The sequence below is a fragment of the Halobacteriovorax sp. RT-1-1 genome (genome assembly GCF_047085455.1).
GTDB lineage: Bacteria > Bdellovibrionota > Bacteriovoracia > Bacteriovoracales > Bacteriovoracaceae > Halobacteriovorax_A.
The window spans coordinates 288,358-344,626 of record NZ_JBKIXZ010000001.1 but is presented as its reverse complement, the minus strand read 5'-3'; the positions used below and the strand labels follow the sequence as shown (position 1 = coordinate 344,626).

The 56,269-nt window shown below is 35.2% G+C and carries 65 protein-coding genes and 1 tRNA gene (2 of these 66 running past the window's edge); 33 read left to right on the top strand and 33 right to left on the bottom strand.

The window, feature by feature from the left end:
* The 4 genes in view from ruvB to ACMAWV_RS01735 are tightly spaced (at most 28 nt apart) and all read right to left on the bottom strand, a layout consistent with a single transcriptional unit that may run on beyond the window.
* On the bottom strand, positions 1-910 hold the 5' portion of the coding sequence (gene ruvB, locus ACMAWV_RS01750; protein WP_103218700.1) for a Holliday junction branch migration DNA helicase RuvB. The gene continues 83 nt to the left of window position 1, outside the view; 910 of the gene's 993 nt are visible here — the first part of the coding sequence; the start codon lies at positions 908-910; its stop codon lies beyond the left edge, outside the window.
* Positions 911-1,564 carry a Holliday junction branch migration protein RuvA gene (gene ruvA, locus ACMAWV_RS01745; RefSeq protein WP_392994136.1) on the bottom strand — a complete coding sequence of 218 codons (654 nt, stop codon included), beginning with the start codon at positions 1,562-1,564 and terminating at the stop codon, positions 911-913. It lies immediately after the preceding gene.
* Between the two features lie 5 nt (positions 1,565-1,569).
* Entirely contained in the window at positions 1,570-2,115 is a 546-nt protein-coding gene (gene ruvC / locus ACMAWV_RS01740) for a crossover junction endodeoxyribonuclease RuvC (RefSeq protein WP_392994133.1), read from the bottom strand.
* 28 nt (positions 2,116-2,143) lie between these two features.
* Positions 2,144-2,317, bottom strand: a complete 174-nt coding sequence (locus ACMAWV_RS01735) for a hypothetical protein (RefSeq protein ID WP_021267658.1) — start codon at positions 2,315-2,317, stop codon at positions 2,144-2,146.
* Between the two features lie 63 nt (positions 2,318-2,380).
* Here ACMAWV_RS01735 and ACMAWV_RS01730 point away from each other — a divergent pair, with 63 nt between their 5' ends.
* From ACMAWV_RS01730 to ACMAWV_RS01715, 4 genes are all read left to right on the top strand, one after another.
* Complete coding sequence (locus ACMAWV_RS01730; RefSeq protein ID WP_412470522.1) at positions 2,381-3,244, top strand: bifunctional 5,10-methylenetetrahydrofolate dehydrogenase/5,10-methenyltetrahydrofolate cyclohydrolase; 864 nt, start codon at positions 2,381-2,383, stop codon at positions 3,242-3,244.
* 16 nt (positions 3,245-3,260) lie between these two features.
* On the top strand, positions 3,261-4,331 hold the full coding sequence (gene gcvT, locus ACMAWV_RS01725) for a glycine cleavage system aminomethyltransferase GcvT (protein ID WP_392994128.1): 1,071 nt from the start codon (positions 3,261-3,263) through the stop codon (positions 4,329-4,331).
* On the top strand, positions 4,331-4,711 hold the full coding sequence (gene gcvH, locus ACMAWV_RS01720; RefSeq protein ID WP_103218695.1) for a glycine cleavage system protein GcvH: 381 nt from the start codon (positions 4,331-4,333) through the stop codon (positions 4,709-4,711). Before gcvT ends, gcvH begins: the two co-directional genes overlap by 1 nt.
* A gap of 187 nt (positions 4,712-4,898) precedes the next feature.
* Entirely contained in the window at positions 4,899-5,192 is a 294-nt protein-coding gene (locus tag ACMAWV_RS01715) for a hypothetical protein (protein WP_021267699.1), read from the top strand.
* Between the two features lie 3 nt (positions 5,193-5,195).
* Here ACMAWV_RS01715 and ACMAWV_RS01710 read toward each other — a convergent pair whose 3' ends face one another.
* The 4 genes from ACMAWV_RS01710 to xseB form a co-directional block, all read right to left on the bottom strand.
* Positions 5,196-6,086, bottom strand: coding sequence for an energy transducer TonB (locus tag ACMAWV_RS01710; protein WP_412470521.1), 891 nt, complete (start codon positions 6,084-6,086; stop codon positions 5,196-5,198).
* A 72-nt stretch (positions 6,087-6,158) separates the two neighbouring features.
* Positions 6,159-8,900: a penicillin-binding protein 1A gene (locus tag ACMAWV_RS01705; protein WP_103218693.1), complete on the bottom strand. Its 2,742-nt coding sequence runs from the start codon at positions 8,898-8,900 to the stop codon at positions 6,159-6,161.
* On the bottom strand, positions 8,897-9,676 hold the full coding sequence (locus tag ACMAWV_RS01700) for a hypothetical protein (RefSeq protein WP_103218692.1): 780 nt from the start codon (positions 9,674-9,676) through the stop codon (positions 8,897-8,899). Before ACMAWV_RS01700 ends, ACMAWV_RS01705 begins: the two co-directional genes overlap by 4 nt.
* Positions 9,669-9,878, bottom strand: a complete 210-nt coding sequence (xseB, locus tag ACMAWV_RS01695) for an exodeoxyribonuclease VII small subunit (RefSeq protein ID WP_199177562.1) — start codon at positions 9,876-9,878, stop codon at positions 9,669-9,671. Before xseB ends, ACMAWV_RS01700 begins: the two co-directional genes overlap by 8 nt.
* A 182-nt stretch (positions 9,879-10,060) precedes the next feature.
* Between xseB and flgF the strand changes: the two genes are divergently transcribed.
* The 12 genes from flgF (at position 10,061) to fliW (ending at position 19,227) form a co-directional block, all read left to right on the top strand.
* A complete protein-coding gene (gene flgF / locus ACMAWV_RS01690) occupies positions 10,061-10,846 on the top strand; it encodes a flagellar basal-body rod protein FlgF (RefSeq protein WP_412470520.1) in 786 nt (261 codons plus the stop codon).
* A 6-nt stretch (positions 10,847-10,852) separates the two neighbouring features.
* A complete protein-coding gene (flgG, locus tag ACMAWV_RS01685) occupies positions 10,853-11,698 on the top strand; it encodes a flagellar basal-body rod protein FlgG (protein ID WP_233189729.1) in 846 nt (281 codons plus the stop codon).
* 17 nt (positions 11,699-11,715) lie between these two features.
* The gene (gene flgA, locus ACMAWV_RS01680) at positions 11,716-12,558 is read left to right on the top strand and encodes a flagellar basal body P-ring formation chaperone FlgA (RefSeq protein WP_103218690.1); all 843 of its coding nucleotides are present in this window, start codon (positions 11,716-11,718) and stop codon (positions 12,556-12,558) included.
* Entirely contained in the window at positions 12,555-13,304 is a 750-nt protein-coding gene (locus ACMAWV_RS01675; RefSeq protein ID WP_412470519.1) for a flagellar basal body L-ring protein FlgH, read from the top strand. Before flgA ends, ACMAWV_RS01675 begins: the two co-directional genes overlap by 4 nt.
* Positions 13,305-13,307: 3 nt before the next feature.
* Complete coding sequence (locus tag ACMAWV_RS01670; protein WP_103218688.1) at positions 13,308-14,312, top strand: flagellar basal body P-ring protein FlgI; 1,005 nt, start codon at positions 13,308-13,310, stop codon at positions 14,310-14,312.
* 129 nt (positions 14,313-14,441) lie between these two features.
* The gene (locus ACMAWV_RS01665; RefSeq protein ID WP_103218687.1) at positions 14,442-14,885 is read left to right on the top strand and encodes a hypothetical protein; all 444 of its coding nucleotides are present in this window, start codon (positions 14,442-14,444) and stop codon (positions 14,883-14,885) included.
* Positions 14,878-15,210 (top strand): flagellar biosynthesis anti-sigma factor FlgM, encoded by a 333-nt coding sequence (flgM, locus tag ACMAWV_RS01660; RefSeq protein ID WP_103218686.1) that lies wholly within the window; start codon positions 14,878-14,880, stop codon positions 15,208-15,210. Before ACMAWV_RS01665 ends, flgM begins: the two co-directional genes overlap by 8 nt.
* The gene (locus tag ACMAWV_RS01655) at positions 15,210-15,713 is read left to right on the top strand and encodes a flagellar protein FlgN (RefSeq protein ID WP_103218685.1); all 504 of its coding nucleotides are present in this window, start codon (positions 15,210-15,212) and stop codon (positions 15,711-15,713) included. Before flgM ends, ACMAWV_RS01655 begins: the two co-directional genes overlap by 1 nt.
* A gap of 11 nt (positions 15,714-15,724) precedes the next feature.
* Positions 15,725-17,191 (top strand): flagellar hook-associated protein FlgK, encoded by a 1,467-nt coding sequence (flgK, locus tag ACMAWV_RS01650; RefSeq protein WP_158246917.1) that lies wholly within the window; start codon positions 15,725-15,727, stop codon positions 17,189-17,191.
* A gap of 16 nt (positions 17,192-17,207) precedes the next feature.
* On the top strand, positions 17,208-18,245 hold the full coding sequence (flgL, locus tag ACMAWV_RS01645; RefSeq protein ID WP_103218683.1) for a flagellar hook-associated protein FlgL: 1,038 nt from the start codon (positions 17,208-17,210) through the stop codon (positions 18,243-18,245).
* 116 nt (positions 18,246-18,361) lie between these two features.
* Positions 18,362-18,595, top strand: coding sequence for a carbon storage regulator CsrA (gene csrA, locus ACMAWV_RS01640; protein ID WP_021267493.1), 234 nt, complete (start codon positions 18,362-18,364; stop codon positions 18,593-18,595).
* A 77-nt stretch (positions 18,596-18,672) separates the two neighbouring features.
* Positions 18,673-19,227, top strand: a complete 555-nt coding sequence (gene fliW / locus ACMAWV_RS01635; protein ID WP_103218682.1) for a flagellar assembly protein FliW — start codon at positions 18,673-18,675, stop codon at positions 19,225-19,227.
* A 79-nt stretch (positions 19,228-19,306) separates the two neighbouring features.
* Here fliW and ACMAWV_RS01630 read toward each other — a convergent pair whose 3' ends face one another.
* Genes ACMAWV_RS01630 through ACMAWV_RS01610 form a run of 5 tightly spaced genes read right to left on the bottom strand, consistent with a single transcriptional unit; the run spans position 19,307 to position 23,120 of the window.
* Complete coding sequence (locus ACMAWV_RS01630; protein WP_103218681.1) at positions 19,307-20,038, bottom strand: tetratricopeptide repeat protein; 732 nt, start codon at positions 20,036-20,038, stop codon at positions 19,307-19,309.
* 12 nt (positions 20,039-20,050) lie between these two features.
* Entirely contained in the window at positions 20,051-20,788 is a 738-nt protein-coding gene (gene bamD / locus ACMAWV_RS01625) for an outer membrane protein assembly factor BamD (RefSeq protein WP_103218680.1), read from the bottom strand.
* 51 nt (positions 20,789-20,839) lie between these two features.
* Positions 20,840-21,871: an AI-2E family transporter gene (locus ACMAWV_RS01620; RefSeq protein ID WP_103218679.1), complete on the bottom strand. Its 1,032-nt coding sequence runs from the start codon at positions 21,869-21,871 to the stop codon at positions 20,840-20,842.
* Complete coding sequence (locus tag ACMAWV_RS01615) at positions 21,864-22,463, bottom strand: cyclic nucleotide-binding domain-containing protein (protein WP_103218678.1); 600 nt, start codon at positions 22,461-22,463, stop codon at positions 21,864-21,866. Before ACMAWV_RS01615 ends, ACMAWV_RS01620 begins: the two co-directional genes overlap by 8 nt.
* A 9-nt stretch (positions 22,464-22,472) precedes the next feature.
* On the bottom strand, positions 22,473-23,120 hold the full coding sequence (locus ACMAWV_RS01610; RefSeq protein WP_103218677.1) for a tetratricopeptide repeat protein: 648 nt from the start codon (positions 23,118-23,120) through the stop codon (positions 22,473-22,475).
* A 72-nt stretch (positions 23,121-23,192) separates the two neighbouring features.
* Between ACMAWV_RS01610 and ACMAWV_RS01605 the strand changes: the two genes are divergently transcribed.
* The 3 genes from ACMAWV_RS01605 to ACMAWV_RS01595 are packed head-to-tail and all read left to right on the top strand — an operon-like array spanning position 23,193 to position 27,101.
* Complete coding sequence (locus ACMAWV_RS01605) at positions 23,193-24,560, top strand: aminotransferase class III-fold pyridoxal phosphate-dependent enzyme (protein ID WP_103218676.1); 1,368 nt, start codon at positions 23,193-23,195, stop codon at positions 24,558-24,560.
* A gap of 19 nt (positions 24,561-24,579) precedes the next feature.
* Complete coding sequence (locus ACMAWV_RS01600; RefSeq protein ID WP_103218675.1) at positions 24,580-25,581, top strand: arginine N-succinyltransferase; 1,002 nt, start codon at positions 24,580-24,582, stop codon at positions 25,579-25,581.
* An 8-nt stretch (positions 25,582-25,589) separates the two neighbouring features.
* Positions 25,590-27,101, top strand: coding sequence for an aldehyde dehydrogenase family protein (locus ACMAWV_RS01595; RefSeq protein ID WP_412470518.1), 1,512 nt, complete (start codon positions 25,590-25,592; stop codon positions 27,099-27,101).
* Here the strand turns inward: ACMAWV_RS01595 and ACMAWV_RS01590 are convergent.
* Positions 27,098-27,616 (bottom strand): hypothetical protein, encoded by a 519-nt coding sequence (locus tag ACMAWV_RS01590; RefSeq protein WP_412470517.1) that lies wholly within the window; start codon positions 27,614-27,616, stop codon positions 27,098-27,100. The genes ACMAWV_RS01595 and ACMAWV_RS01590 overlap by 4 nt on opposite strands.
* A gap of 179 nt (positions 27,617-27,795) precedes the next feature.
* On the opposite strand from ACMAWV_RS01590, the gene ACMAWV_RS01585 reads away from it, so the two are divergent.
* Positions 27,796-27,870 (top strand) — tRNA-Asn (locus ACMAWV_RS01585).
* Positions 27,871-27,990: 120 nt separating this feature from the next.
* Positions 27,991-29,295, top strand: coding sequence for an aKG-HExxH-type peptide beta-hydroxylase (locus ACMAWV_RS01580; protein ID WP_412470516.1), 1,305 nt, complete (start codon positions 27,991-27,993; stop codon positions 29,293-29,295).
* Here ACMAWV_RS01580 and ACMAWV_RS01575 read toward each other — a convergent pair whose 3' ends face one another.
* Positions 29,296-30,804: a CDC27 family protein gene (locus ACMAWV_RS01575; protein ID WP_412470515.1), complete on the bottom strand. Its 1,509-nt coding sequence runs from the start codon at positions 30,802-30,804 to the stop codon at positions 29,296-29,298. It lies immediately after the preceding gene.
* Between the two features lie 3 nt (positions 30,805-30,807).
* Positions 30,808-31,143 carry a HesB/IscA family protein gene (locus tag ACMAWV_RS01570; protein ID WP_103218670.1) on the bottom strand — a complete coding sequence of 112 codons (336 nt, stop codon included), beginning with the start codon at positions 31,141-31,143 and terminating at the stop codon, positions 30,808-30,810.
* An 87-nt stretch (positions 31,144-31,230) separates the two neighbouring features.
* Here ACMAWV_RS01570 and ACMAWV_RS01565 point away from each other — a divergent pair, with 87 nt between their 5' ends.
* Complete coding sequence (locus tag ACMAWV_RS01565; protein WP_412470514.1) at positions 31,231-31,785, top strand: FHA domain-containing protein; 555 nt, start codon at positions 31,231-31,233, stop codon at positions 31,783-31,785.
* A gap of 6 nt (positions 31,786-31,791) precedes the next feature.
* On the opposite strand, the gene ACMAWV_RS01560 is transcribed toward ACMAWV_RS01565, so the two are convergent.
* Entirely contained in the window at positions 31,792-32,346 is a 555-nt protein-coding gene (locus ACMAWV_RS01560) for a cob(I)yrinic acid a,c-diamide adenosyltransferase (protein ID WP_103218668.1), read from the bottom strand.
* Complete coding sequence (icmF, locus tag ACMAWV_RS01555; protein ID WP_412470513.1) at positions 32,346-35,495, bottom strand: fused isobutyryl-CoA mutase/GTPase IcmF; 3,150 nt, start codon at positions 35,493-35,495, stop codon at positions 32,346-32,348. Before icmF ends, ACMAWV_RS01560 begins: the two co-directional genes overlap by 1 nt.
* A gap of 171 nt (positions 35,496-35,666) precedes the next feature.
* On the opposite strand from icmF, the gene ACMAWV_RS01550 reads away from it, so the two are divergent.
* Positions 35,667-36,107 carry an indolepyruvate ferredoxin oxidoreductase subunit alpha gene (locus ACMAWV_RS01550; RefSeq protein ID WP_412470512.1) on the top strand — a complete coding sequence of 147 codons (441 nt, stop codon included), beginning with the start codon at positions 35,667-35,669 and terminating at the stop codon, positions 36,105-36,107.
* A gap of 2 nt (positions 36,108-36,109) precedes the next feature.
* On the opposite strand, the gene lspA is transcribed toward ACMAWV_RS01550, so the two are convergent.
* The 4 genes from lspA to ACMAWV_RS01530 are packed head-to-tail and all read right to left on the bottom strand — an operon-like array spanning position 36,110 to position 40,483.
* Entirely contained in the window at positions 36,110-36,610 is a 501-nt protein-coding gene (gene lspA, locus ACMAWV_RS01545) for a signal peptidase II (protein WP_103218666.1), read from the bottom strand.
* Positions 36,607-38,109 (bottom strand): sigma-54-dependent transcriptional regulator, encoded by a 1,503-nt coding sequence (locus ACMAWV_RS01540; protein ID WP_103218665.1) that lies wholly within the window; start codon positions 38,107-38,109, stop codon positions 36,607-36,609. The genes lspA and ACMAWV_RS01540 overlap by 4 nt, the downstream gene beginning before the upstream one ends.
* 11 nt (positions 38,110-38,120) lie before the next feature.
* The gene (locus ACMAWV_RS01535; RefSeq protein ID WP_103218664.1) at positions 38,121-39,998 is read right to left on the bottom strand and encodes an ATP-binding protein; all 1,878 of its coding nucleotides are present in this window, start codon (positions 39,996-39,998) and stop codon (positions 38,121-38,123) included.
* Positions 39,995-40,483 carry a hypothetical protein gene (locus tag ACMAWV_RS01530; RefSeq protein WP_392994085.1) on the bottom strand — a complete coding sequence of 163 codons (489 nt, stop codon included), beginning with the start codon at positions 40,481-40,483 and terminating at the stop codon, positions 39,995-39,997. Before ACMAWV_RS01530 ends, ACMAWV_RS01535 begins: the two co-directional genes overlap by 4 nt.
* Positions 40,484-40,961: 478 nt before the next feature.
* On the opposite strand from ACMAWV_RS01530, the gene ACMAWV_RS01525 reads away from it, so the two are divergent.
* Positions 40,962-41,795, top strand: coding sequence for a TIM barrel protein (locus ACMAWV_RS01525; protein ID WP_103218662.1), 834 nt, complete (start codon positions 40,962-40,964; stop codon positions 41,793-41,795).
* A gap of 14 nt (positions 41,796-41,809) precedes the next feature.
* Here ACMAWV_RS01525 and ACMAWV_RS01520 read toward each other — a convergent pair whose 3' ends face one another.
* From ACMAWV_RS01520 to ACMAWV_RS01510, 3 genes are read right to left on the bottom strand one after another with little or no spacing between them, the layout of a single operon-like run.
* The gene (locus ACMAWV_RS01520) at positions 41,810-42,154 is read right to left on the bottom strand and encodes a hypothetical protein (RefSeq protein ID WP_103218661.1); all 345 of its coding nucleotides are present in this window, start codon (positions 42,152-42,154) and stop codon (positions 41,810-41,812) included.
* Between the two features lie 30 nt (positions 42,155-42,184).
* Positions 42,185-42,622, bottom strand: coding sequence for a hypothetical protein (locus tag ACMAWV_RS01515; protein WP_103218660.1), 438 nt, complete (start codon positions 42,620-42,622; stop codon positions 42,185-42,187).
* A gap of 18 nt (positions 42,623-42,640) precedes the next feature.
* Entirely contained in the window at positions 42,641-43,297 is a 657-nt protein-coding gene (locus ACMAWV_RS01510) for a hypothetical protein (protein WP_146037888.1), read from the bottom strand.
* Between the two features lie 86 nt (positions 43,298-43,383).
* Between ACMAWV_RS01510 and ACMAWV_RS01505 the strand changes: the two genes are divergently transcribed.
* Complete coding sequence (locus ACMAWV_RS01505; protein WP_103218658.1) at positions 43,384-43,572, top strand: DUF362 domain-containing protein; 189 nt, start codon at positions 43,384-43,386, stop codon at positions 43,570-43,572.
* On the opposite strand, the gene ACMAWV_RS01500 is transcribed toward ACMAWV_RS01505, so the two are convergent.
* The 4 genes from ACMAWV_RS01500 to ACMAWV_RS01485 all read right to left on the bottom strand — a co-directional run bounded on the left by ACMAWV_RS01500 (position 43,560) and on the right by ACMAWV_RS01485 (position 46,816).
* Positions 43,560-44,387, bottom strand: a complete 828-nt coding sequence (locus ACMAWV_RS01500; RefSeq protein WP_412470511.1) for a sugar phosphate nucleotidyltransferase — start codon at positions 44,385-44,387, stop codon at positions 43,560-43,562. The two genes, ACMAWV_RS01505 and ACMAWV_RS01500, sit on opposite strands and share 13 nt — an antisense overlap.
* A complete protein-coding gene (locus tag ACMAWV_RS01495) occupies positions 44,380-45,321 on the bottom strand; it encodes a phosphotransferase (RefSeq protein ID WP_412470510.1) in 942 nt (313 codons plus the stop codon). Before ACMAWV_RS01495 ends, ACMAWV_RS01500 begins: the two co-directional genes overlap by 8 nt.
* Before the next feature lie 12 nt (positions 45,322-45,333).
* Positions 45,334-46,086 (bottom strand): hypothetical protein, encoded by a 753-nt coding sequence (locus ACMAWV_RS01490; RefSeq protein WP_103218655.1) that lies wholly within the window; start codon positions 46,084-46,086, stop codon positions 45,334-45,336.
* Positions 46,087-46,156: 70 nt separating this feature from the next.
* Complete coding sequence (locus ACMAWV_RS01485) at positions 46,157-46,816, bottom strand: LysM peptidoglycan-binding domain-containing protein (RefSeq protein ID WP_103218654.1); 660 nt, start codon at positions 46,814-46,816, stop codon at positions 46,157-46,159.
* A gap of 120 nt (positions 46,817-46,936) precedes the next feature.
* On the opposite strand from ACMAWV_RS01485, the gene ACMAWV_RS01480 reads away from it, so the two are divergent.
* From ACMAWV_RS01480 to ACMAWV_RS01455, 6 genes are all read left to right on the top strand, one after another.
* Positions 46,937-47,884, top strand: coding sequence for a hypothetical protein (locus ACMAWV_RS01480; RefSeq protein ID WP_146037887.1), 948 nt, complete (start codon positions 46,937-46,939; stop codon positions 47,882-47,884).
* Entirely contained in the window at positions 47,874-48,071 is a 198-nt protein-coding gene (locus ACMAWV_RS01475; protein WP_158246916.1) for a hypothetical protein, read from the top strand. The genes ACMAWV_RS01480 and ACMAWV_RS01475 overlap by 11 nt, the downstream gene beginning before the upstream one ends.
* The gene (gene folK, locus ACMAWV_RS01470; RefSeq protein WP_103218651.1) at positions 48,071-48,538 is read left to right on the top strand and encodes a 2-amino-4-hydroxy-6-hydroxymethyldihydropteridine diphosphokinase; all 468 of its coding nucleotides are present in this window, start codon (positions 48,071-48,073) and stop codon (positions 48,536-48,538) included. The genes ACMAWV_RS01475 and folK overlap by 1 nt, the downstream gene beginning before the upstream one ends.
* Positions 48,539-48,649: 111 nt before the next feature.
* Positions 48,650-49,792, top strand: a complete 1,143-nt coding sequence (locus ACMAWV_RS01465) for an acyl-CoA dehydrogenase family protein (protein WP_368667188.1) — start codon at positions 48,650-48,652, stop codon at positions 49,790-49,792.
* A gap of 2 nt (positions 49,793-49,794) precedes the next feature.
* Positions 49,795-50,583 carry an electron transfer flavoprotein subunit beta/FixA family protein gene (locus tag ACMAWV_RS01460; RefSeq protein ID WP_103218649.1) on the top strand — a complete coding sequence of 263 codons (789 nt, stop codon included), beginning with the start codon at positions 49,795-49,797 and terminating at the stop codon, positions 50,581-50,583.
* A 13-nt stretch (positions 50,584-50,596) separates the two neighbouring features.
* Positions 50,597-51,550: an electron transfer flavoprotein subunit alpha/FixB family protein gene (locus ACMAWV_RS01455; RefSeq protein ID WP_103218648.1), complete on the top strand. Its 954-nt coding sequence runs from the start codon at positions 50,597-50,599 to the stop codon at positions 51,548-51,550.
* A gap of 374 nt (positions 51,551-51,924) precedes the next feature.
* Here ACMAWV_RS01455 and ACMAWV_RS01450 read toward each other — a convergent pair whose 3' ends face one another.
* The 4 genes from ACMAWV_RS01450 to ACMAWV_RS01435 all read right to left on the bottom strand — a co-directional run bounded on the left by ACMAWV_RS01450 (position 51,925) and on the right by ACMAWV_RS01435 (position 55,194).
* Positions 51,925-53,106 (bottom strand): hypothetical protein, encoded by a 1,182-nt coding sequence (locus tag ACMAWV_RS01450; RefSeq protein ID WP_412470509.1) that lies wholly within the window; start codon positions 53,104-53,106, stop codon positions 51,925-51,927.
* 204 nt (positions 53,107-53,310) lie between these two features.
* Positions 53,311-53,502 carry a hypothetical protein gene (locus ACMAWV_RS01445; protein WP_021267727.1) on the bottom strand — a complete coding sequence of 64 codons (192 nt, stop codon included), beginning with the start codon at positions 53,500-53,502 and terminating at the stop codon, positions 53,311-53,313.
* A 9-nt stretch (positions 53,503-53,511) separates the two neighbouring features.
* Entirely contained in the window at positions 53,512-54,045 is a 534-nt protein-coding gene (locus ACMAWV_RS01440) for a hypothetical protein (RefSeq protein ID WP_412470508.1), read from the bottom strand.
* Between the two features lie 3 nt (positions 54,046-54,048).
* Positions 54,049-55,194: an Mrp/NBP35 family ATP-binding protein gene (locus ACMAWV_RS01435; RefSeq protein WP_103218645.1), complete on the bottom strand. Its 1,146-nt coding sequence runs from the start codon at positions 55,192-55,194 to the stop codon at positions 54,049-54,051.
* 149 nt (positions 55,195-55,343) lie between these two features.
* Between ACMAWV_RS01435 and ACMAWV_RS01430 the strand changes: the two genes are divergently transcribed.
* Both ACMAWV_RS01430 and ACMAWV_RS01425 read left to right on the top strand, forming a co-directional pair.
* On the top strand, positions 55,344-55,907 hold the full coding sequence (locus ACMAWV_RS01430; protein WP_103218644.1) for a hypothetical protein: 564 nt from the start codon (positions 55,344-55,346) through the stop codon (positions 55,905-55,907).
* Positions 55,891-56,269 carry the beginning of a lytic transglycosylase domain-containing protein gene (locus ACMAWV_RS01425; RefSeq protein ID WP_103218643.1) on the top strand. 1,679 nt of this gene lie beyond the right edge of the window, so 379 of the gene's 2,058 nt are visible here — the first part of the coding sequence; its start codon is at positions 55,891-55,893; the stop codon falls past the right edge of the window. Before ACMAWV_RS01430 ends, ACMAWV_RS01425 begins: the two co-directional genes overlap by 17 nt.

Genomic DNA, 56,269 nt, shown 5'->3' with positions numbered 1-56,269 from the left:
GAAAGGGTTCATAAACATCTTCAATCGTAGAGCGGTCTTCAGCAAGAGTTGCACAAAGTGCTTCTATACCTACAGGACCTCCCCCATAATACTGTTGAATAACAGAAAGGATGCGTCTATCCATACGATCCAACCCGTGTTCATCAATTTCCATCATTTCTAGAGATTTTTTCACATCATTAATATTAACGTGAGAAGAATCACGAACAATAGCGAAGTCACGCACGCGACGAAGAACACGATTAGCGATTCTTGGAGTACCTCGAGCACATCTTGCCATTAAGTGCTCTGCATCTTCGTCTATTTGAATTCCGATTTTCTTAGCGTTATTAGAAATAATTTTTGCTAGTTCATCAGCTTTATAAAAATCAAAATGAAAATGTGCCATAAAACGATCACGAAGAGGATTTGATAATAAACCTGATCTTGTCGTGGCCCCAATTAATGTAAATGGAGCAATTTCAATTTGCATAGTTCTTGCAGCGGCACCATCACCAATAACAATATCGAGGCGATAATCTTCCATTGCTGAATAAAGAATTTCTTCAACAGAAATATGCATGCGATGAATTTCATCGATAAAAAGAACATCACGAGGCTCTAAATTTGTAAGAATCGCCGCAAGATCACCCTTCTTCTCAATGGCCGGTCCCGATATAACATGAAGCTGGCTTCCGAGCGCATTAGCAATAATCATGGCAAGAGATGTCTTTCCTAGTCCAGGAGGACCTGAAAGTAGTGCATGGTCCATAGACTGTTTTCTTTTAACAGCGGAAGTAACCATCACATCAATATTTTGTACGATTTTTTTCTGACCTATATATTCAGAAAAATCTTTCGGCCTTAAAACAATTTCTTTTCTTGTTTCTTCTTCATCAAGTGTTGGATCAAAAAAACGTCCTTCAGACATTTACACCTCTTTTAAAACAAGGTGAACTAATTGTTCGGCCCTTGTAATTTGGTTTTCATCTAAAATTCTTTTTGCAAGTGGCATCACTTTATCTTCAGTAAAACCAAGTTCTTTACAAGCCATGATTGCATCATTCATTAGTGCTGAATCATGATTAACAACTTCTGATACACTCTCTTCAAATAGCTCAAGATTTAGAGGTGCTTGAGAGATTGATTGTGCTGTCTGATTCGCAGAAGCAGAAGCCTTAGAATACATTTTTATTTTTTGTGCTTTTCCACTTAAATCAAGAATGATCTGTGAAGCAGCTTTCGCTCCTACACCAGGTGCCTTTTGTAGTGTTTTCTTATTATCAAAAGTAATGGCATCAATTATGTTATCCACACCAATACTTGTCACAAGAGCAAATGCTCCTTTAGGACCAACACCTTTTACACTTAAAAGTAATTCAAATGTTTTCTTCTCTCTCAAAGATCGGAAACCAAAAAGTTCTTCACTTGCCTCTTTCACTATATGTGAGATGAAGATTGCAGCAACTGAGCCCTCTGGTAAAACATGTTGAAAATAAATTTGGTGACCTACCCCAGAAGGAGTAAAAAGAATTAATTCGTTTCCATCGCTGAAAACAACTTCGCCTTGTAATAGACCAATCATATAACCTACTTAGAAAATACTTCTTTTAATGTACGTGCTTTTGTACGAGTATGAGACGATTTTCCCTTTATTTTTGCCCTTTGTCCACGATTCAACGCGTGACAAAGCGCTATAGCAAGGGCATCCGACTCATCATGTGACTTGAAATCTAGCTTACCAAAAATCATATTTAGAGATCGATCAACACTTTCTTTTGAAGCAAGACCATGTCCAGTAACACTAGATTTTATTAAGTTCGGTGAATACTCTGTGATTTTACCTTGATACTTATCAGATAAACCTGCAATTAGTGCTCCCCTCGCTTGAGCAAGTTTTGATAATGCGGGAATACTTTTTACGTAAATCAAAGCCTCAACTGAAATTTCATCAGGTTTATACATTGAGACAATATCTTTAATTGAAGAAGAAATCGTTGCTAAACGATCAAGAAACTCCGGTATCTTATCAAATTTTAAAACACCCGAATCGACATATTTAAATTTTCGACCTTCAACTTCGATAACCGCCCATCCAGTGGTACGAGATCCCGGGTCAATTCCTAGAATATACATAGATTTAGTATAAACGAAAAATTCGAATTTACGAGCGATCTACGCCTTTTATCATGTGGCCAATATAAAAAACTGCAGATCCACCAATAAATTGGTAGAGCTCAAGCATTTCATAGTCACCTTTTTGTAAACCAACAAAAAGACAAAGCCCAACTGATGCGAAACCGATTAATTGTAGTGCTAATCCTAACCAAAAAAACATATCAATTGAATACGACTTAATTCTGAAATTGCCAATACCAAGCTATAAAGATAATATGTGATAATGCAAAATGAGACAAAATTACTATATGCGCAACCCGTCATAGAAAGGCAGGTTGAACTTCTTAAAAAAGAATGTGGCTCCCTAAAAAGTTTGGGTACGACACCTTGTTTAAAAGTAATTCTTGTAGGTAATAATCCAGCAAGCGTTATTTATACAAATAGTAAGAAGAAGTTTGCAGAAAAAATTGGTGCAAGTTGCGAAATCGTTAATCTAGAAGATTCGATTAGTGAGGAAGAATTCCTCAAAATCGTAAATCAATTTAATAAAGATCCATCAGTTCACGGGATCCTTATACAACTTCCATTACCAAAATCACTCTCTCAAGTAGATACAACAGACCTTGTTGTTCCTCATAAAGATGTTGATGGTTTTCACTACGAAAATGTTGCTAAGCTTTACCGTGGGCAACTTGGTGAAACATCAATGATTCCTTGTACGCCAAAGGGTATTGTTACAATGGCCAAGTACTACGGAATTGATTTTACAGGAAAGAATGTTGTCATCGTTGGTAGAAGTCTTATCGTTGGGAAACCACTTTCACTTCTCCTAACAAATTTAAATGCAACTGTTACACTTGCACACTCTAAAACTCAAAACTTAAAAGAGCTAACTCAGTCAGCCGATATTATTGTGACAGCAATTGGCTCACCAAAGCTCCTTACTAAAGAATATTTCAGGAATGATCAGACACAAGTTGTCTTCGATGTCGGTATTAATCGAAGTATTGATGGCAAACTTTGCGGTGACTGCGACTTTGACAATATAAAAGATCAACTTGCGGCAATTACTCCAGTTCCTAAAGGAATTGGCCCAATGACAATCTTCAGTGTCTCTCAAAATTTAATTAGCGCAGCTAAAAAATAAAAACCTAAGGAAATTTATGAAACAAACATCACTTACACAGGCGCATCGCGACCTTAAGGCAAAAATGGCAGACTTTGCAGGTTATGAAATGCCTATTCAGTACGCTGGAGTAAAAGCAGAAGTTGAAGCGGTAAGAAGCAACATCGGTGTTTTCGATGTTTCACATATGGGTGAATTCTTTGTAACTGGTCCAGATGCTGTAGCCTTCGTTGACTATGTTATCACTAACGATTTTACTAATGCGGAAACAGGAAAAGCTGTTTACTCGCCACTATGCCGTGAGAATGGAACAGTAATTGATGACCTTATTGCATATAAACTTGAAGAACAAAAAGTTTTAATTTGTGTAAATGCGGCCAATATTGAAAAAGATTGGAATTGGATATCTTCGAAAACTGAAGGTTTTGATATTGAACTAACGAATCAGTCTGATGACTATTCTCTTCTTGCGATTCAAGGTCCTAAAACTGAAGAAGTACTTTCTAAACTAGGTTTTGATTCAGTTAAAAATGCTGCTTACTACTCTGCTTATGAAAGTAATTGGAATGGTGCTGCAGTAATCATGGCAAGAACAGGATACACAGGTGAAGATGGATTCGAAGTATTTGGTTCACATGAAACAATACAGAAACTATGGTCGGATCTTTTAAGTGCACAAGTTACACCTTGTGGCCTAGCATCACGTGATGTTCTTAGACTTGAAGTTTGTTATCCACTATATGGCCATGAGCTCAATGACGAATTAACTCCACTCGATGCTGCTCTAAAGTGGACTGTTAAACTAAATAAAGAAAAATTTATTGGAAAAGAAGCACTGTTAGAAGCCGCTGCAAACTATAGACTAGTTAAACTTTCTATTGATAAAGGTATTCCAAGAGAAGGTTACGAGATTCTAAATGACCAAGATCAAGTTATCGGTAAAGTAACAAGTGGTACGATGTCAGTAACTAACTCTCAAGGGATTTGCCTAGGGCTAGTTAAGCGTGATTTATTTCCTGAAAATAAGAAATTTAGAATACAAATTCGAAAGAATGTAATAGATTCAAACTATCATACAAAACCATTTGTTACCGGAGGGCACAAATAATGACTAATATTCCAACTGATCTTAAATATACAAAAGAGCACGAATGGGCAAAGATTGAAGGTGATATCGTAACTGTAGGTATTACAGATTTCGCTCAAAACTCTTTAGGTGATATTGTTTTTGTTGAGCTACCAGAAGTAGGTCAAGAGTTCTCAAAAGACGACACTTTTGGTGTTGTTGAATCAATTAAATCGGCAAGTGATCTTTATATTCCGGTTTCAGGTGTTATCACTGAAATCAATGAAGAACTACCAGATTCACCAGATAATTTAAACTCTGAACCATATGAATCTTGGATGATAAAAGTTAAAATTACAGATCAAGAAGAGCTTTCTGAGTTACTTTCTAACGAAGAATACGAAAGCCTTTGTCAAGAATAAACAAAATAAAATCTATTTCAAATTCTTACATATGCCCTCGAAATGAGGGCATTTTTTTATTTCAGTAACTTACAAATTTATATCTTAAAAATATTTTCAATTGACCAACTTTTTCCTTTACGAAGTCCTACGAAGGCTTCATACTCGCAATCTCCAATGTTCATCATTAAATAGAGACAGGTATTAAATGCATAATCAAGAATCTATTCAGCTAATCAATACTGCAATCATCAAGGGTAAAGAGAAAAAGATCGATACTACTTATGAGGATAGATTAAACCAAGCTTGTAATTCGTCTGCTATTGCTGCAATCTCAAATGCCATTCAACAACTAGCAGAGACAGATCGTATCTCATACGATCAAGCCGCTATTAAAATCGTTGAAACGATTAAAGAATTAGATCAGGTTTGGACTGACTACGTTCTCATGGAAGGTATTAACAACATTAAGAAGATGCTTAAAGGAAATACAAAGCACTAAGACTTAGTTCTTTGTAACTGCAAAACCCCAATCAATATTTGCGTGACCATTTTTAACTAAACCAGATGGTGGGTTAGGAAATGGCCCGGCTTTATTGAAAGCTTCTACAGCGGCGTCATCTAATTCTTTAACTCCAGAAGTACCATTTACAATAACGTTAATAATCTTACCGTCATTATCTAAAACGACACGTACATTTGTGAGAAATTTTTCACCAGCTGGTCCACGACGATTTTGACGATATAAGGACTCCATCTTTTCTCGCAGAGTAGCGCCCCAATGTTGCTCTAACTGTTGCTTAATTCTGAAGTAGAAACCGTAGTATTTATATTCAACTGTATTTAGTTTAGTAAAATCACCTAATTTAACATCTTCAAGGTGATCATTTGAACTAGCAATACCTCTGTGGTTCTTGCTACCTGTCTTAGTACCTTTAACTAGGTTTTGATCCTTTTGGAGGGGAGAATTTTGTGCAACTGCAAAGTCTTCAAAACTGATTCGACCAGATTTTGACTTTGTCATTTTACGTTGCTCTTTCTTCTTTGTCTTTGAACCCTGTTTCTTTTGATCAATTTTTGAGTTACCGACACCACCGATGTTAAATGCAGCAACTTCCATGGCCTTCGTTTCACGATCGACTTTATTATTTGTTTCACTCAAGTATTTTGCATCATCTGCGAGTTCTTGATTTGTCTTGGCCGCTGTCACGATCTGACGAGGCTTATCTCTATTAAGTCTTAGACGGATTCGCTCAGGTTCTTTTTCTTCTTGTGGTTTAGTTAATGACAAAGAAATTGAAGTTAGCTTTGAAGGCATCAAAGAGATATGTACAACTAGCGATAGAGCTATTGCTAGATATATATATGTCTTGTGATTTTTATGAACTAATTCCAAAGTGTCTCCGAGAAACTAAGTATTCTTTAGCCTTCTCGGAGAAAATATCGAAAAATTTACTACATATTTTGATTAATTGTTAAAGAAATCGTCATCTTCAAGAATTGCACCTGTTTCTTGACTATTTTCCTCTTTTTTAAAGAAGTTATTCTTAGAATTAGAGCCAGGTTCAGTTCCTTCAACAAAACTTTCCAAAAACTTTGATCCAGAGCCATTTGCTAACTCACCTGTCTTCTTATCGATCGAAACATTCACAATTCCTGGAGGCATTTGGAAGTCTCTTTCACCGTAGATCTGAATAGAACGTTGCATATATGATTTCCAAATTGGCATCGAAGCTCTTGTTCCTGTTTCCGGCCATCCCATAGTTTGGTTATCATCCATCCCCGTCCAAACACCTGTTACGATATTTTGAGAAAATCCTAAGAACCAAGCGTCCACATAACTACTTGTTGTACCTGTTTTACCACCTAAGAATTGACTTACACTTAGAGCGCCTCGTCCTGTACCATTATGAACAACACCCTTTAAAAGGTTAGTCATAATAAATGCTAATCTTGGATCGTATACCTGTTCTTCATCTAAATTTAATAAATACGGATTGACTGCTTCTTTTTCAAACTCATTATGAGAATCACCTTCTTTCTCACGTACATTTTCAGTTTGATTTAGATTCTTTGACTCTTTAGCTAATTTTTCTAGCTCAAGTTTTGACTGAGTCGCAAAGTCATCTTGGAAGTAATACTCTTTTCCATTTCTGTCTGTAATTGAAATAATTGATTTCGGCAGAACCTTTTTTCCTCCATTAGGGAAGATAGAGTATGCACGAATCATTTCTAGTAACGTTACACCAAAAGAGCCAAGAGAAATCGACATATCATTTGGCATATCTGCATGAAAATTGATTCGATCTAGATAGTTAAAAATCTTATCCATTCCAAGATCAAGAGCAATCTTAATTGTTGGAATATTTCGACTGTATTCAAGTGATTCTCTAAAAGTCATTGGACCTTTAAATTTACCATCATAATTTCTTGGTTTCCAATTAAGGGCCTGATTAGCTCCTCCAAGTGCTTCTGGAGTATCAAGAATGATTGTATTGGGTTGATAACCATTTTCTAAAGCAGCGGCAAACAGAAGCGGTTTAAAGGCAGAACCAGGTTGACGCTTAGATTGTAGTGCACGGTTAAATTCACTTTTATCGAAATCAACACCACCAACCATTGAAATCACTTCACCAGTAAATGGGTTCAAACTCATTAAAGCAGCTTGAACTTTAGGTTCTTGCTCAAGCGTACACTCTAAATACATTTGCTCTTCTAATGTTTTATAATCTTTTAGCTTTTTATAAGTATTGGCATATTGTGAATAGACATGTTCTGAAAACTTCGTGCTGAAATCTTTAATCTTTACATGAATAATATCGCCTTTCTTTAAAATATCATTAGGGTTCTTTATATATGGGAAATACTTACGTGCATCCGTATATTTTCTTTCGTGTGCCCAACGAAATGATTCATAAGGGATTACTCCAGTAATACCACCTACAGAAATAATAATATTTCTCATACGGCCATCAAGACGAAGCACTACTGCTTTATACAACTTATCCTTTTCAAGTTGACCTAATAACTGATCATCAGCATTATAACCAGGATAGAATCTCGAAGAGTAGAGCTTTGACATATGCTCTTGTGTGAACTCCTTAAGTACTGCGAGTTCATCTTCTTTTAATTGCAGTTCATATTCCCTTTCATTATTTTCAGAAAGTGTAAAATAATTAGACTTATCTTTGTAAAGCTCAACTCGAAACTCTTCAATATACTTATCAAGTTCTTCTAGTTCGATATGACCGATTGGTCCTTGGAAACCTTGGCGTTTATCAATTTCTTCTGCACCGATCTTGATATTTTCTTCAGCAGTCTTTTGAAGGTCGTAATTAAGAGTTGTCTGAACAGTGAAGCCTTCAGTTAAAAACTTCTCTTCTCCAACAATATCAATTGCCTGTCTACGTACCCAGTCAGTGAAATATCCCGCAAGGAATGGACTATTCTTTCTAAGCTGATACTTGATTTTTTCTTTTAGGGCAGCTTGATATTCTTCTTTAGTAATTTTCTTATTCGCAAACATACGGCCAAGAACATATGCCTGTCTCGTTTTTGCATGTTGTGGATTACGATAAGGAGAATACTTACCAGGAGCAACAAGTAGTCCTGCAATTAGTGCTGACTCAGCAACAGTTGCTTCATTTAATTCCTTATTAAAGTAGCCACGAAATGCAGACTTTACTCCATAGTATCCACCACCAAGATAAACTTGGTTTAGATAAAGAAATAAAATCTCTTCCTTATTAAATCTCTTTTCAATTTTTTGAGCTAAAAGAAAGTCTTTAATCTTTCTTGTAATTGATCTTTCTGATGAAAGTAATAGTGACTTAGCTACCTGTTGCGTAATTGTTGAACCACCCTGAACAACACGCCCCGCTTTCAAGTTGGCGACTAGAGCCCTTAGTACTCCAAAGTAATCAACACCATCATGATTGTAGAAATTTGAATCTTCCGCAGATAAGAAGGAATCAACAATTCGTGGAGGTATCTCATTAAACTCAACGACTTCTCTATTCTCTTTTCCAATGTCATATAAAACAACACCATCTTTTGAAAGAATTTTCGATTTGATTGGTGGATTATAATCTGCAAGACTACTAATTTTTGGTAACGTAAAAGAAAAGTATACTAGTATTGAAAAAACAAATAATCCTCCAAATAAAACCAAGAAGGACATTAATACTAATAATCTTTTTAAATGTTTCATAAATTCTCTTTTATAATTTCACACTTCTTCATTAAGCTAAAATTTTGCTTAGGCATATTGATTTGAATCATTTTACCATTTATCTGATTTTTCGAAACCGATAAGTTTTTCTCATATGAAAACACGAACACTCTCTGGGCAATTAAACGAGCGATATCTTCATTTGTTATTTCAATTTGAGCGGCCAGTATTTTCTTATTATTTTCAATATTATTTTTTAAGCCTTCGACAATATTACCCTTCGTCATAAAAGTGATATTACCGTTCACTCCTACTGTTGTTAAGTAGTAGGCGATACTAGACTTCTTTATTGTCCTAGCATCTAGCTCTAAATTTTCTACAATTTCTTGTGCATTCGTACGTTCTTTCAATCTAAAGAACTTCCACTTAACAAGTTCAGGCTTCTTTGTTTGAGCTAACATTGCTGCTATTGCCGAAGAACTACCAATACCAGCAACAAAATTAATTTTCACATCATTTTTAAGCAGGCATGAAACATAGTCCATAACATCAGTATCAAAATCTGAACTTGCACCAATAATGATTCCTACTGTATTGATTTTTTCAGAAGTTTGTAACGCTTGTGTATTTGGATTGACCTGACCAGGCCCATACTCAGTATAAGATGACTGCTCATCGACAGAAGGAATTATATTTGTTTCCTCTGCATCGACTGAGATTGTGACCACTCTTTGTTCTTCTTCAGGTTGTTTTTGGCAAGTATTACTTAAGAAGACAAAAACAAAAAATATAAGAATGAAATTTAGCTTATTCAATTTCTTTTTCTTCTAACTTATCTGTTAATTCTAGAACTTTCTTTTCAACTTTTTCTAAGTAGCCCTTACTATCAGTATATAGCTTAACCCCTTCTTCAAAGTTTTTTAAACTATCGTCTAGAGTAAGTTCTCCTGACTCAAGTCCGTGAACTAGTTCTTCTAATCTCTTTAAATTTTGTTCAATATCAATTTTCTTGGCCATATCTCACCGTGTCATAAATTCAACATTAATAATTCCAATGTGAACTAATATTCCCATACTTTGCATATTCTTTAAATAAAAAGGTGTGATAATCACTACTTACATCATGGGTCATTTTTACCTATGTAGGTAATTTGGCACCCCGATTGGTATAGTTAAAGAAGAATTTGCCAGGAGGGCAGATGAAAGAATTATGGGTACCGCTATCCGGTGCAATCGCACAACAACAGAAAGTTGATACAATTGCCAATAATGTTGCAAACGCAAACACGCCTGGATTTAAAAAAGATCAACTCGCTTTCAAAGAATACTTAACAGCACTAGATAAAGGTGTTGAAGATATTGATTTACCTAATAAGGAATGGGCCCCTGAAGACTTCTATCGAAGCTATGGAGCAGAGCATGCCATGGTTAAGGTAGATGGATCATTCACAAATTTTACGCAAGGTACATTATCTCCTACTAGCAATCCGTTAGATATTGGACTTCGTGGAAATGGATTTCTCGCCATTGAAACACCTAAAGGTGTGCGCTACACAAGGCGCGGAACTCTTTCTCTACGTCAAGATGGTGTTATCACAACACAGCAAGGCTATCCTGTTTTAAACAGAGAAGATAACCAACCAATATCAGTTCCACCTGGAACGAGAAATATTACATTTGCTCTAGATGGTGCAGTCTACGCTAATAACAATCAAGTTGGTTCACTAAATATTTCTGAATTCAATGATATGCATGCACTAAGAAAAGAAGGCAATTCACTTTATATCAATAATAATGAAGGTAATCTGAAAGAACAGATTAATACATCAGTCCACCAAGGCTTTATTGAACAATCAAATGTAAATGCCGTGTCTGAGATGTCTGAGCTAATTAAAGCTCACCGTCATTTTGAATCAATACAAAAAGCAATTAAAACTTATGATCAAATTAGCTCTAAGTCAGTTAATGAAATGATCAAATTTTGAGGTAGTATGAAAAATATTGTTCTTTTTATTACATTCTTACTCATGGCCCGTTATTCATTTGGAATGATGAAGGCCCTTAATATTGCAGCAACAGGGATGGCCACTCAGGAGATGCACGTTAACACAATCTCTAACAACGTCGCTAACTTAAATACAATTGGGTACAAGAAGCAAAGAGCTGAATCTGAAGATCTTATGTATGAAACAATTACAGAAGCTGGATCACGTTCGGATGCAAACTCAAATTACACAGTAGGTGTACAAGTAGGTTCAGGATCGAAAATTAGTGGTGTCCGAAAAGTATTTTCGGCCGGTGCACCAAAAATCACAAATAACCCATTTGATCTAATGATCAATGGTGATGGCTTCTTTGGAATCATTAAACCAAATGGACAAATTGTTTATACAAGAGATGGTGCATTCAATGTAAATGCACAAGGACAACTTGTTTCTAAACAGGGTTACCAAGTATTTCCAGGAATTACATTTCCACCAGGTGTAGCATCTGTAAGTATCGGAAACGATGGAAACGTTGAAGCATACTTCAATGGTCAAGTTGAACCACAAGTTGTTGGTCAAATTCCAGTATTCACATTTGTAAATAACCCAGGCCTACACAATGATGGTGGGAACTTCTATCGTCAAACAACAGCAAGTGGACAACCAATTCAAGGAATTGCAGGAACAAATAATGCAGGTTCAATGCAACAAGGTGCACTTGAAATGGCAAATGTTAGTCTTATGAATGAAATGACAGATCTTATCAAGGCCCAAAGGGCATATGAAATGAACTCAAAAGTAATGGGAGTAGCAGATCAAATGCTACAAACAGTAAACAATATTACAAGATAATAGGAAGTTGAGAGAGAGTGTTTAAACTAATTCTTCTAACATTTATAACAAGCTTTTCTTATGCGAACTCTTGCGAGATTTCTCTGGCACAAAAGAATTATCGTGTCGAAAACTCTGAGATTCCATATGAATCACAAAATTGTAACCGTTCTCAACTAGAGATCTTAAACGAAATGCTTATCTCTGCACGTGGAAACTTCTATTTGAATCACAGCAGAGACCTAAAGCAGAATGACATAAATCTACTGACAAAAGATTCCGTCATTATCGATTTGGAAGATATTGTAAAAACTCAGTTTACAATTCAAGACGATTGGAAAGTTAATTTCAAATCACGATCTCCTATTAAAACTCTTCAAACAGATAACCTTACAACAATTGAGCTCATGTGCAATGAGTGTAACAAGCTTGGTCATAATAAACTTAAAGTATCTGTTGATGGCGTAGCTAAGTGGTTTGAAATAATTGTTCAAAAGCCTATTAAAGCTATTGTTGCAAAAAATGAAATTGGTCTTAACTTTAAATCAATCAACACAAATAATGTTGAAGAGAAGACAATTTATACAACAGATGAAAAAGCTGTATTCAAAAACTTAGAAGAGATAGCATTTTATAAATCTAATAAAATTATCTCTCCGGGTGAAACAATTAATAAGAGAGACTTATCCCCTATTAACCTAGTCTCTTTTGGCGTTCCAGTGAAAGTCATACTTAACACCAATGGTATCAAACTGACAGGACAAGCTCTTCCAATGTCAACAGGCAAGCTACAAGATTTTATCAAAGTGAAAAACATAAAAACAAATAAAGTATTCACAGCGAAAGTAATTGGACTCAATGAAGTGAAGGTAGATTTATGAGAAAAATTTTATTTTTAACATTAGCACTATTAACAACATCTTGTGCTAACTACATTAACAAAATGTACAACGAGCTTGACGGGGTTAACCAAAGAGAGCTTGAACAAAAAAGAGCAAATGTTGATAATACATTTGACCAATATCGAAACTCTTACCCTGACAGAAGGAAGACTTCTTCAAATACGCCAAATATGACACCTCAGGTACAAAGAAAGTACAGCAACAATCAAATAGCAGCACAACCAAAAAGAGTAACCGCTAATAGCTTCCATGATCAAGGAAACACCGGTAGCCTTTGGGCCGGAAACGGAAATGAGAACTATCTATTTACTAAAAACAAGTGGAAGAGAAATGGTGATATTATTTTAGTAAATGTGCAAACTCGTCTTAAAAATGACATCACGATGGAACTTAAAAGAGCTTTCCCTCCAGTACCTTCTCTTGGTGGACAAACTCCAGAAAGTACAACACAGGCTACAACACCAGGTCAGGCCCAAGCTAACACAACTGCTGAAGAGGGCGAAGACATGAGTGCATCTAACAAAGTTCACGACAAAATCTCAGGAGTAATTGTCGAAGAGATTAGCCGTGACCACTTACTTGTTCGCGGTCAAAAAAATGTTTTATTTAAAAATCGTAAACACCTTGTTGAGTTACAAGCATTAATATCGCGTAAAGATATTAATGAAGACGACACAATTGATTCAACAAAATTCTTAGAAAGCTCTGTAACGGTATTGAGGTAATTGATGTTTAAAAAGTTAATCTTTGGTCTTATTCTTCTATCTTTTGGAACACATATTGAAGCCAAAATGAGCCGTTTAAAAGATCTTGTCGATGTTAAAGGCGTAAGAAACAATCCGATCGTTGGCTACGGTTTAGTCGTAGGATTAAATGGAACTGGTGATGGTGGTGGTGAAGTAACTAATACATCTCTAAAGCGTATGTTCCAAAAGCTTGGACTTAACCCACAAAATGAAATTAGTTCAAAGAATGTAGCTGCCGTAATTGTTACAGCTGAACTTCCGTCTTTTAGTAGAGTTGGTCAAAAAATGGATGTTAAAGTTTCATCTATTGGTGATGCTTCTTCATTAGCAGGTGGAACACTTCTTATCACTCCTCTTAAAGGTGGTGATGGAAACGTATATGCTGTAGCAAATGGATCAATTTCAATTGGTGGTTTAGAAAACGGTAAAAAATTTGCTACGACAGGACTTATTCCTCAAGGAGCAATTGTTGAGCGCGAGCTACAATTAGATTTTGATAAGAAGAAATCACTGCGATTAGCACTGAAAAGTCCAGACTTCACAACAGCTGCTAGAATTGAAAAAACAATTAATCAAGAGCTAGGTGGAAAATATGCCATAGCAAAGGACTCAAATACTGTTGATATTATTGTACCAATACAGTACCAAAGAAAAATTGTACAACTTCTAGCAATCATCGAAAACTTTAAAGTTCATACGGATCGCATTGCGAAGATTATCATCAATGAGAGAACAGGTACAATTGTAGCTGGTGGAGATATTGCAGTTAAAGCTGTTGCAATTTCTCATGGTGGTTTAAATATTCAAGTAAATGACAAAAAGAAAGATACGAGTGAAGGAAATGTACGACTAGTTGACAAGACTACTACACTAAATGATCTCGTTAAAAGCTTGAATGCATTGGGGGCCACACCTGAAGATCTGATTTCGATTTTTCAAGCACTTAAGAGAAACGGTGCCCTAGTTGGAGAAATTGAGCTAATTTAACTTTCAATGTCAAATAGCATTTTTTACCATTTTTTTAGGCTAGGTATAAAAAAACTAAAAAAAATGTTAAAATATTAATGATAATGGGCTTTTCAAGGATTGAGCGGCCAGAAACTCAGGATGAGTATTATGAATGAAATCAAAATTCATAGACCACAAATTCAAAACAGAAATGCACAAAATTCTGTTCGTCCTGTAAATTCTGAAAACTATATTCCTGAAGAGATCAAAGGTGCTGCCCAAGGGCTTGAAGCACAATTTAACGAGTTAATGGTTAAAGAAATGACTAAGTCACTTAACAGTGGCGTACAAAGTACAGCAGGTAATTTCTATAACGGTCTAATTACAAGTGAACGTGCTAAAGCACTTGTTAAAGAAGACAGCCAAATACAGAAGATGATTTTGAATGAGATTTATCCAAAGCATATGAGGAATGAACAAAATTATCAGAATTATTTGGACAATAAAAATAAGTATGCACAGAACCAAATTCGCATTGAAGAGGGACCAACTCAACCTTCTCAAGGAATAGCAATGAAGCAGGCAAAACAAATTGGAGTAAAGTATGAGTAGTGTAACAAATACGAGATCAAGTTTCTTTCCAAATGCTAAGACTACGGCCGATAGATCGCAAGAGATCCAAAAGCAAGCTCCAGTTCAAAGAAATACGATCGCTCAAAAAGCTTACATCGATAACCAAACAAGAAATGATGCCAGAGTTTCTATTCCAGATGCTGTAAAAGACTTTGCTCACATCAAGAAAGCTGTTGATGCAGCTCCCGAGATTGATAACTCTGCAAAAATTGCTGCACTTAAAGCGCAAATCCAAGGTGGTAACTACAAAATGGATTACGACAAAATGGCAGACAAAATTCTTGGGGAAGAGTTCGGAGTATAATGAAAACGCAACTAGCTACATATTACTTTCAAATCACAGATATCTGGAAGTCACAGTGTGAACTTCACTACAAGCTATTTGACTTAACTTGTGATGAATACGCTCTCCTACTTGATAGCAAGATAGATGAACTAGAAGAAAAGGTTGCTGAAAAGTCAGGAATCATTTCAAAAATAGAAGTAAATGAAAAAGCAAGAAATCAAATTCTTGCAAATATTCAAAGGGATTATAAAGAATTAAAAATTAATTCGATTACAGATCTAATTGATTTTTTCTCAAAGTTTGAAGCTGAAAAAGAAGGAAAACATCTTTTTCGATTCAATGGTCTTTTGGTTGATATCATTGAAAAAATTCAAACTCAAAACAAGAAGAACCAATTATTTATTAACAAAGCGCTAAACTCTCTTCGCGAGATTAGAGAAAGTGCAATGGGTACTAAGACAGTATCTACATATAATGCCAAGGGTATCACTCAGCAAAGATCGCTTGAGCGAAATCCTTAATTGGAGCTTATTTGTCTACACGTCTGTTAAACATTGCGAATACAGGACTTAACGCCTCTAAAAAATCACTAGAGGTGACGTCGCATAATATTTCCAATGCAAATACAGAAGGCTACTCTCGTCAACGTGTTCACCAACAATCAAATATGCCACTGATCAAAGATGGTTTAATTACTGGTAGTGGTACAAGAATTAAAAGTATTAATCGTGTTCACGATAAATTCGTTGAAAGAAAATTACGAGATAGTCAAAGTAGTGAATCGTACTACAATAACAGAGCTGAACAAATGAGTCGCGTTGAAGATATCTTTAACGAAATTGATAATGAAGGATTAAATCAAATCCTTAACAATTTCTTCAACTCTTTTCGTGATCTTGCGAATCAACCAGAAAACGAAACAGTACGTTCCGTTGTACGTGACAAAGCTCAACTAATCGTAAAAGACTTTAGAAGAATTGCAGAGACTCTAGATGAAATCTCTAAGAGTATTGATGATAAAATTGCAATCTCTGTTAAGGATGCAAATCAACATATTGATTCGATTGCACTTCTAAACAGAAAAATTAGAGAACTTGAAGCAACGGGTGATGAAACTGGAGATCTTCGAGATCAGCGAGATGTATCTGTAAAAGAACTATCGAAAATTATTAAAATTCATACTTATCAAGATGAGCGTGGAAATTATAACGTACAATCTCCAGGGGTTGGTACACTTGTTACTGCTGCCCAAGCACAAAAACTTGGAACATATGTATTTGGTAAAGATGAATCAACAAATGGCCAAGATGGTTCAATGGAAATCTTCTGGGAAAGCCGCTCAGGTCAACAGATCACAGAAAAGTTCCAAGGTGGATCTCTAGGTGCAGTTATTAAAGTTCGTAATAACGACATCAAGCAATTAAAAGAAAAACTAGATCAGACAGCTTATGATTTCATGAATTATGTTAATGCTATCCATAGAAGAGGATATGTGAATCGTGAAATTCAAACAGATGCTAATGGAAACCCAGCTGCAATGGATAATAAAGGTCCAACAACTGGTAATAATTTTTTCTCTACACCAATGAAAATAGAAGGTGCTGCACTTAACATTGATTTAAGTGATGCTATTAAATCAGATATATCTAATATCGCAACGGCACTATCACCAAATAGCCCCGGGGATAACCGTGTTGCCATTGCAATTTCTAAGCTACAACACGAAAGATTAATGGCCGGTGGAACAGCAACATTAGAAGAAGATTATCTTAAAACTGTTGGTAGTGTCGGACTTGAAACTGGTAAGGCAAAACTCGATGCTGAACAATCTGAGGGACTTCTTGCACAAGCTAATTCTATTCGCGAAAGAATTAGTGGTGTTTCAATCGATGAAGAAGCGGCAAATATGATTAAGTACCAGCACGCGTACGAAGCTGCTGCTAAAGTAATGAAAACTGCAAATGAAATGTTTGATACTGTTTTATCAATTAAGCAGTAATTAGGATTATTGAAAAATGACTAGAGTGTCAGAAAATTCAACGACTCTTTCAATTAGGCATACGCTTAACAAGCACAAGTCTAAGATGGAAGACCTGCAAATGAAGGGAACGACTCTTAAGAGTATGCGTAAACCTTCAGATAATCCTGCAGCAAATATTGAAGCACTTCAAATCTCAAGTGTTACTAAAGATAATTCTCAATTTAAGAGAAATGCAGACTTTGCACTTCTTCAATTAAATATCACAGAGAAAGCTCTCGAAAACTTAACAGATATTCTTGGAAAGGCTAAAGAGATTGCAATTGCACAGTCTTCAGATATTTATAATGAAGATGTGAGAAATAATGTTGCAAACGAAGTTCACCAACTTCGAAACCTTGCCCTATCGATTGCTAACAAACGAGTAGGACAGCGCTATATTTTCTCTGGCTTTAAAACTCTCGATACTCCATTTAATGAAAATGGTGAGTACAAGGGAGATAATGGTCATATCACTCTTGAGGTGGGTAAAGACTTCTTCGTTCAGGTTAACCTGCACGGCAAGGAAGTTTTTATGGCCGAATCAGAAACAGATTCACAAGTTAAGCATCCTCTGGAGAAATTTCCCGAGATGGCAGATTCACGAGAAAAAAGTAAAAATCGTGAAATTATGTCCGATGAAAATAACCGAGAGATTGCATCAGCACCAATCAGTGAAGATGCTGGAAAATATAAAGAATCGGCCAATATTTTTGGACTACTCGATTCTCTAGCTATCTCTCTAGAAAATAATGACCCTGATCAAATTCAAAATCTTTTAGAAAAATTTGATACAGCGGTAACACGTCTCGTTACATTGCGAACACGTGTAGGTTCAGTTGCAAGTTCAGTTATGGCCAACGTGAACTCGATTGAAGCAAATAATATCGACAATATGGAAAGAAAGAGCAAGCTCGTCGATGCAGATGTAACTGAGTTATTCTCAGACATTACGCGTCAACAAGAGATCTTAAAAACAGCGTACAAAACTTCCGAGGGGCTCTTAAACAAGAACCTATTGGACTTTCTACGCTAACACGCTGCTGCTACTTTTTTTTTATTTAGTTGATTTTTTACTTGATTTTTAAAGTTATGAATAATATATGAACCATTACCTGATGAATCAGGACGGTTCAAAATTGAGGATGTGAAATGCTGGTTTTAACAAGGAAGCTAGGGGAAAGTATAGCGATCGACGATCATATTAAGATTGTCGTTGTGCAAATTAAAGGCAAACAAGTTCGTCTTGGTATAAAGGCCCCAAAAGAAACGAAAATTCACCGCGAAGAAGTCTATAAAGCTATCCAGGAACAAAATTACGAAGCTTCCCAAGCTGGCCCAGAAAGTCTGAGTGACTTAACGGATGCGCTGCGCAACAAGAAATAAATTCCGCTTGCTCTTTTGCCCCTACGGCTGCTAAAATCTGTTATCAAGTTCTTTAACTTGAATTCGGAGGAACGACAGTGAAAGTAAGCACAACACGATTTGGGGAATTAGAAGTAAACAATAAAGATATCATCAAGTTCGAAGAAGGTATTCTTGGTTTTGAAAACCTTAAGGATTTCTTTGTTGTTGATCCAGGCGATCAAACTCTAATCCTATGGCTACAATCAACTGATGACGGTGCAACAGCATTCCCAATCATTGAGCCAAAAATTTTTAAAGATGATTATTCAATAAGCCTACTACCGGCTGAGCTAAATAGCCTAAAACTAGAAAACCTTTCTAATGCAAGCGTTTATACAATCCTAACGATTCCTACGGATGTAACTCAAATGTCTGCAAACCTTAAGGCACCAATCATTATTAACAATGATTCACATAAAGCTCGTCAAATTGTTCTTCAAGACAACAAGCTTGAAGTTAAATTTGAAATGTACAATGCATTAAAAAAGTCGATCATGAATTTCCACTCTGATGATTCAGTTCGTACAAATGTAAGTGTTGCTACTGAGCCAACTGTTGTTGAGCAATCTTCTTCAACAGAAACTTCAGTTGATCACTCAGCAGAAGCTTAATTCAATTTCCCAAAAAGAAATCATATAAAAGAAAAGCACCAGTAATGGTGCTTTTTTTATTTTTAAATTTTAGATAATTTTAAAGAGTTGTTTCAGTTGCGTTCTTTGCAAAGTTTAAATACATTTGCGCTTCACTATTAAGAGGATCAACAGAGATTACCTTTTCCCATTCACTTGTCGCACTTAGGATATCCCCTTTACCATAGTGTAGAACACCTAGAGCAATTCTACCTGGAAGATAGTCAGGTCTTTCATTCTTTAGATTTGATAGCTCTTCAAAAGATTTATTAACGAAGCCTTTCTTCGCATAAACCTTGGCCATCTTTACTCTAGCTTCTAGATTTGAAGGATCGAGCTTAAGAACCTTTCCATATTCAAATAATGCTTCATCGTAGCGATTATAAGTTAAATATAGATCAGCAAGTTCATAGTGCTTAATAGCAAATTTCCTATCGATATGATTATCGTTAAGTTCAGCACTCTTCGAGTTTACTTTAACTTTCTGAGAAGCAATCTGAAAAATCTTACTCGCCTCTTCATATTGACCAATATCATTGTAGAGAACTGATAAACTTACTGCCGCATCTGTATGATCCGGTCTTACTTCTAAAACCTTTTTAAAAGCTTTAATTGCTTTTGATATCTCACCTGTTAAGTGAAAAATATTAGCGATATTAAAAAGTGCATCAGCATCTTTAGCATCAATTTCTAAAAGCTCGTTATAGATTGAAATCGCTTTATTATATTCACGATTTTCAAAAGCGACTTTTGCCTTCTTTGATAATTTTTCTTGTTCAAAAGATTTCATCATGGTGAAAGTCCCCTATTCTAAACACTTTTTAACATCTTTCTTTAAATTAGAAAGATCTTTGTCTTTGTATAAGTAGCGATAATTTTTAAAAACTAATTCACATAGGTCTGGTCTAATACCTTTTAGACCAATAGTGACAAGGCGATCACTCGCAAGTCTTTTCACTTCATCATCGTTAAACTGTGCAAGTAATTGTTCATAACGGAAAGAAGCCGATTGCCAGTCTTTAGTTTTGTAATAAAAATTAGCAATATATAATTCTTTGTCCTTAATCATTTTATAACATTCATCAATCTTTTCTCTGGCATCTTTTAGATATTCGGATTGTGGATATAGGCTTCTTAATTCATTGAAGTACTTAATTGCTTGTTTCGCTGGAGTTAGGTCACGATCAAAAGTTGATGGCTTTTGCTTATAATATGCTTCGGCAATTTTGAAAGTCACATAATCCATTTTAGGGTGCTTAGGATGGAAATCCTTAAACAATAAGTAAGCGGCTGCAGCTTCTTCATAATTTTCTTGTTTATAAAGAATATCTGCCTGCATTAATTCTGCAGAAGTTGCATAGTAACTATATGGGTATTGAGATTTGATTTTATTAAGTTTTTCTAGCGCCATGATATAGCGTTCAGATTTTACTAATCTCTCTGCTTCTTTGTAGAGAACCTCTGCTTCAGTACTTCCTTGCGGACGATTAACTGCGCATGATGTCATCAGTAGAATAAATATGATTGAAATGAGTTTGTGCACATTGCCCCCTATAGAGGCAATTCTAGCACTTTCTAGCAAGGCCCGTCAAAGCTAATAACGCTCTTCGTATACGTCCTTAAGCATCTGATTTATAAGTAATTTTACTGCTGCCGCAAGAGGTATTGAAATGATCATTCCTGTGATCCCTAATAACTGTGAACCAAGGATAACACTAACAACAACAAGTACTGGGTGTAGGTCTACAATCTTCGATACTAGAAGTGGAAATACAATCGCAATATCAATAACATTAGCGACTAAATAAAGGATAAGGGCTCCACCAAAGTGAGTTCCCATTCCATATTCAGCTGCGATGAAAATAAATGCAGGAATAGCACCAAATACTGGCCCTAAATAAGGAATAATATTTGTTACCGCAGCCAGTAAGCCGAATAAAAGAGAAAATCTAATATCGAGAAAAAATAGGCCCGTAAAAATTATTATTCCAAGAATACTGGCCTCAATTACTTTTGCTAAAATATAATCACCAATCTGGCGATTAAATTGAAACGATAGGTGATAAAGTTTTTCAAAGTACTTGTTTGGCAGAAGCCTTGTTATACGCTCTCTAAAATTTCTCATATCCTTCAATGTGAAAAATAAAAATAAAGGAACGATGAAAATCAACTCTAAAGCCGAGCCTAGATACTTCGGTACAAGTAGAACAAAAGCACTGAATTCATCTTTTATAAAATTCATTGATTGAAGAAGATATCCACTACTTAAGTGGTAGCCTGTTCGCTCCGCTACAAATGCCTGTAGTTGCGAATAGAGTGACTTAAGAAAGCTTTCTACTTTTGGAATATATACTTCTAGATTATTAACTTCGCTAACCATTAAAGGTGTTACCTTTACAATTGGATAGATTGTTAAAAAAAGAAGTAAAATAACAACAAGTGCTGACGATGCAGTTCGATTAATTCCAAACCTTTCAAAAAACAACAGAAGTGGATTTAGAATTAAGGTAAGTACATAACAAACTAAAAGTGGCGTTGCGACTCGCGGAAATACAAAGAAAAGTATCATCGAAGAGATGACAAATAATCCAAAAATAATGGCCCTTAGGCGATCATTACTAGTCATTCTTAGCGATCTCTTCTTTTAAATTAACAACTTCATCTTTAAGATGAGAATTTTCAACTTTAAGTTTTCTAATCTCACGGGCCAGGATATGAAGCTTCTTAACAACAAGCTCACTCATTGCTTGTAAAAATTTTGAAGACAATGCAGGTCTCTCAGAAATCATTAATTGAACATCAGGTTTAAAAATTCCTAATAGCTCTAATGGTTCTACCGCAGTGGCCGTAACAGATCTCTTATGGCCATCTTCAAGTAGGCCAATCTCACCCATGTAATCTTTACGATCAAGATTTGTTACATGAAATTTCTTTCCGTTTCTCTCAGTTGACAGCTCAACTCGCCCTGAAACAATAATATAAAAACCTATACCGAAGTCTCCTTCCTTGAAGATAACTTCACCCTTTTCATATGTTCTTCTGTGAAAATATTTGGCCAACTGGAATAATTCAAACTCCCCTAGACTTCTTAGGATAACAGTATCTCTTAATAAGTAAGGTATCGTTACCTTGTTACTTTTTATGAGAGGATTGATTGACCACAAAAACTTAATGAGATTAATATCGATGCGATCTTCTTTTGAATACTTTTCAGTCATATCCAGCCTTTAATAGAATTCAATATTTTCAGCTTTCACCCAGCCCTTAGCTTCGCTCGGCCAATAGATAAAAAACCAACTGTCATTTTTCTTTGAAGTGATGACTCTAAGTCCTTCCTTTGCAATTTGATTATGTTCAAATATTGAAGATGGCCCTTCATAGACATCAGTGTTCTTCATTACAATGGCATTTTTATAACTACCTTTCAAATACACATTGTTAAAAATTATTGGAGTTAAAGCGATAAGAAAGCAGATAAAAATAATGGCCTTATGCAGCTTTGTCTTAAGATTCATTATTAAAGTAACAATCAAAAGAACCAACGATAAACTTACAAAATAAGTGCCAGGAATATCCATTGCTTTAGCAATGAAGTTACTATCCTGACTCACAAGGTCATATTGCGATTTAATATAATTGATATTATTAGTGACTAGTTTGTCTTGTTGACCTAGTTGATATGATTTTTCCAAGTTTAAACGGGCCGCGCCAATATCTTCCAACTTGAGATATGCAGTGCCCAAATTATAGAAATATTGTGCGTCGACAAATAAATCTTTGTTCTTAATCAACAAATTCTTATAGCCCTCATAATCTTTATTTTTATAAAGGTCTTCTAATTCTTTTAGTGGATTTCCTGTGCTAGTATCTGACATAAACTTATTATCTAATTGGCTTGTAGCGTTTGCAAGTGAGTGATAATTCTACCACATAAAAAGAGGTTGGATATGGAATACGGCGTAAGAAATAACGAAATAAATGATCAGTTTGATAAACTATTTTCTTCAATTCTTAAAGAACAAAAAAACTTCATGGAAGTTCGTGGACCAGAAGAAGGTAAAAAGCACTTAGTTGAAGATACTTTAAAAATATATAATCAAGAAAGAGGGAAAGGTATTTACTTTAATTACGTTTCATCTGGACGTGGACATGGCCCTTTCTCAGAACTTATTGATGGATCAGTTAAATATGATTTAATTGGTGGAATTGGACCGAATCTTCTTGGTCACTCTCACCCTATTTATATTAAAGCTCACCTAGAAGCAGCTCTTGGTGACACGGTAATGTGTGGAAACCTACAACCATATCCACAGGCCATTGAGTTAACAAGTAATCTACTTAAAGCTGTAGAAGGTAGTAAGTTAAAGCATTTTTGGTTTACTGGTTCTGGAAGTTTTGCAAACGATCTTGCTCTTAAACTAGTTTGGCAAAAGAAAGACCCTGCTTACAGAGTAATTGCTTTTACTAAAGCATTTGCAGGACGTTCTGTAGCAACACAAGATATCACTCATAATGCTAGTTACCGCCAAGGTATGCCAAAATCTCTTGATGTTGATCATGTTCCACACTTTGATCAAAACAACCCGGAAGAATCATTAAAAAATACTTTAGCTGCACTTGAAGAAGTAACAACAAAATACCCAAATCAACACTGTGCACTTATGTTAGAGATTATTCAGGGTGAAGGTGGATTTATCTTCGGTCCTAAAGAATATTATGAAGAGATTTTTAAATGGGCCAAAAAGAAAGGTATTTATATTTGGGTCGACGAAGTTCAAACTTTTGGGCGTACTCACGAGCTATTTGCTTTCCAAACAATGGGACTAGATCAATATGTTGATATTGTTTCTGTTGGTAAGGCCCTACAAGTATGTGGAGTACTTTTCAGTGAAGAACTAAACCCTAAACCAGGATTAATTGCTGGAACGTTTAACGGATCGGTTTCAGCGCTTTCAACTGGAAGTCGATTGATTAAATATTTAACTGAAGGAAATTTCTACGGTGAAAATGGAAGAATTAAAGAGCTTGAACATAAATTCATTTCTAAGCTTACTCACCTAATGAAAAATTCGTGCCAAGATAAAATTACTTATGTTGGTGGTATTGGAACAATGATCGCATTTGAAGTTGGTGACTCATCAACTGAAACAGTATCAAACTTTGTTAAAAAATTATTTGATAACGGAATTATTGCATTTATGGCAGGAAAAGAGCCGACTAGAGTTCGTTTACTACTGCCTCTAGCAATGACTGATGAACATATTGATGACATTATTACAATTATTGAATCAACCATACTTGAACAAATTAAATAGAAATAAATAGGAAGACTAGATGTTTAAGATTAGACCCGTAAGAGCAGATGACTTAGAAGACTTGTATGACCTTTCAGGTCTCTATACATTTATTAACCTTCCCCCAGACAAAGAAATTATCAGTTCAAAAATTGATAGTTCACTAAGATCTTTCAAACAAAAAAGCGATAATCTTTCTAAAGATCATTATATTTTTGTTCTGGAAGATCTTGAATCACAACGTGTAATTGGATGTTCTATGATTCACGCAAGACACGGTGATGAAGAAGAGCCACACTTCTACTTAAAAGTGGGACAAGAAAATAAGTTTTCAGAATCAATCAATACTGGCTTTATTCACGGTACCTTAAAGCTTGGATATGATACAGATGGGCCGACTGAAATTGGAGGCTTAATCCTAGATCCAACTTATCGTGGAAATCCTTTTAAACTAGGTAAAGTTCTTTCTTTCTGTCGCTTTCTTTATATGGGTCTTAATAGAGATCGATTTAAAGAAACAATACATTCGGAACTAATGCCACCGTTTGACGCTGACGGGAAGTCACCTCTTTGGGAAGCGATTGGAAGACGCTTTCTAAACATGGAGTATCATGACGCTGATGTTCTTAGTAGAAAGAACAAAGAGTTTATTCTAAGCCTATTTCCTTCTGGAACAATCTACGAAACACTCTTACCTATTGAAGCAAGAGATGCTGTAGGTAAAGTTGGTGCAGACACTGAACCTGTTAAAAGAATGCTTGAATCAATAGGATTTAAATACACTCATGAAGTTGATCCATTCGATGGTGGCCCTCACTATCGTTGTCAACTCGATGACATCAAACCAGTAAAGACAATTCAACAAGCGCAAATCAAGAAAGGTAAAACAAGTTCACCTAAATTTTACTTAGTCCTTTTGGACAATGAAGAATTTGAAGTTGTTTGTCTAAAAGGTAGTTTAAATAATGATATACTAACTGTAGAAGAACCATCTTCATTTGGATTAGATGATGGTGCAGTTAAAACAATAATGGCGATCTAGGAGAAGAAATGTTTCAACTAAAAGGATCTTTTTATAATAACGAATTTGTTAAGTTTGATGACTCGGCAAATTTGAGAAATGACAGAACTATTTCACGTGAATGTCCAAGTGATACAACGAAAACACTTTGGAGCTTAAACGTAAATTATGCACATATTGATGAGCTTATCGATTCTGCTCACAAAGGATTTCAAACTTGGAGAAATACTTCAATTGAAGAAAGAATTGAAGCTCTAAGAAGATATCAGGAAGTTCTTAAAACGAAACAAGAACAAATTGCGACAGCAATTGCACTTGAAGTAGGTAAGCCACTCTGGGAAGCAAGAACTGAAGCTGCTGCTCTAATTGCAAAAGTAGATGTTACGATATCAGCATCTCTTCCTAGAATCGAAACTAAAAATATGGAAGGAATTGCACCTGGTACAAATGCACATATTTACTTCAAGCCAGTTGGACCAAGCTTCATCATCGGTCCTTTTAACTTTCCATGTCACTTAGCAAACGGACAAATTACAGCAAACTTAATCTCTGGTAACTCAATTATTTTTAAGCCAAGTGAGAAGACATGCTACTCAGCACAATTAATGTTTGAGTGTCTTGCTGAAGCGAAGTTTCCAATGGGTGTCGTAAACCTTGTACAAGGTGACGGAGAAGTAGCCAGAAGAATTATCAAGGATAAAAGAATTAAGGGTATCTTCTTTACTGGTTCAAAAGAAGTTGGTCAAAAGATTCTTGAAACAACTCATACTGATCTTTCTAAATTAGTGTCACTTGAGCTAGGTGGAAAAAATACATCTATTATCGATGAAACAGCTGACCTTGATTATGCTATTGAAGAGCTACTTACAGGATCATACTTAACAGCTGGACAGCGTTGTACTTCAACTGGACTAGTTGCAATTCATGATTCAATCAAAGATGAATTCATCTCTCGCTTTCATGATCTAGCAAAGAGAATTATTGTCGACCACCCAATTGACCACAAGATTGAACCATTTATGGGCCCTCTAATCGATCAAGCTTCACTAGATCAGTATCTACTATTTATGGGCATGGCAAAAAGAGAAGGCTTACAAGAAGTAATGCGTGGAAAGCAATTAGAGAGAGAAACTCCAGGTTACTATGTTTCTCCGTCAATACACTATGCTGATAAGTTAATTCCAAAGAGTCACTTCCTTGCAAATGAGATCTTTGGTCCTAACGTTACATTTGTTGGTTATAGTGATTTTGATGAAGCGATTAATATTGCAAACTCAACAGAGTATGGACTGGCCGCTTCAGTATTCACGAAAGATCATGCACGTTTTAAACACGCTGTTAATAATATTGATGCTGGTTTAGTAAACCTTAATCGCGCAACAGTTGGAGCACACTCTAAACTTCCATTTGGTGGTGTAAAAAACTCTGGGAACTATCGTCCAGCAGCAGTTGCTACTGTTGATCACTGTGTATACCAACTTGCTACACTCGAGATTGATTCTCCAAGTGCAAGCGGGAATATTAAAGGCCTAGCTGATTAATAATGTTTCTTATTAACGAGGACGCCTGTCGAAGAATTCTTTGACAGGTCTCTTCGGTTCTTTCTTTCTTGCTCAAGATCGACTACCGAATTCTTTGCATATAAATCTAAAACTTCACGACTCTTTAATCTCGTATATACGGCCTTAAATTTCTCTTTCTGATCAAGAATAAAAGTACTCGTTTCAACAGGCTTAGCACCAGGATGCACTTTTCCTGCTTCAAATTTAACCTTAGTCACAAATTGATTAATAAACTGATCAACACGAGGACCAGTAACAATCTCTTCATCAGCTTGAATTGAATGGGTATCAGAAGCTTCAAAGCGCTCAGGAAAGGGAATAACCTTAGCAAGGCCATGTGGTGAATAAGAAATTTTATCACCGCGATTATGACCTAGTAATAAATCCGTAAGTGCATCTTTTGCAGACGCATCACCAAGAGTCGTTAAATCAGAGACCTCCTCTGGTGTTAACACTCTTAATAAATTACGAATAAGGTTATTTTGAGTCATCATAGTCGTTATTTTACCTCAATATCTGAGTATGCTTGTCGGTTTTTGAAAAAAAAAATTTAGTAATTTTAATTGAGATTCAATAAATTCAAGTACTTACTAAAAACTAAATATTTTTCCCATAAAAGAAAATATTTACAATTTGAAAAAACGAGTTTATAAAATTAACTACTTAAGATTGCTGGGATGTGGCGCAGCGGTAGCGCAGTAGACTGTTAATCTATTGGTCGCGAGTTCGAATCTCGCCATCCCAGCCATTCTTTTGTATCCGCTTTAAATCCCCCAAATATTCATATTAAACGAATTAACATCATAAGAATTTATCTTATCTTGATATAGTGTTATATCTGTAATGAATTTTTACTTACGGATTTCTTATGAACACTTTTAATCATTTCATTGAAAACAACAATGCCTTTAAAGAATCATACCTAGAAGGTTTAGCACTATATCGTGAAGATGCTTCTGCGAACGAAGATGAAAATGAGCTTCTCTCACAAAGGTTTCAAAGCTTTTATAAAGAGGCCATCTTTTCGGATAAGCTTAATGACTACTCCAACCTTAATTTCTATTGGTTCAATCTAATAGAGGCACTTATTGAGATCATTTCTTATCATAGCGAATTTGAAGTTGGTGGTGAATTCGAAATGAGTGAATCTGAAGATGCAATTTTTAACTTCTGGCATGACAGTAACTTGGCCAAAGTTTTTTTAAATTCATTAAATGATTCAAAAGACCTGTTAGCTGAGTCCAAAAAACTAGTAACAATTTTAGAAGAGAATATTATTGCTTTCTTCAAGATTCACATTGATGAGAATATTGACAGCGAATTAACTTATTTGAATGTACCTGAACTCGGTGATGATAATTTATCAGCTTATCAAAATGGTCAAAGAATTATTTTTGATAATTTAGAAGATAAGGTTTTGGCAAAGCTGAATAGCTCATCACAAAAGAAGCCAGCAATTATTTCTAAAATAGATGATTTAAATATAATTTTCTATTCCGAATTAGAAGAAACAGCTCAGGAGATGACGATAAAAATTGAAAAAGCTTATCGTCGCCTTCAAAAATACACACCAGAGCTTTTTGAAGTATTCAAAGAGTTTACACAAAACATTATTCCAATTCGAGAAAAAGGAATAGTTAGCTACTCAATGCAAACTCTTCCTGGATACTCGTCAATTAACACATATGATCGCGATGATATGGACTTAATGGATGATCTACTTCATGAAAATGGTCACCACGTTTTAAACAGCTATCTTAATCAAGAGGAGCTTTTAGAAGAGCTTGAAGAAAAAATATACTACAGTCCATGGAGACGCGCCCTAAGGCCGATTAGGGGCATTTATCACGCTTATATGACGTTTTATTGGGCCCTTGAACTATTCTCATCACTTTCACGACTTGAAGAACATGATTTCTCTAATGCTGAGTTTAGCAAGATTCAAGAACGTGCTATTGAAGAATACTATATGCTTCAATTCTGTGAACTAGATCTAGAGAAAGCCTACAGAGAAGAGATCATCTCTCCTGAAGGATATGAAGTATATTTACAATTCAAATCAATGGTTAATTCTCACAGGGATCATATATTTTCTCTAGAGAAGAGCTTAAATTCTAGTGCTGTAGAAGAACTTAAAAATGAACTTCTAACAGCACGAAATGAATATTATTAATTATAATTTTGAAATTTTTGATTTTAGTGCCTGCATCTCATTTGCGGGCATTAACTCACCTTGAGAAGTTGCTATTGGCATCCCCTTCTCAATAACACTTAAACAATCATCATATTTTTTTTGTTTAAATAAAATCTTTGATTTAAGAAGATACGCAACTGAGTACTTAGGATTTTCATTTAAGACAATCTCAATATGCCCCATGGCCTTATCAAACTTATCATTACTAAAATGAATATCGGCTAGGCCATAGTTGGCAACGACATCATTTTCGTCAATGGCCAAAACTTTATTAAACATATCAAAACGTCGAGCTCTGTCTTCTTTTTCCGCACGCTCACGCTCTTCTTGTTCTTTTTTAAATTTAGCCTCATCACCAAATCGCTTGAATGAAGCAACTGTCGCAAGAGACTTCTCTTCTTCAGCTTCTTCAATCTTACCTAACTTCATCAGATAGAGAGACTTGTTTGTGTGGGCCATAACAGAATTTTCATCAACTTTTAGGAGTTGATCCATTACATCAATGGCCTTCTGATGATCACCACTATTACCTAAAATAACGCCCTTTGATTCATAGGCATCAGCATAATGAGGATTGAAGCTTATTACCATATCAAGTAATTCGATAGCTTTTTCGACTTCTTTCTTATGGTATAGACTTACCGCCTTATTAAAAAACACTTCACTTAAACCATCCGTAGATAAATTCTCTATCGGATATGTTTTGATCTTCATGTTAGAATCGATATCAAGATCATTGATTAAGAAATCACGAGGTGCTTTAACACTATAAAAGAACATACCTTGCTCTTCATATGAACTAAGAATTTTTAACTTTTTTCCTTCTGCACTTAACTCATCACCCTCAAGTTTGATTCTTGATTCAACTAAAACAGGAAAGCGAGCAGCTCCACGACGAGATTCTATTTTAGCAGCAGTTTCCTGTCCTAAAAAACAACCTTTCTTATAGCTTACAGCGTACTCATTCAATCTCGTTTCATTCACGAGATCCTTTTGAGTAATATTTAAGTTAAAAATAGGCCAAGCTGATAATGTAATAAGCTTATCTAATAATTCTTTAGAAATAGTTGATTCAACTGCCTTATCAGTTAAACCAATATAAGCCTGTCCATCAAATATAGTTACTGGGACAAAGTCGTCTTTCTTATGTGTTGAAATAGTTGCGACTTTGTTTAATTCTTTAATTTCGATGTCTTCCATAATGATGAACTTCTCAAGCTCTTCTATCGTGGCCTGAGCAAGATCATTATTAACAACTAGGTAGTATCTATCTGCATTATTAATTAAGTAGAAAAAAGAATACACTCGACCTGTACGATCTAAGCGACAGGCCAGAGATGCCCTATTTACAACTTCATTTAAGTCAACAGTTAACTGACGCTGAAGATAGTCCTTCGTCTCGTTACCAATAAATGCATAGACCTTATGATCTTCAAATGAAAATTGATTATCATAAAAAAAGAAATTACTTAAAACTTGAGCGGTCATTAACTAAACACTAAAGCTTTCACCACAACCACAAGTATTCTTTGCATTTGGGTTTTCAAAAACAAAACCTTTACCATTAAGGCCGTCTTTAAAATCTAAAGTAATACCACTTAAGTAGATCGATGACTTTGGATCCACGAGAATCCTTACACCATCTAGTTCAATAATATTGTCTGACTCTTTAGGAGCATCAAAATCAATATTATAAGAAAGACCTGAACAACCTCCACCAATAACTCCAAGGCGTAAGCCGAAGTCTTGAGTCGATCGATCCTCACTTTCGAAAATATTTTTTATTTGTGCAACTGCTTTTGGCGTCACATTTAATAACTCGTTCATATAAACCTCTAATATTACGTAGGTAATAATGACCAATAACTGAATTATATCACATTGATGATATACTTTATATAGGAGCAAGAAACAATGTCTATCTCATTGATTATTAAGAGCGGTGAAAATAAAGCAAAGGTTCTTATTAAACCTAAATTAAGCTTTGGACGCTCTAAGTCGTCTGTTGATATTTCAATCGATGACTCTAAAATTTCATCAAAACATCTAGAAATTACTTATCATAATAAGGAAATAATTGTTAAGGATCTAGGATCGACAAACGGTACCTATATTAACAATAAAAAATTAATAGATGAGCAGCGTCTCTATATTTATGAAACGGTACGTATTGGAAATTGCATAATCTGTATTGATCTAAACGACTTAACTGATATTGAGTATAAATTTTTAACAAAGCCAGTAGACGCTAATGAGATCTCTCATAATAGTACTCAAACATCTACTGTGCTATCTGATCAAACCGGATTTTTGGCCCTAAACCAATTATCACTTGAAAAACAGAAGTTAAGAGCCGAAATTAATAAGAAACAGCCTATTCAAAAAGTTAGAAAGAAAGCCGCAAAAAAGAAAAAACCTGAGCCAGAAGACAAAACTGTCATGACTAAGATTTTAAAATTCTTCAAGTAAGCCTTCTTAATCTTTTTTTGGTACCCAAGGAATATCTTGAATATTTTCATGCTTATTTAAAAATCTAGCAACGATAAAGAAATAATCCGATAGTCGATTTAAATACTCTAAATCAATTGGATCTACATCCCCAAGCTCCACGGCTTCTCTTTCAACTTGGCGTGTTTTTGTGCGACAAATATGAACGTTAGAGGCAGCAACGCTTCCACCAGGAAGTATGAAATATTTTAAAGGATCTACTACAGAATCAAAATAATCGATTTCTCCTTCTAAATGAAGGATGTCTTCAATACTTAATTTCGGTAATTTAAAATTATCTCGGTCCTCTCTAAGCGTTGCGAAGTTAGAACCTAGAACAAAAAGATTTTCTTGAATTGATTTAAAAGTATTTTTTACTCTCGAAACATCGATGTAACAGAGCGATAGACCTACATAGCTATTAAGCTCATCAAGATTTCCATAAAGATTTATACGAGCACTTGCTTTAGATACTCGTTGGCCACCAACAAGACTAGTCTCACCTTTATCACCTGTACGAGTGTAGATCTTCGACTTCTTCATTACATATTCCTTCTGTACTTCCCACCAATTTCATAAAGAAGATTAGTGATTTGTCCAAGAGAACAATAATTAACTGTTTCAATAAGTTCAGCAAAAATATTTCCACCAGATAAAGCAACTGCTCTTAGTTTATTTAGTGCTTCATCAGATTTATCAGCATTTCTAGATTTGAAATCATTTAAACGTGAAATCTGACCTTTCTTTTCTTCGTCGCTACAACGTGAAAGTTCAATTTCTTGGTTTAACTGCTCATCAATATTGTCTGCAATATAAGTATTAACACCAATGATTGGAAGTTCACCAGTATCTTTTAGTGTCTCATAGTATAGAGACTCTTCTTGAATTTTTGATCTTTGATACATACTTTCCATTGCACCAAGAACACCACCCTTATCAGAAATTCTTTCAAATTCTGCTAAGATAGCTTCTTCAACAAGATCGGCTAACTCTTCAATTACGTAAGCTCCCTGCATAGGGTTGTCAGATTTATTTAAACCAAACTCGCGGTTAATAATCATCTGAATTGCCATTGCACGTCTTACAGACTCTTCAGTTGGAGTCGTAATCGCTTCATCATAAGCATTTGTATGAAGAGAGTTACAATTATCAGAAAGTGCAAGGTAAGCTTGTAGAGTCGTTCTAATATCATTGAAATCAATTTCTTGAGCGTGTAAAGAACGCCCTGAAGTTTGAATGTGATATTTAAATTTTTGAGACTTGTCATTTGCACCATATTTATCGCGCATTGTGATCGCCCAAATCTTTCTAGCAACACGTCCGATCACTGAGTATTCAGGATCAAGACCATTAGAGAAGAAGAAAGATAAGTTTTGAGAGAACTCATCAATATTTAATCCACGAGCTAAGTAGTACTCAACAAAAGTGAAACCATTAGCAAGAGTGAAAGCAACTTGAGTAATAGGGTTCGCGCCAGCTTCTGCAATATGGTATCCCGAAATTGAAACCGTATAGTAATTTTTAATTTTCTGCTGACAGAAATACTCTTGAACATCTCCCATCATCTTAAGTGCAAACTCAAGAGAGAAGATACATGTGTTCTGTGCCTGATCTTCTTTTAGGATATCTGCTTGTACAGTACCTCTAATTTGTTGAAGAATTGCTAGGCGTTTTTCATTATCGTAATAATCCTCACCTTTTAACTTTTGTCTTAAAGCAGTGTTTAAGTAGAAAGCTAACATAATTGGTGCAGGGCCATTAATTGTCATTGATACAGATGTATATGGATCAGATAGATCAAAGCCATCAAATAGTAATTCCATATCTTCAACTGTCGCAATCGAAACTCCGGCTTCACCAATTTTACCAAAGATATCTGGACGAAGATCTGGATCTTCTCCGTAAAGAGTTACAGAGTCAAAAGCAGTTGAAAGACGTTTCGCTTTGTCATCTTTTGAAAGGTAGTGAAAACGCTTATTCGTTCTCGCTGGGCCACCTTCTCCTGCAAACATTCTCTTTGGATCTTCATCAGTACGCTTAAATGGGAAAATCCCTGCGCCGAATGGAAAGAAGCCTGGCATATTTACATCTCTAATGAAACGGTACTGATCAACTTTAGAAGAGAATCTTGGAGTTCCTACTTTTTGAATTTCTAATCCAGAAAGTGAAGTATATTTAGTTGCAACTTTAAACTCTCGATCACGTACGTGATAAGTGAAAGTTCCGTCTTGGTATTGCTTTAAAACTGATTGAAATTGTTCAATCTCTTTTTCAACATCTTCACCAAGTTCTGCTTTAAGCTCAGCAAGCTTTGCATCAACTTCGTTACTTGGAACAATTCTACTTGTGATCTCAAGTGCTTCGATGTCACGAAGTTTTTCCATTCTAATTTCAGTTTCGTTATTATAGTCGCGAGAAGCCTTAGCGATCTCTCTTAGGTATAATGATCTCTCTGCAGGAATAATTCTCGTCTTATCATTACTTGCACGATTTGCGATGATTCCTTCTAGAGGTGCTTGGTCAAAGTCAAATGTTTGAGCAATGGCCTGAAATAAAGCATTTACACCAACATCATTAAACTTAGATGCCATTGTTCCAAAAATTGGAAGCTCTTCATCCGTCGGAGAACCTGGATGACCAGCAAACAGTTGATGATTGCGGCGATATTGCTTTCTAATATCTCTCATTGAATCTTCTGAACGAGGCTTTTCAAACTTGTTTAGAACTACAAAGTCAGCCTGTTCAAGCATCTCAATTTTTTCAAGTTGAGTTGCAGCACCATACTCAGGAGTCATTACATATACACACTTATCTGAGATCTTTGTAATCTCATCAGAAGCCTGACCAATACCTGAAGTTTCAACGATAATTAAATCGAAATCTTGTTCCTTTAAAAAGTTAACAGTCTTTTTAATTTGAGGAGAAAGCTCTGTACCAGAGTCACGTGTTGCCAGTGATCTAATATAGAAGTTTTCAAAATTAGCAGAACCAAGTCTAATACGGTCACCTAAAAGAGCACCTTGAGTTTTCTTCTTAGTTGGGTCAACTGAAATAAGTGCAACTTTCTTTTCTGGATAAAAGCGGTGAAATCTTAAAAGTGTTTCATCAATTAAAGATGACTTACCAGCACCACCTGTCCCTGTGATACCAAGAACTGGAATATTTTTATTTGAAGAAGGAATTTCAATATTGGCTCCATCTTCAATAGCAGTAATTACTTTTGCTAATTGAGTCTTTGGTAGATCCTTTGCTTTTGCATCAAGAGTGAAGCCATCAAGTGTTGAGTGAGTAGCTCTCTCGATCATATCGTCAATAATTCCCTCAAGACCTAATTTCATCCCGTCTTCAGGAGAATAGATTCTTGTGATACCTTTTTCGTGCAGGGCCTTAATTTCTTTTGGAGTGATTACACCACCACCGCCGCCAAAAATACGAACGTTAGTTGCCCCAGCTTCATCTAAAAGCTCACGTACATAAGCAAAGTATTCATTATGCCCACCTTGATAAGAACTCAAGGCAACAGCATTTGCGTCTTCGTGTAAAACAGCATCAACAACCTCTTGTGCAGAACGGTTGTGTCCAAGGTGAATAACTTCCACACCTTTTGACTGAAGAAGCCTTCTCATAATATTTATTGATACATCATGGCCATCAAATAAACTGGCCGCTGTGACAAATCTTAATTTTCTCACTCTAAACCTCTGAAATCACGTCAGGTAAAAACAATTATTTACCCAAGCTTTTTATCATTCAATATTGCTAAAGGACTATACCTAATGTATTTTAATCAGGCAAAAATCCCTTTTATGATGCGTTGAAATACGTTAAAATACTGCTAATTAACTTAGTATTAGGAATTGCTAATGAGCGAAGATGTTAAATTTTTAGTGGAGAATCCTTACCACTCGGCACGCTTTAAGCCAGCGAGAAAAGGTAAGAAGGGCCCTAAGCTACTAGCTGTTGTTCACCAGTCAGGATGTACAGGATGTGAAATCTGTATCCAAGGTTGTCCAGTAGACTCAATTGAACTAGTACCTGGTCCAAATCCAAATAACCCACAATTCAATCAAACAGTTGAAATCGACCTGGCTAGATGTATTGGTTGTCAAAACTGCTCTCAAGACTGTCCTTGGGAAACGATTACAATGTATGAGCACAATGATGCTTTTGCTATTTGGGGACGTGAAACTCTTAAGTCAGAACTCTATGTTTCAGAAGAGTCTCTTAACGAGCTACACAGCGAATTTGGAATTACAAAAGTAAAACCAAGTGAAGAAACAAATACAGAAGAAGAGAGTGCTTAAGCCTAGGCTTTAGCACTCTTTTTATTTCCACGAACTTCAGTTAAAAAATAATCAACAATATATATACCTGCTGCTACAGATATTGAAGCATCTGCCACGTTGAAAGCAGCAAAGTGCCATCCCTTATAATAGAAATCAAACATATCGACGACGTAATCTAATGAGATACGATCAATAAGATTTCCAACAGCTCCAGCGAAGATCATTGAATAAGCTAAACAAAGCATATAACTTTTCTTTCTTGAGTCCCAGATTAAATAGACAAACCAAAGACATGCAATTACCGGCAGGATTTTAAAAAGAATCATTCTAACTACGTCAGGAAACTCACTCCCCATTCCAAAAGCTACACCAGGATTCTTCACATAAGTAAGATTAAAGAAGCCAGGAATAACTGTTAATGTTTCCCCAAGCTTAAAACTAGATTGAATTGCTCCCTTAGAAAATTGATCCAAGAAAAGAATTCCAACAATAAGTAATGTCATTTGCCAAATTCGATTCATTTATAAAATTCCTTAGGGTTAATCTCGTACTTTTCAATCTTTCTAAGAAGTGTCTTCTTAGGAATATTTGCTTTCAATGCTGTTTGATTAATCTTTCCATTATTAATTTTTAAAGCCTGGATGATAAATTCTTTTTCAAAAATATCTTTAGCTTGTGAAAAATTAAGCCTTAGCTCACCGTCAACTTCATTAGTTGCAAAAACAAATTGATAACCTTGTGCACTTGCAATTAATTGTTCATCTTGTCCCGCATCTGTAAGAACAGAGTCCTTAATTTCATCGTAATCAATAATAGCTTGAGATTCTTCGACAAGATTTTCAACTGTAACTGATTTTCTTATCTTATCTGGTAAAGAGCTGGCTTTGATAATATCACCACTTTCAATAATGAAAGCATGCTCGATAACATTTCTAAGCTCACGAATATTACCTGGCCAATCATGACCTTGCATAATCTTCATTGCTTCTTCATCAAGTCCACTAATTTCTAGATTATGAACATTATTAAAATACTTAACGTAGTATTCAACAAGATGAGGAATATCTGAGTTTCTCTCTCTTAACGGAGGAAGATATACAGGAAGAACATTTAAACGGTAGAATAAGTCTTCTCTAAATGTTCCTTCTTCAATCATCTTTTCAAATGGTTTGTGTGAAGCTGCAATTACACGAACATCAGCTTTAATCTCTCTATTTGAACCGACAGGAGTGAAAGTACCTTCTTGAAGAACGCGCAGTAGTTTAACTTGCATCGTTGGTGAAACATCACCGATCTCATCTAAGAAAAGAGTTCCACCATCAGCAAATTGAAACTTACCGATTTTTCTTTCGTTAGCACCAGTAAACGCACCTTTTTCGTGACCAAATAATTCTGACTCTATTAAGTTTTCAGGAATAGCTGCCAAGTTAATCGTTACAAATTTTTCATCTTTTCTTGGACCATTATAGTGAATTGCACGAGCAACAAGCTCTTTACCTGTACCGGACTCACCTCGAATTAAAACCGGAGTGTTTACTTGCGCAAGCTTTCCAATAACATTGAAAACCTTCTGCATAACATCTGATTCACCAACAAATTTATTTTTTGTATCACCAAGTGATAAAACTGGAGCCGAGAAACCAACTGTTTCAACAAGTGATCTTGCTTTAAGGGCACGCTTAATCAATGAAACAAGATTGTCTGAGCTGATCGGCTTTTCAAGGTAATTATAAGCGCCTTCTTTTACGACCTTTACCGCATCAGTAACATTTGAATACGCAGTTAAGATAATAACAATTACTGAAGGATCATGTTTCTTAATCTCTGTTAACGCTTCAATACCATCCATTTCAGGCATGTTCACGTCCATAACAACTAGATCATACTTAGTCTTATAAACAGCACTTAACGCCTCTTTCCCGTTGTCGGCAACATCAACTGCAAAGTGATGAAATTCCAACGCCTCTCTTACTGAGGTTTGTAAAACTTTATCATCATCGACAACTAAAACCTTATGCATATGCACTCCATTTATTTATTCAAAAATTTAATTAGAAAACTTGTTCCTTCTCCAAGTGATGAAGTTACAGAAATCTCACCACCATGAAGTTCTACGAAATATTTTACCAGATAAAGACCTAGACCGCTCCCCTTAATAATATGGGACGCATCATTTTTAACCCGATAAAACTTCTCAAATATATTATCGACATCGTCTTGACCCATACCAACACCATTGTCTGAAATTTCAATATAGACCCAAGTATCATCGTCCCAAGTCTTTATATTAATTGTCTTACCTTCACCAGCATATTTAATCGAGTTTTCAACAATATTAGAAACAATACGATTAACGAGACTAACATCAATCTCAATTGGAAATAGTGGTCCGAGCTCTGTCTCAATTGACATCTCTTTTGAACGCGCCAAGTACATTAAGCTATTTACGCAATCTTCAATAATTTTATTAACATCCTTACTTTGTAGATTAAGAGAGATATTTCGAGACTCAACTTTTGTAAGGTCTAAAATTGAAGTGATAAAATTATTAAGTTCTTTTGTTGAATCAATAATAGTTTTTAGTCCATCGTGCATGTAGGTTTCACCACCACGATTTCTTTGCAGCATATTATCAGCAACACCTGCAATTTTGGCTACCGGTGTCTTCAGGTCATGACTCATTAACGAAATAAAGTTTTGCTTTAAGTTTTCAACTCTCTTAAGTAGCTTTGTTTCTTCTTGAATCTTATAACGACGTTGATACTCACCAATCGCCCTAAATGGTACCCAAATATAGTAAACGACAAACACTGTTAATAAGATATGCGTAATATAAAGCCAAAGTCCAAAGAGTAAAAAGATTAAATATGAAAAGAGAACTGTTCCAACAATAATCCCAAACGTAATAAGAAGTCCTTTAGCTGGCTGAATTCTAGATATAACAATTGAAAGAATGACACCAATTAACATCGAAAGAATTTTAGTCACCCAAAGAGGTATTGAATAAATTAATTGATTCTCCATTAATGCTTTTGTCATATTGGCATGGATTTCTAATTTCGAAGTTCTCTTCTGATCTTTATCAAATGGAGTCTTTGCATAATGTCTCAAATTCGAAATATAGGCAGGGCCAATTAAAACAACTTTTCCATTAAAGTAGCCACTTGGAATATTTCCAACAACAACTCTGTGAACAGGTAGTTTTTCTAAGTGCTCTAGTGTTCGTAATGGATAACGAAATAAGCTGAAGCTAGCATCAGCTTCTGGCATATAGTAAGCACTCTTAAGCTTATTTAAAACAAGTGGTTCTTCATTATTAATTATTCGCCATTCATTAGCAGTCCAAAAATCAAGAGTCTCTTCACCTGAAATATTGAGAACCATTCTTCTAACGACATCATCTTTAGCAAAGAGCTTACTATCAATATTCACAACTGCTGGAGAATATCCTAAGTCTCTTAATTCTTGTGGAGGAAGACGCTCTCCCCAAGAATCTAATTCTGTCCCATAACGATAAAGTCCACCTTGCTTCATATAATCTTTAATTTCATCATGAAGCAATTGAAGAGACGCTGCCTCTCTTTCATTTAATGGAGCAGAGAGATCTCCAAAGAAATTTATAATTGCTGGTTTATCCTTTAAGACTTTCCTAAAAAGCTTTAGATAAGTTGTATAGGTATAAGGATAACTCTCGCCAAGAAACTCATCACTCTCTTCATCAATCTTAATGAGAACGATATTATCATCGTGAACTAGAGTCATATCTAACTTTAGTCTTAAATCATAAAAGATTGCTTCAATAGATTGAAACTTATACTGAAATAAAACAGACAAGAAGACGACTGTAAAAAGCGCTGGGTAATATTTTGTAAAATCTAATTCTCTGAAGTACTTAAAAAAGTTCTTCATAGTAACTCACTTTGATGAAATCGCTCATCCATAGCATCTGGAGTACGTAGAATTGACCACATTGTTGTTGAAGCGACATTAAAATGCACAACATTAATCATCGCATTCTCAAGGTAAATTACCTTCTGAGCAACTCCTCTCATATCGACACTCTCATTCTTTTTAAAGTGATATTCTTTAAAACTATTTGAAAGGCGATTAAATAATCTTCGAGGTACCACAAACATATAACGGAAAACGGCTTCAGCTCTTGCCAACTTGAACACCCAATTAAAAATCGTACGCCAAAATAAAAGAACCACTAAGATGTGAGTTAGTATCTTTGCATTAATTGTCTCATTGAAACTAAGTTCAGCCTCAAGGTACTTATCCATTTCAGATGGCGATAAATTCTTTATGATAGCTGAGTTGATGATCACATAACCAGAACCAAGCAAGCTTCCCATCATAAAGAAAGGAGCATTTTTACTCTCAAAAAACTTCAATCTTCCCTTATTGCCTCTAAAGTGAAGTCCATTTATTTTATTAAAAATGGCCACATGTTCTTTGTTATCTAATCTTATTGGGTTTAGCTTAGACAGCACAATGGAAGGTATGATGTAAGTAAACGAAATTACATAGATTAATGTCGCCAATGCTACCGAACTCGAAATGTGGAGATTTGTACTGAAGACAATGAATCCACCGGCCAGGAAAAATACCTGAATAAAGACGATAAAAAGACTTAATAAATATGAAATTAATACACTAAACAAAATTTTGTCCCTATTTTTTTTACAAGATATTCTCTAATTATAGACCCAAATCCAAAATACGGCTATAAGTCATCTGAATCACAGATAGACAAAAGCAGATATATATGAAGCGATTGATATATAATTTCGCAGCGCACCTATTGTGGATTCCGTAATTGTGATACACAAGGCATTAACGTTTTAAATATAAGCAGAAGGGGTATTTTGAATGCATACTAAGCTACTTTTTGGTACAGCAGGTGTTCCTAATTCTACAGTTAAAAAGAACAATCCAGTAGAAGGTGTTAAAAGAATTCACGAACTTGGACTTGATTGTATGCAACTCGAGTTTGCACACGGCGTAAGAATGAAGGAAGAAGTTTCTTCAAATCTAAGAAAAGTATCATATGAGCTAGGCGTTCCATTAACTTCTCACGGCCCATACTATATCAACCTAAATGCTAGAGAGCAGGATAAAATTGATTCTTCTGTTGAAAGAATCATCCAAACAGCTAAGATTTCTGACCTTTGTGGTGCAGAATCAATGACTTTCCACGCAGCTTTCTACATGAAAGATTCTCCATATGATGTTTTCGACCTAGTTGAAAAGTCGATGAATGTAATCGAAGAAAGATTAAGCAGACTTGATATTGAGATTGAGCTTCGTCCAGAGCTTACAGGAAAGACTTCACAGTTTGGTTCTTTAGAAGAGCTTATCAGCCTAACTAAGAACGTAGACTCTTGTCGCCCATGTATGGACTTCTCTCACTTATATGCACGTACTAACCAGTACAACTCGGAAGAAGAGTTTGATGAAGTAATCAACAAACTTAAAGAAGAACTTGGTGAAGATTCAGTTAAAAATATGCACATCCATATTTCAGGTATTAGCACTAACTCTAAAGGTGATCTTAAACACCTTAACCTAGAGAAATCTGACTTTAACTGGAAAGATCTTCTAAAGTCTCTTAAGAAGAATGGTTGTGGTGGATACATGATCTGTAACTCACCAAACCTAGAAGACGATGCATTAATGCTTAAAAATTACTACAATTCACTATAAAAAAAAAGCGGCTTTTAAGCCGCTTTTTTTATCTCTTCAAAATCTTTAGTTTCGATATAAATATTTTCATCCATCATATAAACAACTAAGTCATCATGTGTTTGAAGAACTTCTTTTAGGCCATCATTAAGGGCTTTATCATAAAGTTTAAGTTCAAGAAAACTGCTTATTTTCAAGTCATTAATAAATGAAAGTCCTTGTGGAAAATCTATGAAAGTACCACCGATCCAGAGACGATAAGACTTTATTTCTGAAATATAATTTAGTTGATGAGCATTAGAGTTGGCACTTTCAGTTAAGTTGAAAGTTTCACCAACCAGTTTATCAAAAGAAAGATCTAATATTTTGCTACTTTTCACGACTTACTTATCGGTAAGTTCGAAGATATCTTAACGAGCGTCTGTTTCTTTAAACTCGTAAAAAGACTTCACATCACTGATATCTGAAATCAACCACTTATCATCCTTCTTAATAATAAGAGCAATCTTCTTAACAGAGATCGAAACATCTTGTTTTGTCTTACCATCAGTGGCCTCATCATCATAGGCTACTGAATAAGTGATTGAACACTCATCCCCCGAGCAGTTCTTATAGACAATCGAAAGTCTAGATTTCTTGAAATTAGACATTTCATTGAGCTTCTTCGCGTCCTCAGTTAGTGCCTGAGTATATTCTTCAAGTAATGTACCAGTAAGGTAATCTTTAAGCTCATCAACTTTAATTTCATCATTCAGTCTTTTCTCGATAAATGCAGTTAGCACTCCTTCAGGAGACTTATTTGAGTTACATGAAATAAAAAGTAATGCAATGATTAGATACTTAAACATTTAGAGTTCCTTCCTAGATTATAATGAAACAATTCCTCTTCGTTTCAGAATATTATAAAGTGTAATCCAGTTGTAATTATTATTTTCTGACTTTGATAATAATTTTAATCCATAGCCGTTAGGGTAAACGAGCTCAACACAAAAGTTATCAACAAATTTTCTACCTTCATATTCTAACTCAAATTCTAACTTTTCACCCTTAGATATTTTTTCACTTGTGTAGATTACAATTCCTTTATCATCACAGTTAGAAATTTTAACAGGTAAACAAGAGCCTGACGAAAGATATACATTTCCTTCAAGAGAACAAAAGCCGTCGAAATTGAAATTTTCTTTTGTAAAAATTGGTTTGAAGATTGCTTGTCCGAGCTCTTCCTTCAAAAGAAGAATCATATTATATGAAACTAATAAAAAGATTACCGCCATCAAAAGTATAATCTTGTCGTACTCCACTAGGAATAATGAAAATACCTTATAAAAGATATTTAAAACAAAGACCGACAGAACCACTACAGTAAGTTCTCCCATGTAGAGAATCTTAAAAATTAAAAATATAGCTAAGGCAGTTGTAATTTTATAGGTCGTAACAATTCCGATAAAACGATTCAAGTCAATTGCTGAAACATCTGCATCAAGTGAATAACACGTATGTAGGAAAAACAGCGAAAATACCACAAACAGAATATTTAGCAATTTGAATGTCAGAGTGTCAGAATTGTGCACTTATTACCTTAAATTTTAAAATTTGTTATAATTAATATATGGATTATTATCTCGAAATTTCTTCACGTTGTATAGAGTGTGATAACTGCAGGCTTATCTGTCCAGAAAAGGCAATTTTTATGGATAAAGGTAAGTACACAATAGAACCTTGGGCCTGTACGTTGTGTAACGCATGTATACTTGTTTGCCCTGTCGACTGTATAAAAGAAGTTACTCAGAAAGAATAATCTTTTTCCTTATAAGTAATAATTCTCGAATCGAAATCAAATCGAACACCAAGCCAATCCATTATCGATGTCGATCTAAAATCAGTTCCTTCAAGTTCCTCGATAGAGGCAACAAATTTTTTAACCACAGCTGGAAGCTTTTCAAGGTCTGAAATTACATCAATATACTTGTCCAGTGTACCCAAGTCTAGAAATACTGGGTTTTTAGGAAGGCTCATATGGACTGTTTTATTATTATAGTCCGCTACCGTTTTGAAGAAAGATGATTCACCTTCAACCAGTGGAATCTTTCTTAAATCTAATATACCAACACCTGAGTAAGTTAAATAATTACTATCAGCATCATGAGGTGAAATACTTGTAAGCTTTCCATCAATAACTTTAGTCTCGTTGTAAGAAGCATCTTTATCAACTTCAATTGCATATAAGTGAGCAATCGCATTAGCAGATAACATTCGTTCAACATCATTTTGAATCTGCTCAAAATCAAAAAAATAAAATTGATCAGAATTAATGATGAATATAACCTCATCATCAATATGCTTCTTTAAATTATGAATACAGCCACCGCTACCTAAGATATCTGGTTCATGTAGTAAGACAACATCCTTATCTTTTGCCCAAACTAGCATTTCGTCATGACAATGGTGAGAATTTATATAGATATTATTACAACCTAACATTTTTGCATAAGCTACTTGTAAATCCAGCAGACGTAGATTGAAAAATGGCCATAAAGGTTTAGGTATTATTTTTCCTAGATTTCCCATGCGTGTGCCAAAACCAGCACTAGCAATAAAGCAAGTTTTAATCATTCAAACCTCGCTCTAAAATTTTTGCGAAATCATTAAACTTTTCAATTGTACTCGTTTTACAAGTATTAATGAGCTTCTCTAAGTTTACAGGGATGAATTGTAGGTAATTATCTTTCTTTTTATCGATATTTAAATAGGCGAAACTTCCAAGCGCCTTAAAAGTTCTTTGAATTTGCACAATATGATAATCATTTTTGTACTTATTATAAAAGTCATTATCATAACTTAATAATAACTTCTCTTTCTCGGCGTCAGAGAAATTAATATAACAGTCGTCCACAAGTGAAACTAAATCATACATTTTTGGGCCAACCCTCATGTCTTGATAGTCAATATGGAATAGAACACCATCCTTAACATAAAGATTATTTGAGTGATAATCGCGATGACAAACAACTTCCTTATGAGATTCATAATAGTTAATGATGTATTCTCTCACTTCTTTAAGAAGTAAACTTTCATCATTATTTAGTTCAACTCCTAAATGTTGCTGTAGAAAATAATTGCATGCTAAATCAAATTCAAAACCAATTTTTTCACGATCAAAGTCTCTTCCCATGCAAAACTCAAGTGGCATATTTTGATATTTTTTAATATCGCCTACAGCTTCTACATGCTTAGAAAGTCCTGAAGAAAGATAAAAATCTTTTAACGAAATACTTCCAATATCTTCTAGAATAAGGATTGAAAACTCTGGATCGTAGAATAGAATCTTAGGTGTTTTAATATCACTTAAAATATTATTTGTGACAGTGTTGAAGTCACAACTTTGTTGGCCATTTGAAATCTCAACACACACTACATATGTTTTATTCTCGTGATTTAAACGATAGTACTCTCGGCTAGAAGCATCACCTGACAATTTCTGCAGTTTGCTATCTTCAGTATAATAACCAACATTTTCTAACTTATTTACAATTGATTCTTTATTCATCCTATTTACTCTTTAGATACTTTCTTTGAAATAATAGAATAGACGAGATGAGTTTTTTTCAAAAATTAAATTCTCATCCTCTCCACTATTAACCATATAATTTTTAAGTAAAAATTCTTCTTTCGAAAGCTCATGTGAGTGTACACCTTGCACACTAAAACTAATCGATTGACGGTTTAGAGTCTGGAGCCAAAGAAGTCGTGCCTCTGGATCGTATCCAGATTTGATCAATACTTCGTAGACCAAATTATTTAAGTCTCTTTTAGCATTCAAGTCTAAATTATTAATACGAATCATATCATCGATAGTGTAAGAATTTAGTGGAATCAGTTTTTTCTTCTCATAGATGCCAATTTTACTTCTTATCAATTCTCCTAAGAGAACGGCCACGAAAATATTCTCACTATTCATATAATTTTTAAGTAAACCACGAGACATAAAAACGTTATTTTTTGGAAGGGAGAAGTAGAAATTTCTATTGTCATCAACAATATAAAAATTGATACCAAAATCGTCTTTTTGAAAGAGCCCTTGATTATTTAAATAAAGTTCTTTTGCAATTGTATTCAAGTAACGTAATGATCTTCTATTTGGCTTTCTTACCTTATTATTTTTGATGAAAAGTTCTGCTATTCCTTCAAGGTGCGTCAGATAATCTTGAGATGTAAACGTATCCTGATAGTTGTATGGATAATCATTATCTTTTTTATAAAGATAAGTACAAGACGTGAAACTAAATAGTGTTAGTAGAATTAAAATTTTCATCTTCTATTAGGTAAAAAATAAAAAAGCTCTCGTTATGAGAGCTTTATATAATTAATCTATTATACATGAATTACATAGACTCGGAAGCAACATCTCTTTCCTCAGGAACATAATAAAGTGTAAAACCTGCAAAGATTAGATTTGGATCTTTAATCATATCTCTATTATTATCCCAGATTGATCTCCACTTGGCCGGTGTTCCATACTTATCTTGAGAAATAACACCAAGTGTTTCTCCTCTTCTAATTAAGTGAGGTAGTCCAACTGGATTCCAATTAAATTGTCCACTTTGATATTTGATTTTATCTCCTGCTTGAAGACCATCGGCCAAAGCTTCTTGATTCATCGCTTGGATATCACGCCACTTTCTATAGTCACCATATAGCTTAAAAGCAATCCACATTAGTGTTTCACCTTTTTGAACTTCATAGTAATCAGATGCAGTTACAATAACATCTTTTTCTAAAGCTACATTTTCTTCAAGAAGTATTTCATCTGTTGGTGATGGTGCTTCACTTCCAAGAACAGCAACTGATTCATCAGTCGGTTGCATTGTTGCTTCTTCTAGTTGATTTAGATCTTCATTCGCATCAACAACGAAGTCAGAATCATCAATTGAAATCTCTTCAGATTGTTCAGCCGCTGCTACTTCCCCTTCTTTCTTTTCATTGTTTGAACATGAAGTGAAAGTTAGTGCCGAAACTAATAATAATAAGAATATCTTCTTCATGGTATATTACCCCTTTTAAATAGTAACAATTATATGTAATTCCCTTCGGTTACTTTTAAATAGATATTTAAATTTTAACCGCCTAGACTAATTTCTTCATGCGATGTACAATTTTTCCGTATGAAGAATATAATGATCCTATTCTTACTATTTTTATCAACTACTGCTCTTTCTCAAAGTGCAGTTAATGATTTCTCAAATGCAGCTAATTTTGAACTAGCTAATGAAAAGCTATTGAAAATTTCTGGAACCAAAAGAATTATTCTTGTCAGTAATAGTCAAGATAGCTTCGCAAAAGGTGACTACATTACTATCTTAATAAATAAGGTACCTGTTGCACGTGGAGTTGTTCCGAAACAAGAAGAGAATCAAGCAGCTGTTAAAGTCACAAAAGTGTACGATGAAGAATTATTTAAAAATTTCTTTGTAAACCAAGATGTTCAAATCTTACGTGGCGATGACTCAGCTTACGGTAAGCCCGCTGACAATCAAGATGATCAATTTAAAATCACTGATTCAGAATCTCTTTATGATGATACGACATTACTAGAGGAAGACTTGTATGGTGATGAAAGTCAACAAACAGGTGTCATTAAAAATGATAATATCGCCTCTGTTGGTATCGGTCTTGTGGATGGATTTAACACTGCCGGAAAGCAAGATACAAATACTCAATATAATGCTGCATGGTCTTTTCAAGTTGAAAAAAATATTTGGATCGAAGGCTTTATTGGTCGTCATCTTATTCGTGCTTTCCCTGCAGATGATATAGATACAGCAGTAAATCAGTATATCTTCAGAGCAAAGTACTCATTTGAAGGTCCTTTATACACAGTATTTATGCCATATGTTGGATATAAATTTGCAACTGCTGATAGTCCTGGTGCTGGTGACGTTTCTAAAGTTGGTTCAGACCAAGCCCAAAGAGAACTTGACCTCGTTGCAAGTGTTGAGCAAGATGAGTTTGTTTTTGGTGCAACAGGATTTAAAAGATTAGTACCTGGATGGTTTTTAAGGGTTGATATTGGAACAGATGTAATGGGAGTAGGTCTTGCACTTGAGTTCTAAGTTTTTATTATTTTTTACTACTTTTGCACTAACTTCTTGTGGTGTAAAAACTGCTCCCAAGCCAAAGAATGATAACTTTCCTTCATTCATTGAGCAAAATAAAAAAGTACTAAGACCTAAGTCACAGCTTAAATCTAAAAGCTCAGATGAAGATTCAAAAAAAGAATCTAAAAAGTCTTCGAACTAATGAAAATAATCTTCAGTCTCGGCTCAAATTTAAATAATAAAGAAGAGATTCTTCTTAGCGCAACTAAAGAAATCGAATTGGCCCTAGATGCCAAATCATTTATTAGTAGGATTTTCGAAACCCCACCATACGGGCCACAAGATCAGCCAAATTTTTATAATATTGCTCTTGAAATTGAGACATCCCAAAACATAGAGCCAGAAGCTCTTTTGCACATAGCAAAAGAAATCGAAAATAAACTTGGTCGCAAACGACGCTATCACTGGGGCCCTAGAGAGATTGATATCGATATTATTTTTATTGATAAATTAAAATATGAATCAAAGAACTTAATTATACCCCATAAAGAATTTAGAAATAGAAGCTTTGTGCTCGAGCCCTTGAAGGATTTACCGAGCTATAGCGAATACAAATCATATTTTGAAATTGCTGAATTGAAGCATAATGATGCAACACCACTCAAATAGTACCAAGGTGTTTTATTACACTATCTTAAGCCTTTATTACCTATTTACTAAATACTGAAAAACTATCTATAATAATGTCACATTATCTTTAGAACAATAGGTTCCATCATGATCAACTTTGAATTAACTTCCGAGCAAAAAGAAATTCGTGAACTTGCAATGAAATTTGCAAAAAATGAGATGATGCCTAAAGCTGGCGAATATGATGAAAAGGCACAGATGCCTTTAGACATTCTTCGCAAAGCTTGGGAGCTTGGTTTAGTTAATACTTGTATTCCAGCTGAATATGGTGGTGCAGGTTTTTCTACTATTGATTCAATGATCATTACTGAAGCTCTTGCCTATGGCTGTCTAGGAATGAATACCGCAATCATGGCAAATGATCTTGCACTTCTACCAATTGTTATTGGTGGGAATGAAGAACAAAAAAAGAGATTTTTAACTCCTTTTACTGAAGATTATAAAATTGCAGCTTTCTGCTTAACAGAACCAGGCTATGGATCAGATGCAGCGGGTATCAAAACAACTATAAAAGAAAGTGGAGATCACTACTTATTAAATGGAAATAAGATGTGGATCACAAATGCAGGATATGCAGATCTTTTTGTTGTCTATGCAACAACTGATACAACACTTAAGCACAAAGGTATTACGGCACTTGTTATTGATGGAAAGTCCGAGGGAATTGAGCTTGGTGAAAAAGAAAATAAAATGGGACATCGTTGTTCTGATACTAGAGCAGTGACTTTTACAAACGTAAAAGTTCCAAAAGAGAATATTTTAGGTGGTCTTGGTCAAGGTTGGCCAATTGCAATGGCAACATTAAATCACTCTAGACCTATGGTTGCGAGTTCCGCAGTAGGTGGAGCTCAATGTGCTATGGATCATGCGGTTAAGTATGCTGGGGAGAGAGTACAATTTGGTGTTCCACTATCTCGTCATCAGGCCATTCAAATGATGATCGCCGACATGGGAATTGAAATTGAAGCAGCTCGACTACTTGTTCAAAAGGCTGCGTGGTCAATTGATAATGGAAAACCAAATCCAGAACTTTCATCATACTCAAAAGCTAAAGCCGCTGATATGTTTATGAAAGTAGCAACTGATGCTGTACAAGTATTTGGTGGCTACGGTTATAGTAAAGAATATCCAGTTGAAAAAATAATGAGAGACGCCAAACTCATTCAAATATATGAAGGCACTTCACAAATACAAAGATTAGTTATTGCTAAAGAAATTTTTACAAGGAGCTAAAATTGAACATTTTTGTATGTATTAAACAAGTTCCAGACACGGAAACTAAAATTACTCCAAATGGTGATGGATCTTATATCGAAACAAGTTCTATCAAGTGGATCATGAATCCATATGATGAATTTGCAGTAGAGCAAGCTCTATTAACTAAAGCTGCAAACAGTGGTTCTACTGTTACTGTAGTAAGAGTTGGTGGTGTTAAAGACACTGAAGCTCTAAGAACTGCCCTAGCAATGGGTGCTGACGATGCAATCCTAGTTGAAGCTGATGACAACTTAGATTCATATATGACAGCTAAAGCACTTAAAGGTGCTATTGAAAAATCTGGAAAAACTCCAGATGTTATCTTCACTGGAAAACAAGCAATTGATGACGACTGTCTTCAAGTTCCACAACTTCTAGCTCAAATGCTAGGAATGCCTTCAGTAACTGTTGTAGACGGTTGTGAAGAAGCAGGTGGTTCATATACTCTTAAAAGAGAAGTTGAAGGTGGAGCACTAGAAGTTTACGAAGTAACTGCTCCAGTATTAATTGCGGCCAACAAAGGTCTAAACAGCCCACGTTATGCTTCTCTTCCAGGGATTATGAAAGCTAAGAGAAAGCCTCTTGCTCAACATTCACTTTCAGATGTAGGTGTATCTGCTGACGATCGTCGTGTTAAGTATTCTGGTTTCCAACTTCCACCAGAAAAACCAGCTGGGAAGAAGTTTGATGCAATGGACGAAGCTGCTCAAGCAGGTGTTGTAGCTGAAGTTGTTAAGCTTTTAAGAGAAGAAGCTAAAGTTATCTAAGGAGATTATTAAAATGGCAAAGATATTAGTATTTTCTGAAACAAGTGGTGAAACAGTTAAGTCTGTTACATTTGAAATCTTAGGAAAACTTGCTGGTCACACTGTTGACGTAGCAATCGTTGGTGACATGGGTGCTAATGCAACTGCAGATCTTGCAAAGTATGGTGCTGCTAATGTTCACAACCTAAAAGGTGCAAACCTAGATAAGTATTCTCCAGAAGGATACGCTAATGCACTTAAAGAATTTATCGGTTCAAACTACGATTACGTATTTGCTGGTGCAACTTCTCTAGCAAAAGACCTTATGCCAAGACTAGCTGGTATGTTTGATGCAGGTATGGCATCAGAAGTTACAAATTTTGTAATGGAAGGTGACAACTTTGCAGGAACAAGACCACTATTTGCTGGTAAAGTTCTAGCTAAAGTAGAACTAGACGGACCTAAGCCAGGTTTCGTAACTGTAAGACCTAACGCTCTTGGTATGCCAGAAGCTCCAACTGCTGGTGCAGGTGCTGCAAATGAAGTTGCTGCTAACGCTGGTGACATCAAAGCTGCAATCAAAGAAATCGTTAAGGGTGCTTCTGAGAAGCTAGACCTGACAGAAGCAAATGTCATCGTATCTGGTGGTCGTGCTATGAAATCTGCAGAAAACTTCAAGATCCTTGAAGAACTAGCAGAAGTTCTTGGTGCAACAGTTGGTGCTTCACGTGCTGCTGTAGACTCAGGATATGCTCCACACGCAATGCAAGTTGGTCAAACTGGTAAAACAGTTGCTCCATCTCTTTACATCGCTTGTGGTATTTCAGGTGCTATTCAACACTTAGCTGGGATGAGAACATCTAAGGTTATCGTTGCAATCAACACTGACCCAGATGCGCCAATCTTTACTAAAGCTGACTACGGAATTGTTGGAGATCTTTTCCAAATCGTTCCAATTCTTAAAGAAGAACTTAAAAAAGTTCTTTAAGCATCCGCAGCATTGTTTTCCCAAAGGCAAACTATTGGCTGCGGTGCTAGGCCTCAGTGCAATGAAATGAATTACATATTCAACAAGCCGGGTTCAAGCCCGGCTTTGTTGTCTCTAGGCCTATGGGAAAGTTTGTGCAATAATCAATCTACTCCCTGCGGTGCTAGCTCCCCATGCAAGGAGCACATTCTGATCGAGAGCGAGGGTTCAGTCTGCTTCGGCTCCTGCCTCTAGCAGACATACAGGTCATCGTAACCATAAAGCCCGAGCGGTTCGTCTCAGGAGCAAAAAAACTTCGCATATATAATACATAAAAAAGGCCCTCAATTTTGAGGGCCTTTGTTTTTCTTCTCTTCTCTCTTTATATTTATGGATTAGAATCCGTAACCTTGTCTGTCTAATTCTTCTTGTCTTTCGTATTCAAGTTCTTTTTGCTCTTCAAATCTTTCAGCTGGATCATCTACAAGATTATCTTCTTCATACTGCTCTTCTTCGTATTTTTCTTCGTAGCTTTCCTCTTCAACTTGCTCTTTCGCTTGCTTATCAAAAGCTACAGGATTTGAATTACCTTGTGCTAGGTTAATATCATTTTCAAAAGAACCTGCTTCAGTTAATGATCTTTCAAAGCTTGATTCTTCTTTTGCTCTTTCCATACTTTCAAATTCTGCATTAACTCTTTCTAGTTCATCGTAAGTTACAAAGTTAATTAACCCACCAGCATATGGACCAGTTGTAAATCTTAGACGGTATCCATTTTCACCATTTCTAGCAAATACACCATGTGAAAGTTGTCCTTGAAGTTCTACTTCAAAAGCACTTCCATCTTTTAGCTTAATATCACCAAGTACTTCATTAATATCTTTATCAAATACGTTGAAGTAAAGCCCTTGAACACCATTTGGACCAACTGTTACACTTCCTTCAATCTTATCTTCACCACGAATTAGCTCGTTATTTAATTGAGGAAGAACTACTCTTTCGATAATAAATTCTTTTCTCTCATTTTCATTAATGATTGCTGCTTCTTCTAAAGCTTCATCAACAATAACTTCTTGAGTAGCTACTTCATTATTTGCTTCTAAAACTCTTCTTGCTTCAATTAATTCAAATCCATCTTCATAAGCTCTAAAGATTGAGATATTTTTATTATTCTCGTGTAGGAAAGAAACATCAAAAGTGTACTCATTATTATCGTTAAGTTGAACAAGACCAGTTCCAATTAACTTCATATCAACTACTCTTTTAGAGTTTGCTTTCTTCTCATTAAAAATTTCATTTCCTTCGTGATTTTCTACTCTTACAATTTCCCATTTACCGTCGATAATTTGTGCATACTCTGCAACAGGTAAGTATTGAACAGATACTTTTTCACGATCAGATGAAGCTACGATACGATCAACGCTCTCATCAACTCTCTTTTCAAAAGAAATATCTTTCTGTTGCATAAATGAGTTATCAGTTACTGAAATCCCTTGATAGATACCACCGAATACAAGGAATGATCCTGATAGTACTGATGCGATAATGAATTTCTTGTAAATAGCTGTTGCTTTCATACAGTGCTCCTAAAACCTATATGCATATATAGAAGCAACACTCATGCCAAATTGAACAAATACGTATATTTGCTAACTTACTGAAAACGCGTTCGTATTTAATGGAATTTATTGAATTGTTTAGGTATTAGACTGTTAAACTTTTAACACTGTAGAAAAAGTAAACACACCCCAGGGGTGTGCCTACTCTAATATGAATAAGAATTAATCAACTTGGAAAGTCTTCTTCTCATAGTCACTATGAGAAGCTCTAAAGCGCTTTAGAGCGACTACAATAAGCTCTTCAAGCTCAATCCCAGTATTCTGAGACATTAACTCAAAAGAGGTAACAACGTTTTCTTCGATCATAACTTTAAGCTCTTTAAGGTTGCCTTGGTTATGCGTTTGATCTTTCATTTAAAACTCCTACTTTACGACCTTCAAGGCGCCCATTTTTCTTAGATTTACTAATGCTTGGGTGACTTCAAAATCAAATAATTCGCAATTGCTATAAATATCTTTAACCTTGCTGTATTCAGCTATAGTTTTTAATAGTAAAAATTCATTTGCACCAGTCTTTTTTCCATTTTTTATGAACACAGGATTGATCAAAATGTGAATATTTTCTGGTGGACGAAGGGACTTAGCCTTTAAATGCTGAGAATAAGCATTTTCAATATTCGACTTTAACTCACTAAATTTTAGTTTGAATTCGTAGTCACTCTCAGAAACAACTTCTGGCTCGGCCACAAGAGTGAACTCCTCGAGATGATCCATTTCAAAAATTACTAACGAGTATAAGGCCTTAAGGCCTGTCTTCTTAGAAAACTGGGCCGCAACAACAATTCCCTCGCTAATATATATAACGCCTAGGAACTGACGATCGGCCCTTTTAAGAATATTGATTCTGCCTGTGAAATTAAAAGAGCATTGCTCCTCTATTTTCTGTATGATGGACATTTTCTACCTTTTGAAAATTTTTGAGAAAAAACCTTTCCCCTCACCATCATTATTTTCTATTTCAATGATCTTTTTTGCAATACCGGAATATGCTTTCCATACTGGTCTACTTTCGTATGAATTATTAGACATGTAAGGCACACCATTATCGCAAGATTCACGTAAAGCAATTTCAATAGGGATTTCACCTAAGAATGGATAACCAAGCTCATTTGCGATATCAGCTCCACCCTTTTCACCGAAAATATAGTATTTCTTCTCAGGCATATCATCTGGTGCGAAGTAGCTCATATTTTCAATAAGTCCTAAAACAGGAATATTGACCTGTTCAAACATATTGAAGCCTTTTCTAGAATCAAGTAGAGCAACATCCTGTGGTGTTGATACACCAACAATCCCACTTAGATTTAAAGTTTGAGCAATTGATAACTGAACATCACCAGTTCCTGGAGGCAGATCTAATACTAGGTAATCAAGCTCACCCCAATCAACATCAAAAAGAAATTGATTTAGAACGCCACCGAGCATAGGCCCACGCCAGATTACAGCGTCTTTTTCTTCAATGAATAAACCGAAGCTAATGAATTTAATTCCATGTGCTTCTATAGGGGCAATTTTCTTATCATCAGTTGCAAGAGGCTTCGCATCTCTTTGACCCAGAAGCATCGGAATAGATGGCCCATAAATATCGGCATCTAGTAGACCTACTTTCTTTCCTTGGTTTTTAAGAGATAGAGCTAAGTTTACAGAAACTGTACTTTTCCCAACACCACCCTTTCCAGATGAAACAGCGATAATCTTCTTCACGCCCGGAATATCACGTTTTTGAGGTGCAGCCTTAGCGTGACCGACTTCTAACTTCGCACCTTGTTGTTGAGGCTTTTGCTGTTGCTGAGCTGGCATTTCTTGAGTAGAAATAGTTTTAATGAAGAGATCATCTTCACTAACAATAGCTGAAAGAGAATTAACAATTGAATCCTCAATATCTCGTTTTTGTGCAGGAGTAATGCCATCACGATTATAAACAATCGTAAGCTTCTTATCTTCGATTGCAATATCCTTGAAACGATTCTCATCTAATAGGGATTTTCCAGTGTTTGGGTTATTAACCTCAACTAATTTACTTTTAACTATTTCAATATTTAGCATACTAATTCTCTCAGTTTTTTATCGTTTTATGCGTGAATTCTATTAAATATTGGGCACTTATTCAATGAGTAAAGCAAATTTTTGCCCTACAACAAAATTCATAAGATGTTATAATTACTAAAGAAACTAAATTAAAGTTTGGAGAAATTGTGTCTAAGCCATATAAGCGTTCCATAATCATAGTCGACTCTAAATTTCAGCTGAGATTCAGTGCATTAATTTGTATTGTAATTCTAGTACTAAGTGCATTCTATCCACTTGTTATTTACCAAGTGCTAACTAATATTTCAGAAAAATTTCCACAATCTGCTGAGCATATTGCAACAATGAAGAGTGATCTTTTAAACTTTCTCATTTTATGCCAAGCATTTTTTGGGATCCTCATCTTTGTAGTTTGTATTTTCTTTACTCACAAAGTTGCAGGCCCACTTTATAAATTAAAACAATATCTTGCTGGACTAAGACACACAGGGTTTGAAAGAAAGCTTTCATTTAGAGAAGGTGATTACTTTCAAGATGTCGCAGATGAAGTTAATTTAACAGTTGAGTACTTCCAAACTCATTTTAAGGAAGACACTGTTTATATTGATGAAATCTGTAACTATTTAAAGAACCTACAACAAGTTGTACCTGACGATAAAAAATTAATCTTAAGTGATGTAGTCACTAAGTTAAAAAGTATGGAAGGTCGTTTCAATGAGTTTATTGGGTAAGAAGTTTATTCTTTTATCGTTAACGGCAAGCTTGTCATTTACAAGCTTTGCGAAAGATTCTCGTTCTCTTAAAGACAAAGAGCTTACAGCTGCACGTCACATCTCAGAAATTGAACGCATTTTAAAAAGAAAGAAATTACCTAATCATAAAATCAATAATGCAATTAAGGCCATTAAAGATGGTGGTATCTTTAAAAATTATCTCACTCACTTGGAGTTTTTAAGTGATCTAAAAACATCACTAAAAAAAGATAAGTATTTTTCATGTAATATTAAAAGTCACAGAACAAATCGCGTTGAGGATGAATTTGTTTCAAATATTAGAAATTACTGTTTTCACACTGTTAATTATTTAATTAACG

Excerpts from the sequence above, each read along its gene's own strand:
- ruvA (WP_392994136.1), bottom strand. The coding sequence starts at position 1,564 with ATGATTGGTCTATTACAAGGCGAAGTTGTTTTCAGCGATGGAAACGAA.
- ruvC (WP_392994133.1), bottom strand. The coding sequence starts at position 2,115 with ATGTATATTCTAGGAATTGACCCGGGATCTCGTACCACTGGATGGGCG.
- ACMAWV_RS01735 (WP_021267658.1), bottom strand. The coding sequence starts at position 2,317 with ATGTTTTTTTGGTTAGGATTAGCACTACAATTAATCGGTTTCGCATCA.
- ACMAWV_RS01730 (WP_412470522.1), top strand. The coding sequence starts at position 2,381 with ATGCAAAATGAGACAAAATTACTATATGCGCAACCCGTCATAGAAAGG.
- gcvT (WP_392994128.1), top strand. The coding sequence starts at position 3,261 with ATGAAACAAACATCACTTACACAGGCGCATCGCGACCTTAAGGCAAAA.
- gcvH (WP_103218695.1), top strand. The coding sequence starts at position 4,331 with ATGACTAATATTCCAACTGATCTTAAATATACAAAAGAGCACGAATGG.
- ACMAWV_RS01715 (WP_021267699.1), top strand. The coding sequence starts at position 4,899 with ATGCATAATCAAGAATCTATTCAGCTAATCAATACTGCAATCATCAAG.
- ACMAWV_RS01705 (WP_103218693.1), bottom strand. The coding sequence starts at position 8,900 with ATGAAACATTTAAAAAGATTATTAGTATTAATGTCCTTCTTGGTTTTA.
- xseB (WP_199177562.1), bottom strand. The coding sequence starts at position 9,878 with ATGGCCAAGAAAATTGATATTGAACAAAATTTAAAGAGATTAGAAGAA.
- flgF (WP_412470520.1), top strand. The coding sequence starts at position 10,061 with ATGAAAGAATTATGGGTACCGCTATCCGGTGCAATCGCACAACAACAG.
- flgG (WP_233189729.1), top strand. The coding sequence starts at position 10,853 with ATGAAAAATATTGTTCTTTTTATTACATTCTTACTCATGGCCCGTTAT.
- ACMAWV_RS01675 (WP_412470519.1), top strand. The coding sequence starts at position 12,555 with ATGAGAAAAATTTTATTTTTAACATTAGCACTATTAACAACATCTTGT.
- ACMAWV_RS01670 (WP_103218688.1), top strand. The coding sequence starts at position 13,308 with ATGTTTAAAAAGTTAATCTTTGGTCTTATTCTTCTATCTTTTGGAACA.
- ACMAWV_RS01665 (WP_103218687.1), top strand. The coding sequence starts at position 14,442 with ATGAATGAAATCAAAATTCATAGACCACAAATTCAAAACAGAAATGCA.
- flgM (WP_103218686.1), top strand. The coding sequence starts at position 14,878 with ATGAGTAGTGTAACAAATACGAGATCAAGTTTCTTTCCAAATGCTAAG.
- ACMAWV_RS01655 (WP_103218685.1), top strand. The coding sequence starts at position 15,210 with ATGAAAACGCAACTAGCTACATATTACTTTCAAATCACAGATATCTGG.
- flgL (WP_103218683.1), top strand. The coding sequence starts at position 17,208 with ATGACTAGAGTGTCAGAAAATTCAACGACTCTTTCAATTAGGCATACG.
- csrA (WP_021267493.1), top strand. The coding sequence starts at position 18,362 with ATGCTGGTTTTAACAAGGAAGCTAGGGGAAAGTATAGCGATCGACGAT.
- ACMAWV_RS01630 (WP_103218681.1), bottom strand. The coding sequence starts at position 20,038 with ATGATGAAATCTTTTGAACAAGAAAAATTATCAAAGAAGGCAAAAGTC.
- ACMAWV_RS01620 (WP_103218679.1), bottom strand. The coding sequence starts at position 21,871 with ATGACTAGTAATGATCGCCTAAGGGCCATTATTTTTGGATTATTTGTC.
- ACMAWV_RS01615 (WP_103218678.1), bottom strand. The coding sequence starts at position 22,463 with ATGACTGAAAAGTATTCAAAAGAAGATCGCATCGATATTAATCTCATT.
- ACMAWV_RS01610 (WP_103218677.1), bottom strand. The coding sequence starts at position 23,120 with ATGTCAGATACTAGCACAGGAAATCCACTAAAAGAATTAGAAGACCTT.
- ACMAWV_RS01605 (WP_103218676.1), top strand. The coding sequence starts at position 23,193 with ATGGAATACGGCGTAAGAAATAACGAAATAAATGATCAGTTTGATAAA.
- ACMAWV_RS01600 (WP_103218675.1), top strand. The coding sequence starts at position 24,580 with ATGTTTAAGATTAGACCCGTAAGAGCAGATGACTTAGAAGACTTGTAT.
- ACMAWV_RS01595 (WP_412470518.1), top strand. The coding sequence starts at position 25,590 with ATGTTTCAACTAAAAGGATCTTTTTATAATAACGAATTTGTTAAGTTT.
- ACMAWV_RS01590 (WP_412470517.1), bottom strand. The coding sequence starts at position 27,616 with ATGATGACTCAAAATAACCTTATTCGTAATTTATTAAGAGTGTTAACA.
- ACMAWV_RS01580 (WP_412470516.1), top strand. The coding sequence starts at position 27,991 with ATGAACACTTTTAATCATTTCATTGAAAACAACAATGCCTTTAAAGAA.
- ACMAWV_RS01575 (WP_412470515.1), bottom strand. The coding sequence starts at position 30,804 with ATGACCGCTCAAGTTTTAAGTAATTTCTTTTTTTATGATAATCAATTT.
- ACMAWV_RS01570 (WP_103218670.1), bottom strand. The coding sequence starts at position 31,143 with ATGAACGAGTTATTAAATGTGACGCCAAAAGCAGTTGCACAAATAAAA.
- ACMAWV_RS01565 (WP_412470514.1), top strand. The coding sequence starts at position 31,231 with ATGTCTATCTCATTGATTATTAAGAGCGGTGAAAATAAAGCAAAGGTT.
- ACMAWV_RS01560 (WP_103218668.1), bottom strand. The coding sequence starts at position 32,346 with ATGAAGAAGTCGAAGATCTACACTCGTACAGGTGATAAAGGTGAGACT.
- ACMAWV_RS01550 (WP_412470512.1), top strand. The coding sequence starts at position 35,667 with ATGAGCGAAGATGTTAAATTTTTAGTGGAGAATCCTTACCACTCGGCA.
- lspA (WP_103218666.1), bottom strand. The coding sequence starts at position 36,610 with ATGAATCGAATTTGGCAAATGACATTACTTATTGTTGGAATTCTTTTC.
- ACMAWV_RS01540 (WP_103218665.1), bottom strand. The coding sequence starts at position 38,109 with ATGCATAAGGTTTTAGTTGTCGATGATGATAAAGTTTTACAAACCTCA.
- ACMAWV_RS01535 (WP_103218664.1), bottom strand. The coding sequence starts at position 39,998 with ATGAAGAACTTTTTTAAGTACTTCAGAGAATTAGATTTTACAAAATAT.
- ACMAWV_RS01525 (WP_103218662.1), top strand. The coding sequence starts at position 40,962 with ATGCATACTAAGCTACTTTTTGGTACAGCAGGTGTTCCTAATTCTACA.
- ACMAWV_RS01515 (WP_103218660.1), bottom strand. The coding sequence starts at position 42,622 with ATGTTTAAGTATCTAATCATTGCATTACTTTTTATTTCATGTAACTCA.
- ACMAWV_RS01505 (WP_103218658.1), top strand. The coding sequence starts at position 43,384 with ATGGATTATTATCTCGAAATTTCTTCACGTTGTATAGAGTGTGATAAC.
- ACMAWV_RS01500 (WP_412470511.1), bottom strand. The coding sequence starts at position 44,387 with ATGATTAAAACTTGCTTTATTGCTAGTGCTGGTTTTGGCACACGCATG.
- ACMAWV_RS01495 (WP_412470510.1), bottom strand. The coding sequence starts at position 45,321 with ATGAATAAAGAATCAATTGTAAATAAGTTAGAAAATGTTGGTTATTAT.
- ACMAWV_RS01490 (WP_103218655.1), bottom strand. The coding sequence starts at position 46,086 with ATGAAAATTTTAATTCTACTAACACTATTTAGTTTCACGTCTTGTACT.
- ACMAWV_RS01485 (WP_103218654.1), bottom strand. The coding sequence starts at position 46,816 with ATGAAGAAGATATTCTTATTATTATTAGTTTCGGCACTAACTTTCACT.
- ACMAWV_RS01480 (WP_146037887.1), top strand. The coding sequence starts at position 46,937 with ATGAAGAATATAATGATCCTATTCTTACTATTTTTATCAACTACTGCT.
- folK (WP_103218651.1), top strand. The coding sequence starts at position 48,071 with ATGAAAATAATCTTCAGTCTCGGCTCAAATTTAAATAATAAAGAAGAG.
- ACMAWV_RS01455 (WP_103218648.1), top strand. The coding sequence starts at position 50,597 with ATGGCAAAGATATTAGTATTTTCTGAAACAAGTGGTGAAACAGTTAAG.
- ACMAWV_RS01450 (WP_412470509.1), bottom strand. The coding sequence starts at position 53,106 with ATGAAAGCAACAGCTATTTACAAGAAATTCATTATCGCATCAGTACTA.
- ACMAWV_RS01445 (WP_021267727.1), bottom strand. The coding sequence starts at position 53,502 with ATGAAAGATCAAACGCATAACCAAGGCAACCTTAAAGAGCTTAAAGTT.
- ACMAWV_RS01440 (WP_412470508.1), bottom strand. The coding sequence starts at position 54,045 with ATGTCCATCATACAGAAAATAGAGGAGCAATGCTCTTTTAATTTCACA.
- ACMAWV_RS01435 (WP_103218645.1), bottom strand. The coding sequence starts at position 55,194 with ATGCTAAATATTGAAATAGTTAAAAGTAAATTAGTTGAGGTTAATAAC.